The organism is Burkholderia sp. Bp9016 (assembly GCF_003857765.1).
Lineage (GTDB): Bacteria > Pseudomonadota > Gammaproteobacteria > Burkholderiales > Burkholderiaceae > Burkholderia.
In genome coordinates, this window is sequence record NZ_QTPY01000010.1 from 1 (window position 1) to 55,871 (window position 55,871).

Here is a 55,871-nt window from a genome sequence, read left to right on the forward strand (position 1 = left end):
GCCATCCCGTCGATCACCTTGTTGCCGTCCGAGTCCCACAGGTAGACGCCGTCGGCCTTCACGATCACGCGGCTGCCGGCGCGGTTCAGCGCGCCCATGTCGGAAAACGGGTGGATGTGATGCGCGGCGTCGAGCGCGCGGTATTCGGCGGTCGAGCGTGCCTGCGTCGTGCGGGCCGCGGGTGCGGCGGGCTGGATCCACGCGGATTCGTTGCGGTAAGTCATGTTTCCTCCGTATTTCGGTAGTGCGTTGTGCGCTTATACGTGCAGCAGCAGGTGACGGCGCTCCCACGAGCTGATCACGCGGAAGAACGCTTCGTATTCGGTTTCCTTCAGCGCGAAATACGCCTTCAGGAACTTGTGGCCGAGAATCTCGCCGAGCGGCTCGCACGCGGCCATCAGCGTGAGGCCTTCCTCGAGGTTGCGCGGCAACTGATAGGGCAGTTCGTAGCCGTCGCTGACGAGCGGCTCGGTCGGCTCCAGGCGCTGCGTCATGCCGAGATAGCCGGCCGCGAGCGTGGCCGCCAGCGCGAGGTACGGGTTGCAGTCGACGCCCGGGATCCGGTTCTCGATGCGGCGTGCGGCCGGGCCCGAGTGCGGGATGCGGAAGCCGACCGTACGGTTGTCGTAGCCCCACTGCACGTTGATCGGCGCGGCCATGAAGCGCGACAGCCGGCGATACGAGTTGATGTACGGCGCGAAGATCGGCATCAGCGCGGGCGTGTACTTCTGCAGCCCTGCGAGGTAGTTGTAGAACAGCGACGTCGCGCCGCCCGTTTCCGGCGACGTGAACAGGTTGCGGCCCGTTTCCTCGTCGACGATGCTCTGGTGCACGTGCATCGCGGAGCCCGGCTCGTGTTCCATCGGCTTGGCCATGAACGTCGCGTACATGTTGTGACGCAGCGCCGCCTCGCGCACCGTGCGCTTGAACAGGAACACCTGGTCGGCGAGCGACAGCGCGTCGCCGTGCATGAAGTTGATCTCCATCTGCGCGGCGCCGACTTCGTGGATCAGCGTGTCGATGTCGAGGTTCTGCGATTCGCAGTACTCGTAGATGTCCTCGAACAGCGGATCGAATTCGTTGACGGCCTCGATCGAATACGACTGGCGGCCCGTCTCGGGGCGGCCCGTGCGGCCGACCGGCGGACGCAGCGGCAGGTCCGGATCCTTGTTCATGTCGACCAGGTAGAACTCGAGCTCCGGTGCGACCACCGGCTTCCAGCCTTTCGCCTTGTACAGATCCAGCACGCGGCGCAGCACGTAGCGTGGCGAGATTTCGACCGGCGAGCCGTCGAAGTGCACGCAATCGTGAATCACCTGCGCGGTCGGGTCGACGGCCCACGGAATCAGGCGAATGGTCGACGTGTCGGGCACGCACACCATATCGGGATCGGTCACGCCGGTCAGCGAACCGTCTTCCGGATATTCGCCGGTGACGGTCTGCACCATCACGGCCTGCGGCAGGCGCATCGATTCGCCGGACGTGAACTTGTTGCGCGGCGTGATCTTGCCGCGCGCGATGCCGGCCATGTCGGGAATGATCGCCTCGATCTCGGTGATCCGGTGTTGCTTCAGAAAGTCTTCGATGTCTTGCATGTCTGTTCTCGTTATGTGGGTCGGTGCGCTCAGGCGAGCGCGGCGGCGGCCGTGGCGCGCGTGCGGGCATTGCGGCGTTCGCGGCAGGCGTCGCCGAATGCGCGGAAGATCGCGCTCGACAGCGGGTCCTGCGCATGCCGCCATTCCGGATGCCATTGCACTGCAAGGGCGAACGCCGGGGCGTCGACGACGCTGACGGCCTCGATCAGGCCGTCCGGCGCGACAGCCTCGACGGCGAGGCCGGCGCCGAGCTGCGCGATGCCCTGCTTGTGCAGCGAGTTCACGTGCACGTCGTCGCGGCCGCCGGCGAGCGTGTGCAGCACGCCGCCGGGCGTCAACCGCACCGCGTGCGCGGGGCCATATTGCGTGTCCATCGGCGCGTCGTCGTCCTCGCGGTGATCGGCGAGGCCCGGCACGTCGTGCACGCGCTGATGCAGCGTGCCGCCGCAGACGACGTTCAGTTCCTGGAAGCCGCGGCACACGGCAAGCACGGGCACGCCTGCGGCGATCGCCGCGCGCAGTAGCGGCAGCGTGGTCGCATCGCGTGCGGGGTCGTGCTTCGTGCCGGGCGCGCTCGGCTCGCCGCCATACAGGTGCGGCTCGACGTTCGAATAGCTGCCGGTAAACAGCAGCCCGTCGACCGTATCGAGCACGTCTTCGACCGACTGGCGATCGCCGAGCGCGGGCAACACCATGGCAAGCGCATGCGCGCCGTCGACGATCGCGGCGACGTACTTGTCGCCGACCGTGTGCGACGCATGTGCGCCGATCTGCGTGAGGTCGGCAGTGATGCCGACGAGGGGTTTCCTTTCCATGACGTCAATCAGTTATCCATAGGGCTGTCGCGTGCATCGTGCGGAAGACGGCAAAACGCAGGCGCGACTTGACCCCGCAGCCTGGCGAGAAGCGCAAGGCCGCTGATGAATGGGCGCAACGGGACGGTGTGGCGATCCGCGCTGCGCGCGACGGTCAGGCTGTCGTTCGTTTCATTGCGCGCGCGCCGCGGCAGCGAATGCGCGAACGCGTTCCGTCAACGCAGCGACGATGCGCATCGACGAACAGGCAACAGAAACGAACGACGAAAAAAGGGGGAGAGGCGCTATGGCAGCAGCGACGCGACTTCGTCGGTATCGACGGCCACGAATGCGCGTGCGGAAACGGCGTTGTGACGCCGAACGGAACGACGGGACAGAATGGTGTAGATCGACAGGTGCAGCAGGCGAGGACTATGCCAGCCGCAACTGCCATCGGAAGCGGGAACAGCGCTGCGCAGACTTCGCACATCGCCTCGATCCCACCTCACCAGAGGGCCACGGACTCTCACGATTACACTCGACTGGTATGTTGAAAGTATTGAACACCTGATCGTTTCGGCGCGCTGGGCGTTTAAAATAATCGAGGTGCCGGATCCGCGTCATTTACATTGATCGGCATCAATTCTTGCGTTGCGATAACGTTTTTTGCTACCGATGAATGGTCAATGACGTTGACCTGAGAGCCAGCATATACGAGCCAAAAACGGCGTCAAATGTTTTTTGAGACTCGTGCGTCAGGGCTTTCCCCGAGCACTGCGAACAAAATATTCGTAAACGGAATGATGCGAGGGGTGTTCATTATTTCGAACACCTTGCAGGGTTTTCCCTTCTGATGCGCGGGATAAAGTGATTAGAATATTCAACGGATGCCTAATGCGCCGTTTCACTTTTTCACCGCACTCCTATCGTGTCCGAAACCGAATCGATGTCCACCGAAGTCGCCGAGCGCCTGCGTTTCGTGCGCAACAAGCATGGCCTGTCGCAGCGCGAACTCGCGAAGCGGGCCGGCGTGACCAACGGCACGATCTCGCTGATCGAACAGGGCCGCGTAAGCCCGTCGGTCGGCTCGCTGAAGAAGCTGCTCGAATGCATCCCGATGAGTCTCGCGGAGTTCTTCACGTTCGAGCTGGTCGAATCGCGCTCGATCGTGTCGCGCCGCGACGAGATGCCGAACCTCGGCAACGATGCGCTCGCCTTCCATCTCGTCGGCGCGGGCGTGAAGGACCGCAACATGTGCATCATGCGCGAGGTCTATCAGCCGCTTGCCGATACTGGCCCCGAGATGCTCGTGCATGCGGGGCATGAGGGCGGCATCGTCGTATCGGGTCGGCTCGAGCTGACCGTCGACGGCGCGACGTGGCTGCTCGACCCCGGAGACGGCTACTACTTCGAAAGTCGTTTGCCACACCGTTTTCGCAATCCCAGCGCGGAACAGCTCTGCGAGGTCGTGTCGGCCAATTCGCCCGCGACCTTCTGACCGCGCATCCCCGCATTCGCCGCCGGGCGTGTTGTCGTTGTGCGGCGTGCCGCAGCGCGAATGCCACAACCATTGAGGCATCCTGAATGAACAAGTTGACTTTGGCTGACTGGCAGGACAAGGCGGCGTCGCTCGAGATCGAGGGGCGCGCATTCATCGACGGCGCGGCGCGCGACGCGCACGGCGGCAAGACGTTCGATTGCGTGAGCCCGATCGACGGCCGCGTGCTCGCGAAGGTGGCCGATTGCGGCGAAGCCGATGTGAACGCGGCCGTTGCCGCCGCGCGCCGTGCATTCGACGCGGGCGTATGGGCCGGGCTCAACCCGCGCGCGCGCAAGGCCGTGCTGCTGCGCTGGGCCGCACTGATGCGCGAGCATCTCGACGAACTGTCGCTGCTCGAGACGCTCGACGCCGGCAAGCCGATCGGCGACACCACGACGGTCGACGTGCCGGGCGCCGCGTATTGCGTCGAGTGGTTCGCCGAGGCGATCGACAAGGTCGGCGGCGAAGTCGCGCCGGCCGACCATCATCTCGTGGGGCTGGTCACGCGCGAGCCGGTCGGTGTGGTGGCGGCGGTCGTGCCGTGGAACTTCCCGATCCTGATGGCCGCGTGGAAATTCGGCCCGGCGCTCGCGGCTGGCAACAGTGTCGTGCTGAAGCCGTCGGAAAAGTCGCCGCTGACCGCGATCCGCGTCGCGCAGCTCGCGTACGAGGCCGGCATCCCGGCCGGCGTGTTCAACGTCGTGCCCGGCGCGGGCGAGCCGGGCAAGCTGCTCGCGCTGCATCGCGACGTCGACTGCATCGCGTTTACCGGTTCCACCGCGGTCGGCAAGCTGATCATGCAATACGCCGCGCAGTCGAACCTGAAGCGCGCGTGGCTCGAACTCGGCGGCAAGTCGCCGAACATCGTGCTGCCCGATTGCCCGGATCTCGACCGCGCAGCCCGGACCGCGGCCGGCGCGATCTTCTACAACATGGGCGAGATGTGCACGGCCGGCTCGCGCCTGCTCGTGCATCGCGACATCAAGGATGCGTTCATCGAGAAGCTGGTCGCGGCCGCGCGCGCTTACGTGCCCGGCAATCCGCTCGATCCGTCGGTGTCGATGGGGGCGATCGTCGACGGGATCCAGCTCGAGCGCGTGCTCGGCTATATCGACGCGGGGCGTAGCGAAGGCAGGCTGGTCACGGGCGGCACGCGCGTGAAGCAGGAGACGGGCGGCTTCTACGTCGAGCCGACGGTGTTCGAGGTGCAGCCCGATGCGAAGATCGCGCGCGAGGAGATTTTCGGGCCCGTGCTGTCGGTGATCGTGTTCGACGACGTCGACGAAGCGGTGCGGATCGCGAACGATACCGAGTACGGGCTTGCGGCGGCCGTGTGGACGTCGAACCTGACGACCGCGCACGAGGTGTCGCGCCGGCTGCGCGCGGGCACGGTGTGGGTGAACTGCTACGACGAGGGCGGCGACATGAACTTCCCGTTCGGCGGCTACAAGCAGTCGGGCAACGGCCGCGACAAGTCGCTGCACGCGCTCGAGAAGTACACCGAGCTGAAGTCGACGCTGATCCGGCTGCGCTGAGGCAGCGCGCGGGCGCGTCGCCGGCCGGCGGTGCGCCCGCGTGCGTCAGGCGGTGCGCAGCGCCGGGTGGAAGCCCGCGGCCTCGATGATCGACTGCACGCGCTCGGCGCCTTGCGCCGATTCGACCTTGACGATCTTCGCGGCGACGTCGATATCGAGCTTCGCGGCGGGGTCGGCGGCCGTCACGGCGCGCGTGATCGCATTGGCGCAGCCGCCGCAGGTCATGTCCTGGACTTCGAATTCCATCGTGTTCTCCTGAGTTGACGATTGACGAGCAGACCCAGCATGAAGCTTGCCATGGTGGGAAGGTCAAGCGCATTCGTGCCGGTTCGTACGGCTGCGCGGTGAAGCGGGCGCGATACGGCGGGCAACGGAACGCCGCTGAGAGAGCGTGAAAAGGCGGGAAGGGTGACGCTGGCCCGCGCCGCGCCGCGCCGCGCGAGGTTCAGCGGTGGTTGTCGATCCATGCGCGGGCCCATTCGAGCCCCGCTTCACGTGCGTCGTCCTCGGTGTCGAACACGCCGAGCACGCCCGACGCTTCGACGAGCCGGTTGTTCTGCGTGATCGTGCCGCTCGCCGCGAAGCGTTCGGGTTGCAGGATCTCGTCCTGCTGCAGGATCGCGTGGCCCCAGATCTGGTAGCCGAGATAGGTCTGCGCTTCCATTATCGAGTCACCTCCGCGGAACGGTTGCCCGTGCCGACCCGCAGCACGTTGCCGTCCGGCGTGTATTGCCGCGGGATATTGGAGAAATTGAGTGCGTGCGGCGTGTCGGGCGTGGCCGGCTGCATCACCGTGAGCCGGCCCGGTGCGGGCTGCGCGACCGGACGCGGCGCGCTCGGCGCTTCCGCCGTGGCGGCGGGCAGGTGATGCGGCACGACTTTCACGGCCTGCGCGACGCGGCGCTTGTGCGGCTTCACGACGGCTTTCGGCTGCACGCTCGCGTGCTTTTCCGCGGCCTTGCTGCCGGCATGCGAGGCCGGCATACGGGCGTCCGGCGCGTGCGGGGCCGGCAGCCGTGCCTCGGGCGGGTTCCAGACTTCGACGTAGTGCTCGGCGGCCCAGCCCGTCGACGCGAACGTCAGCGCCAGCAATCCGCATCCAAACAGTCTTACCATTGTCTCTCCGTCATATTCCTTGCGGCTCGCACGTGTTGCGATGCCCGGTGCGGGGCGCGGCCGCTCATGCGCATTCGGGGAATGCCGGCTCAGGAGAACACCTCGAGCCCGTGTTTCTCGACGATCTGCAGCATGCGCGCGGCGATGCCGCTCGGCCGCTTGTCGCCCTGTTCCCATTGGCGGATCGTCGAAGTCGTGGTGTTCAGGTAGAGCGCGAACACGCTCTGACTGACGTTGACCGACTTGCGGATCCGGGCGATCGCTTCCGGATCGAACTGCGGCGCGGCTTCGATGCAGAGCTCGTCGTACTCGCGCATCGTCTTCTTGTCGATCAGTTGCGTGCGATAAAGGCCCGACGCGGCGCTGTGGATCGCCTCCGTCGCGTCGCTCTTGAATCGACTCTTAGCCATTGCAAATCTCCACCCACTCTTTCAGGGTAACCAGCGTCGCGATGTCGCTGTCGGCGTGTCGGCCGACATCCGCAGCGAGCTTTCTGATGGCACGCAGTTCACGGGCGTCGATGTTGTCGCGGTCGCATTTCGCGAACAGGAACACGAACACCCACGTATGCCCGATCCTGCCCAGCACGATCCCGCGCTGGCGATTCCCGTCGAGGCGCTTCTTCCAGACGTTGCCGCCGAGATCGACGCCCCGGCCGCGGGCCAACTCCCGCACCGCGCGGCAGAGCTCGCCATCGACGATTCCCGCTTTTCCGGCTGCCTTGTGAAACCACTTCGTCTTGAAGATGCGTCGTACGGAAGCAGACATGTCGAGCCAGTCGGGTCGGCACAGGATTATATGCCACTACGTGGTACATATTTCGACTTGGCCAAACGGCCGGCTGCACACCGATGCGACGTTCGGACGGACCGGCGACGGCCCGTCCGGACAGGCAGCCTTACTCCACCGTCACCGACTTCGCGAGATTCCGCGGCTTGTCGACGTCGGTGCCCCGCGCACACGCCGTGTGATACGCGAGCAGTTGCAGCGGCACGACGTGCAGGATCGGCGACAGTTGCCCGTAGTGTTCCGGCATCCGGATCACGTGCAGGCCGTCGTCATTGACGATCTGCGTGTCGGCATCCGCGAACACGTACAGCTCGCCGCCGCGCGCGCGCACTTCCTGCATGTTCGACTTCAGCTTCTCGAGCAGCGTGTCGTTCGGCGCGACCGTGACGACCGGCATCGCTTCCGTGACGAGCGCGAGCGGCCCGTGCTTCAGTTCGCCGGCCGGATACGCCTCGGCGTGGATGTACGAGATTTCCTTCAGCTTCAGCGCGCCTTCGAGCGCGATCGGGTAGTGCAGCCCGCGGCCGAGGAACAGTGCGTTTTCCTTGCGCGCGAATTCCTCCGACCACGCGATGATCTGCGGCTCGAGCGCGAGCACGCTGTTCAGCGCGGCCGGCAGGTGACGCAGCTGCTTCAGGAATTCCGCCTCCTGCGCGGCATCGACGTGCCCGCGCAGCTTGCCGAGCGTCGCGGCCAGCACGAACAGCGCGACGAGCTGCGTCGTGAACGCCTTGGTCGACGCGACGCCGATCTCGGTGCCCGCGTGCGTGAGGAACTGCATCTCGGTGAGGCGCACCATCGCGCTCGTCGCGACGTTGCAGACCGCGAGCGTATGCGTGTGGCCGAGCGACTGCGCGTGCTTGAGCGCGGCGAGCGTGTCGGCCGTCTCGCCCGACTGCGAGATCACCAGCACGAGCTGGCGCGGGTTCGGCACCGATTCGCGGTAGCGGTATTCGCTCGCGATCTCGACCTGGGTCGGGATCTTCGCGATCGATTCGAGCCAGTACTTCGCGGTGAGGCCCGAGTAGTAGCTCGTGCCGCACGCGAGGATCAGCAGGCTGTCGATGTCCGCGAACGCGGCGGGGGCCGCGTCGCCGAACAGCGTCGCATCGAAGGCTTCGGTTTGCGGCACCGTGTCGCCGATCGCGCGCGGCTGCTCGAAGATTTCCTTCTGCATGAAGTGACGATACGGGCCCAGCTCGACTGCACCGCCGTATGCGCTGACGACGCGGATCTCGCGCTGTGCGAGCACGCCGTGACGGTCGACGATCTTCACGCCGTCGAGCGACAGCTCGCACATGTCGCCCTCCTCGAGGAACGTGAAGCGGTCGGTGCTGCCGGCCAGCGCCAGTGCGTCGGACGCGAGGAAGTTCTCGCCGTCGCCGTGGCCGACGACGAGCGGCGAACCCTGGCGCGCGCCGACGACGGTGTGCGGCTGGTCCTTGTGGATCACGGCGATCGCGTACGCGCCGTGCAGTTGCTGCACGGCTTCGCGCACGGCTTCGAACAGGTCGCCGCGATACAGGCTGTGCACGAGGTGTGCGATCACTTCGGTGTCGGTCTGCGACACGAATTCGTAGCCCTTCGCGCGCAGCGCTTCGCGCAGCGGCTCGAAGTTCTCGATGATGCCGTTGTGAACGAGCGCGAGCGCATTCGACGAGAAGATCGGGTGCGCGTTGTGCGTGACCGGCGCGCCGTGGGTCGCCCAGCGCGTGTGCGCGACGCCCGTCGTGCCTTCGAGGTGCGATTCGCGCACCTGCGCGTCGAGATCGGCGACGCGCGCGACGCTGCGCGCGCGCTTCGGTGCACCGGGTTCGAGCACGGCGACGCCGCACGAGTCGTAGCCACGGTATTCGAGGCGCCGCAATCCTTCGATCAGCACCGGAACGATATTACGCTGCGCAACTGCGCCGACAATGCCGCACATGAATGGTCAATCCTGTAAGTCGACGCGGACGCCGTCCGGGCGTCCGCAAAAGGTTCAGCTCTTCTTCTTGACCGGGCGGACGTAGCCGCTCTTCGCGGTCTGCGTCTTCTCGTTCAATGCGAGAACGCCGTCGGCGACATCCTTCCAGATCGTCGTGCCGGCCGCGATCGTCACGCCGCGGCCGACGCGCACCGGCGCGACGAGCTGCGTGTCCGAGCCGACGAACACGTCGTCCTCGATCACGGTGCGGAACTTGTTCGCGCCGTCGTAGTTGCAGGTGATCGTGCCCGCGCCGATGTTCACGCGCGCGCCGATGTCGGCGTCGCCGATGTACGTGAGGTGGTTCGCCTTCGAGCCGTGGCCGATCACCGCGTTCTTCACCTCGACGAAGTTGCCGACGTGCGCTTCGTCCGCGAGCCGCGCGCCCGGGCGCAGCCGCGCGTACGGGCCGATCACGGTGTTCGCGCCGAGCTCGGCGCCGTCGATGTGCGTGAACGCGTCGATGCGCGTGCCCGCGCCGATCGACGCGTTGCGGATCACGCAGTTCGCGCCGATCGTCACGTTGTCGGCGAGCGTCACGTTGCCTTCGAACACGCAGTTCACGTCGATCGACACGTCGCGCCCGCAGCGCAGCGTGCCGCGCACGTCGAGGCGCGCCGGATCGGCGAGCGTGACGCCGTCGACGAGCAGCGCATCGGCGACGTTGCGCTGATGGATGCGCTCGAGCTCCGCGAGCTGCGCCTTGCTGTTTACGCCGAGCGTTTCCCACTCGTCGCCGGGCTGCGCCGTGACGATCTCGAAGCCGGCCTCGATCGCCAGCTCGACCACATCGGTCAGGTAGTACTCGCCTTGCGCGTTCTCGTTCTTCAGCGCGCCGAGCCACATCGACAGCTGGGCCGTCGGCGTGACGATGATGCCGGTGTTGATCTCGGCGATTTTCAGTTGCTCGGGCGATGCGTCCTTCTGCTCGACGATGCGCGTGACGAAGCCGGACGCGTCGCGCACGATGCGGCCGTAACCGGTCGGATCGTCGAGCGTGACGGTCAGAATCCCGTAGCGGCCCTCGCGCGCGGCGTCGATGAGGCGCTGCAGCGTGGATGCGCGGGTGAGCGGCACGTCGCCGTACAGCACGAGCGTCGGTTGCGCGGGATCGAGCAGCGGCAGCGCCTGGCGCACCGCGTGGCCGGTGCCGAGCTGTTCGGCCTGCACCGCGAACTGGACGTCGGGCGCGGCGACCGCGGCCTGGACCTGCTCGGCGCCATGCCCGACGACGACGACGAGCCGCGATGGCTGCAGCGTGCGCGCGGTGGCGATGACGTGGGAGAGGAGCGGCCTGCCGGCCAGGGGATGAAGCACTTTCGGCAGCGCGGAACGCATGCGCTTGCCGGTGCCTGCCGCCAAAATCACGATATTCATGGCGCCAGCTTGTCAGGGGAGTTCGAAGCCGATCATTTTAGCATGCGGCCCCTGTCGTACCGGGCCTGTCGCGGCGGGGCGACAGCGCCGGAAACGGGCCGCGGGCCGCGCTTCCGGCGGGTGTTCAGGCCCTGCTTACAGGTCGTCGAACTGGACGATCGAGATCGGTCGGGCCGCGTCAGGCTTCGCGGCGCCCGGGGCGGCCGCTTCGTCGCCCGATGCGCACGGTTCCTCGTCGAACGCGATGTCGCCCTGCGGATCGGCAATGCCGGTCGCGCGCAGCGACGCGAACGGGAACTGGGTCGTATCCATCAGGTGCGACGGCACGACGTTCGCGAGTGCACTGAACATGTTGTCGACGCGGCCCGGGAAGCGCTTGTCCCATTCGCGGATCAGCGCCTTCATTTCCGCGCGCTTCAGGTTCGGCTGGCTGCCGCACAGGTTGCACGGGATGATCGGAAATTCGCGCAACTCCGCGTATTTCTCGAGATCGGTTTCCTTCACGTACGCGAGCGGTCGGATCACGACGTTCTTGCCGTCGTCCGACTGCAGCTTCGGCGGCATCCCCTTCAGCTTGCCGCCGTAGAACATGTTGAGCAGCAGCGTCTGCAGGATGTCGTCGCGGTGGTGGCCGAGCGCGATCTTGGTCGCGCCGAGCTCGCCGGCCACGCGGTACAGGATCCCGCGGCGCAGCCGCGAGCACAGCGAGCAGGTCGTCTTGCCTTCGGGCACGAGCCGCTTGACGATGCTGTAGGTGTCCTGGTTCTCGATGTGGAACGGCACGCCGATCTGCGTCAGGTACTCGGGCAGCACGTGCTCGGGGAAGCCCGGCTGCTTCTGGTCGAGGTTGACCGCGACGATGTCGAAGTCGATCGGCGCGCGCTCGCGCAGGCGCAGCAGCACATCGAGCATCGCGTAGCTGTCCTTGCCGCCCGACAGGCACACCATCACCTTGTCGCCCTGCTCGATCATGTTGTAGTCGCCGATCGCCTGGCCGACCTGGCGCACGATCCGCTTGAACAGCTTGTTGTTCTCGTACGCTTCCTTCTGCTCGCGGCGCGTCAGCGCGCGGCGGCTGGTTTCGGCGACGGTGGCTTCGATGGCGGCGCCTTCGGCCGCCGTGTCGTTCATGTGGGGGGCGTTCATGCGCGTTCCTCGTCCTTGATGCGAAAGACTTCGACGCCGACGGCATCGCAGTCCGGATAGGCGTCCGGTTTCTCGGTACGGACGCGTACCGCGCGCACGGTGTCGTGCGCCAGCAGGTGCGCGGCGATCGCGTCGCACAGCGTTTCCTGCAGATGGATGTGGCCGCGCGCCACGCACCGCGTGACGCTCTGCTTCATCAGGTCGTAGTCGACGACTTCGTGCAGCCGGTCGTCGACGGGGGTGGACAGCGCGAGCGGCACGAACAGGTCGATGTTGATGACGACGCGCTGCTCGCCGCGCTTCTCGTGTTCGAAGGCACCGATGTTGATGTGCACCTCGTAGTCGCGCAGGTAGAGCCTGCGGCAATCCGCGAGGCGGGGGTGCAGGAGAGCGGAAAACATGGTCGTCCCAGTCAAATTGGCGTGCGCGCACGCAAAGCGGCGCGGGCGGCGGCGATCAGGCCGCGCGCCCGCGCGGTTCATTCATTCGGGCCGGCTGCGGGCGGCACGAGGTGCTCGCCGCCGTCGACGGTCAGCGTCGCGCCCGTCACGCCGGGCGCGCTCGCGAGATAGCAGGCGGCCGCCGCGATGTCGTCCGCGTGCGGCGCATGGCCGCGCACGAGCGCCGCGACGCGCACCTTCGGCGCGAGCGCCAGCGCGAGCGCGGAAGTCGCGCGGTGCAGCGCGGCCTGCATCAGCGCGTGCGACAGTTGCGCCGGTGCCGGGTGAAACAGGGCCTGATCCAGTACGTGGATCGCGCACGCACGCAGCGCTTCGTCGTCGCGCGCGGCGTCTGGCGTCGCATCGGCGAGCGCGCGGGCCAGCGCGAGCGGCGCCGTCACGTTGCGCGCGAGCGCGCCGGCGAGCGACGCGCCGTCCACCGTGTGCGCGTCGTCGGTGCCGGCGCACGCGCTCACGAAAACGGCGCATGCGGGCCGGCCCAGCGCCGCGCTGCAGGCCGCGACGAGCGCGGCCGCATCGGCTTCCAGGGCCAGATCGGCGTCGAGCACGGCCGCGCGGCGGCCCAGCGCGGCGACGTCGGCGACGAGGGCGACGGCGGCCGCACGCGGCGTGCCGGGGCTGCGCTGCAGTGCGACGTCCCAGCCGCGCCGGGCGAATTCCGTTGCGAGTGCCCGACCGATCGACGCGGCGTCGGCCGCGCTGCCCAGTGCGCCTGCGACGAGCGCGATGCGCGGGGGCGACGTATCGGCTGAAACGGTCATTTACAATGCCGGGATGAACCCGAAAGCTCACGAACCCGCTAGTTTACCTGCTCCCGGCCCCGACGCGCTTGCGCAGTCCGAAACCCTTGCCGCGCAACTGCGCGACGAGATCGCGGCGGCGGGCGGCTGGCTGCCGTTCGACCGCTTCATGGAGCGCGCGCTGTACGCGCCCGGTCTCGGCTATTACAGCGGCGGCGCGCGCAAGTTCGGGCGCCGTGCCGACGACGGCAGCGACTTCGTGACGGCCCCCGAGCTGTCGCCGTTGTTCGCGCAGACGCTCGCGAATTCCGTCGCCCAGGCGCTCGCGGCGAGCGGCACGCGCAGCGTGATGGAATTCGGCGCGGGCACCGGCAAGCTCGCGGCCGGCCTGCTCGCGGCGCTCGACGCACTCGGCGTCGAACTCGACGAATACCGGATCGTCGACCTGTCGGGCGAGCTGCGCGAGCGGCAGCGCGACACGATCGTGGCCGCTGCCCCGGCGCTGGCGGGCAAGGTGCGCTGGCTCGACGCGCTGCCCGGGCGTTTCGACGGCGTCGTGATCGGCAACGAGGTGCTCGATGCGATGCCGGTGCGGCTGTTCGCGAAGGCGGGCGATGCATGGCTCGAGCGCGGCGTCGCGCTCGACGCGCAGCACGCGTTCGTGTTCGACGACCGGCCCGTCGGGCCGGCCGGCCTGCCGCCGGTGCTCGCGACGCTCGACGTCGACGACGGCTACGTGACCGAGACGCACGAAGCCGCGCTGGCGTTCACGCGCACCGTGTGCACGATGCTCGCGCGCGGCGCGGTGCTGCTCGTCGACTACGGTTTTCCCGCGCACGAGTACTACCACCCGCAGCGCGAGCGCGGCACGCTCATGTGCCACTACCGGCACCACGCGCACGACGACCCGTTCCTGTACCCGGGCCTGCAGGACATCACCGCGCACGTCGAATTCACCGGCATCTACGAGGCGGGCGTCGGCACCGGCGCGGATCTGCTCGGCTACATGTCGCAGGCGCGCTTCCTGCTGAACGCGGGCATCACGGATGCGCTGGCCGCGATCGATCCGTCCGACATCCACAGCTTCCTGCCGGCCGCGAACGCGGTGCAGAAGCTGATCTCGGAGGCCGAGATGGGCGAGCTGTTCAAGGTGATCGCGTTCTCGCGTGGCATCGACGGCACGCTCGACGCGTTCGCGCGCGGCGACCGCTCGCACGCGCTCTGACGGGGGCCGCATGCTGCGCTGGCTGATGACGTCGTTCGTCGCGGTGATGATCCTGACACGCTGCTGGCCGTGGCTCGGCAAGCTCGGCATCGGGCGGATGCCGGGCGACGTCACGCTGACGCTCGGCGGGCGGCGTTACCCGTTCCCGTTCATGTCGACGCTGGTGCTGACGATGCTGGTGTCGATGGTGGCGCGGCTGCTCTGAGTCGTGCCGAAGGAGGCGGCGCGTCGCGGGCAGGCCGCGGCGCGCGCGTGACGGTTCTGCGCGTTACAGTTCGATTTCGCCGAGGATCCGGTGCGCGAGCGCCTTCGCCTCGTCGAACGCCTCTTCCTCGCTCGGACTCGTGGTGTGGACGTCGTAGCGCACGTTCTCCGTCTCGTCGCCGTCGTCCCGGACGAGGATCACATAGCCCTGGAACTGCCCGTTGCCCGCGCGCTGCGTATGCGCCTTGGCCGTGTAGATGCCTTTCGTGAACGTGTTCGTGTCCATCGTGCCTCTCCCGCAAAAGGACACTTCATCGTAGCACTGCGGCGCAGCATGTACAGCGCCGCTAATCGGTGACCGATCAGCGCGCCGTCACCATTCCGTCACCGTTCGAGCAGTGCGACGACTTCGTCGAGCGTCGGCGCGTGCGCGCCCGTGTGCCGGCACGCGGCGGCCCCCGCGGCGAGCGCGAACGCGAGATGTTCGGGCCACGCGCGTTGCGGCGCGGCCATCAGGCTGAACAGCATGCCGCCGATCGACGCGTCGCCGGCGCCGACAGTGTCGACCACCTCGACGCGCGGCGGGCTGGCCTCGTGCACGCCGCCGTCCGCGTAGAGCGTCGCGGCCTGCGCGCCGCGCGTGACGAACACGGCCGCCCTCGGGTTCAGCGCGCGCACCGCTTCGACCGCGTCCGGGCCGTCGCCGCCGAACAGGTGGCGCAGATCCTCGTCGGACACCTTGATCAGATCGGCGAGGCTTGCCATCTTCTCGAGCGTCGGCCGGTACGCGGCCGTCATCAGGTTCCGGTAGTTCGGATCGAAGCTGATCTTCACGCCGCGCGCGTGCAAGTCCTTCGCGAGCGCGACGAGCGTGCCCGCGAGCGGTTCGCGCACGAGGCTGATGCAGCCGAAATGCGCCCATTTCACGTGCTCGATCCAGCCGGCCGGCAGCCGCGCCGGGTCGAACGCGAGGTCCGCGCTCGCGTCGCCGATGAAGAAGTACGCGGGCGGCCGCGTCTCGTGGACGATCGCGAGCAGCGGTGCGCGCGGCACGCGCTGCAGGAAGCGCAGGTCGAGCCCGGCCGCTTCGCTGGTGCGCCACAGCACGTCGGAGAAGCAGTCCTCGCCGATCGAGCCCGCGAGCGCGCTCGGCATGCCGAGCCGCGCGACCGCGCGCGCGACGTTCCAGCCGGCGCCGCCCGGCACCGACGTCCACTGCGCGTCGCCCGCGCGCACCATGTCGGTCAGGATGTCGCCCGCCGACACGAAAGCCGGAAATGCGCCGCCGCTCATTGCGTCGACTCGCTGCGCGCCATGCGCGCGAGGGTCCCGAGCACGTCGTAGCAAGCGCCCATCGTGTGATAGTCGGTTTTGCCGGCCGGGCTCTTCTCGTCGCCGTACTTGCGGTTGTCGCACGTGAGGATCCGGTACCACGCGCCGTAACGGTGATCGACGAAATGCGCCCAGCTGTAGCGCCAGATCTCGTCGTACCAGTCCCAGAAGCGTTCGCTGCCGGTGCGTGCGCCGAGCATCGCGGCGGCGGCGAAGGTTTCCGCCTGCACCCAGAAATACTTGTTGTGGTCGCAGACGGTGAAATCGGGGCCGAAGCCGTAGCAGAGGCCGCCGTGATCGGCGTCCCACGCGTGCGTGAGCGCGGCGTCGAACAGCTCGGCCGCGCGCGGCACGAGCCAGTCGAGCGGGCGGTGCCGCTCGAGGATCAGCAGCAGCTTCGCCCATTCGGTCTGGTGGCCGGGCTGGAAGCCCCACGGACGGAAGATGTTCGAGCTGTCTTCCTTGTTGTAGTCCCAGTCGACCGACCAGTCCGCGTGGTAGTGCTCCCACACGAGGCCGCCGGACAGCGCGGCCTGGCGCTGCGTGATGTGGGTCGCGAGCTTTTCCGCGCGGTCGAGGTACGTGACGTGCCCGGTCGCCTCGTAGGCCGCGAGCAGCGCTTCCGTCATGTGCATGTTCGCGTTCTGGCCGCGGTACGACGACACGATCCAGTTCGGCGTCGCGTCGTCCGCGTAGAGGCCCGCGGCCGCATCCCAGAAGCGGTGTTCGGCGAGCTCGTAGGTCGACGCGATCAGCGCGCGCGCCTCGTCGATGCCGGCCATCGTCGCGTGCGCGGCGGCCAGCAGCACGAACGCGAGCCCGTAGCAGTGGCGCGTGCCGTCGAGCGTCGCGCGCTTCGCGCCGTCGCGCCAGTCGAGCTCCCAGTCGTAGCCCTGCAGCGTGTCGTCCCAGTGTGCGTCGCGCAAAAAGCGCAGGCCGTGGCGCGCGTAGTCGAGATGGCGCGGATCGCCGAAATGCCGGTACGCCATCGCGTAGTTGAAGACGAACCGGCAACTGCTGACCAGATGCCGCGACGTGCGGTTGTAGATGCTGCCGTCGTCGCGGAAGTAGTGGTAGAAGCCGCCTGTCGGGTCGAACGCGTTCGGCGCGTAGAAGCGCAGCGTGTCCTCGACATGCGACAGCAGGAACGACGGATCGCGGAAGTTCCCGACGAACGGCGCGGCTTGCGCGTGGGTGGCCGGCGTGGCCGGGCAGGATTGGACCGGGGGCATGTTCATGATTCGGTGACCGTGGCGGTATCGAGCGCCGGTGAGCCGGCGGGCTGACTGCTGGCCCGCACGATCAGCTCGACGGGCAGGGAGATCTCGGTGCGCTCGGGCGATTCGGCGAGCAGCAGTTCGACGCCGCGGCGGCCGAGCGCCTCCTTGTCGACGGCGAGCGTCGTGAGTGGCGGATTCGCATGCGCGGCGGCCGGGATGTCGTCGAAGCCGACGATCGCAATGTCTTCCGGAATCCGCACGCCGCGCGCGATGCACACGCGCTGCGCGGCCAGCGCGGCCGCGTCGTTGTACGCGAATACGGCGTCGGGGCGCGGGCCCGGCGCGTCGAGCAGTTGCTGCATCGCACGCGCGGCGCCCGTGTCGGGGTCGAGCCCGGCGTCGATCGTCACTTCGTAGGCCGGGTCGAACAGCCGGCCGGCCTCGAAGAACGCGCGCCGGTAGCCGATCGCGCGCTGCGCGAGGCTGTAGTGCGCACCCGGGCCGCCGATGAACGCGATCCGCGAGCGGCCGGTGGCGAGCAGGTGGCGCATCGCGAGCGCCGCGCCCGTCGCGTTGTCGATATTCACCGAGCGCAGGCCGGGCGCCCACAGGTCGATCAGCACGAGCGGGCGGCCGGTCGCGGCGAGCGCCTCGATCGTCTCCGGCTCGATGAAGCCGGCCACCGCGATCGCGTCGGGGGCGTGCGGGCGCATCTGGCGCAGCACGTCGTCGTTCGGGCCGACAGTGAGCAGCGTCGGCACGATGCCGCGCTCGCGGCACGCGTCCTCGACGCCGTGCAGCACGTGCGAGAAGAACGGGCTGGCGGGAAAGCGGTTGTGCTGGCGGTGCAGCAGGAAGGTGAGCCGGCGAATCCGGGGCCGCAGCTGGGCCGGGTCGTAGCCGAGCCGTTGCGCGATCTCGACGATGCGCGCCCGTGTGGCCTCGGACAGGCCCGGCTGGTTTTTCAGCGCGCGCGAGACGGTGCCGATCGATACCTCTGCCGCCCGCGCTACGTCGCGAATGGTGGTGCCCATCGTTCGGGGTCCGGTTTGTTTAGGGTGACGGCGATTGTATAGTAAAAAACACCGCGTTATTCGGGGCGGATAACCGGGGAATACCCGAAAATAACCGGTTTTTAGGCGCTAATCTGCGAAAACGCCGTTACTAAAAATACTAAACAAAACGCGAAAAAGGCAAGGTGAGCGCGGCGAAGAGACGCCGGGGAATGGGGGGGGCGCACGGATCGGCGCGCCGGCCGCCGCCGGGTTGCGGATCCCCTGTGTAACCGGCGACCTAGCCTGGAACGGAGCTCGACGCTCGGCCGGAAGAGGCGGCGAGCGCGTGTCCGGCGATCAGGCGGGCGAGGGGGAATGGGGCACGGGCATGGGCACGGCTGCCGAAGCGACGGGGCACCGGACTTCAGCGGCTGCTCGCGCGAAGGATCAAACGAGGACTGTGCGACGCCGCGGGGCGTCGGCCGGCGCGGGTGTTGTGGCGTGCCGTCGGAAGGTGGGGGACGATAATCACCAAGGGCGCGGCCAGCCACAGCCGCCACGCCCTCGCCAAGTCAGCGCTTGCCCGCGTTCAGCGCCCCGCTCCCGCGGGCGGCGCCGGCCGCACCATCTCGGCCGTCCTGCTCGCCGCTCGTGTCGCGCGCCCCCCAGCGCTGCGCGAGCGCCGCGCACGCCATCAGCTGGATCTGGTGGAACAGCATCAGCGGCAGCACGATCGCGCCGACCGCCTGCGCCGAGAAGATCACCTTCGCCATCGGCACGCCGGCCGCGAGGCTCTTCTTCGACCCGCAGAAGATGATCGTGATCTGGTCTGCGCGGTTGAAGCCGAGCCGCTTGCTGACGAACGTGGTCAGCACCAGCGCGATCACGAGCAGCACGATGTTGACGACCAGCAGGCCGCCGAGCGCGTGCGCCGGAATCTGGTGCCACAACCCCTGGTTCACGGCCTCGCTGAACGCGACATAGACGACGAGCAGGATCGAGCCCTGGTCGACGAAGCGCAGCACGCCGCGATTGCGCTCGATCCAGCCGCCGATCACGGGCCGCAGCAACTGGCCGGCGACGAACGGCACGAGCAGTTGCATCACGATGCTGCCGACGGTGCTCCACGGCGATGCGGCCGCGCCCGACTGCGACGTGATCATCAGCCCGACGAGCGCCGGCGTCACGAAGATGCCGAGCAGGCTCGACGCGGACGCGGCGCACACGGCGGCCGGCACGTTGCCCTTCGCGATCGACGTGAACGCGATCGACGACTGGACCGTCGACGGCAGCGTGCACAGGAACAGCACGCCCGCATACAGCGTCGGCGTGACGAGCGGCTGCAACACGGGTTTCAGCACGAGGCCAAGCACCGGGAACAGCGCGAACGTGCTGAGCAGCACGACCGCATGCAGCCGCCAGTGCGTCGCGCCCGCGACGACGGCTTCGCGCGACAGCTTCGCGCCGTGCAGGAAGAACAGCAGGCCGACGGCGATGTTGGTCGCCCAGTTGAACGCATGGGCTGCCGGGCCGCGGCACGGCAGCAGGCTCGCGAGCACGACGGTGCCGACGAGCGCAAGCGTGAAATTGTCGGGAAGGAAACGGGGGCGGGCCATCTGGAACTCGATTCGGAAACGGGTGCACGCGCACCGCGCGCGCGAATGCCGCTATTGTCCCGGTGGATCATTCAATAAACAAATTCATTGTGTGAATCGATTGATGAATCAGGTGCATATAGGGGCGCCTGTTCGCACAGGCCGCCGGTGCGCGCAACGGCAGAAGAATGTTCTGTCACGATCGCCCCCGGAAGTGAAAAAACCTAGCAGTAACATGGTGTTACACCGATGCCCGCGACATAACACTTTTTGGCTCGACACCGTTTCGGACCGCTCATAAATTACTGCTGAAAGGCTTGCGTTGGCCGGCAACAGCCGGCAGCGCACCGCAACAGGCACTGAATGTGATGACGGAACGGGTGAAACTGAAGGTCGGACGATGGGTGGCAGGCGCGCTGTGCGCGCTGCTGATGCCGCTCGCGCTCGCCCAGCCGCCGCATGGCGGCGGTCGTGCGTTCGGCGGCCACGGTTTCGGCGGCGGCGACATACACGCGTACGGCCAGCCGGCCGGCGGCGCGCAGGTCTGGCGCCGCGCGATGCCGCCGGGCGGCGCCCGTGCCGGTGGCGTGAGCAGCTACGGTTCGCGCTGGGGCTTGCGCCCGACGCCGTCCTACGGCCACTACGCCGCACAAAGCCCGTATCGCCCGATCAGCGCCGATTCGCGCCAGATGCCGCGCCCGCCGGGCGGCGGCAACGTGCCGCTGCGCGCCGGTTCGATCCGTGCCGACGTCGCGCGCTACAACGAGGAGCGCGGCGGCCGTCCGATGCCGCCGCCCCGCTCGCAGGAAGAGCCTGCGCACTCGCCGTTTTTCTCCCCGTTCTACCGAAACTGAGCGCCCGGCGCGCTCGTCCCCCCGCCGGCTGATGCGAATTCGCCACAGTCGCGCATAGATTTCCGCTGATTTTCCCGCCGCATTGCGCTATCTTTCGCGCCCGGCCCGCGCACGCCAGGCGGCCGTCCCGTCGCGTGCCCGCACCGCGCGGGGCCGCTGCGCCGCGTCGGGTCATGTATGAATTCCGCGAAGTTAATGCTGCCGCTATACCGGCAATAAGTGTGCGCAATTTTGACCGGACAAATGATCCGTAAAGATGGCTGCGCCCCATACGACGCTAGCACTCGGCTCCAAAAAACAACGCTCGCGCCACTTATCGACAATTCGACAAAACCTGGAGATCCCATGAAAGCATTCGCTCGCCGTGCGTCCCGCACGTCCGTCAAGCTGATCGCCGCAGCCGCCTGCGTGGCGGCAACCGCACCCGTCTACGCGCAGTCGAGCGTTTCGCTCTACGGTCAGGTCGACGAATGGGTCGGCGCCACCAAGTTCCCGGGCGGCGATCGCGCATGGAACATGGGCGGCGGCGGGATGTCGACGTCGTACTGGGGGATGCACGGCGCCGAGGATCTGGGCGGCGGCTACAAGGCGATCTTCACGCTGGAGAGCTTCTTCCGCGCACAGAACGGCCAGTATGGCCGCTTCCAGGGCGACACGTTCTTCGCGCGCAACGCGTATGTCGGCATCAGCTCGCCGTACGGCACGGTGACGGCAGGCCGTCTGACGACGCAACTGTTCCTGTCGACGATCCTGTTCAACCCGTTCTACGATTCGTACACCTTCTCGCCGATGGTGTACCACGTGTTCCTCGGCCTCGGGACGTACCCGACTTATCCGAGCGACCAGGGTGCGGTCGGCGATTCGGGCTGGAACAACGCGCTGTCGTACACGTCGCCTTCGTTCGGCGGCCTGAATTTCGGCGCGATGTACGCGCTTGGCAACCAGGCCGGCGACAACCGCTCGAAGAAGTGGAGCGCGCAGTTCAACTATGCGAACGGCGCGTTCGCGGCGACTGCGGTCTACCAGTACGTGAACTTCAACAACGGCCCGCAGGATCTGAGCGCGCTGGTGGCCGGCATGAAGAGCCAGGGCATCGGCCTGGTCGGCGCGACCTACGACCTGAAATACGTGAAGCTGTTCGGCCAGTACATGTACACGAAGAACGACCAGGTCGCGGGCAGCTGGCACGTGAATACCGCGCAGGGCGGCGTGTCGGTGCCGCTCGGCGTCGGCAACGCGATGGCGTCGTACGCGTACTCGCGCGACGCCGGTGGCCTCGACCAGACGCGCCAGACCTGGGCCGTCGGCTACGACTATCCGCTGTCCAAGCGCACGGACGTCTACGCCGCATACATGAACGACCACATCAGCGGCCTGTCGAGCGGCAACACGTTCGGTGCAGGCATCCGCGCGAAGTTCTGACGATTCGCTCGCCGCACGCGCGCCTCGCGCGTGCGCGCCACCGGTTTTTCGCCCGAAACGGCGCCGCCATCCGCGGCGCCGTTTTGCCTTTGTTGACCTTTTTATTTCCTCGCCTTTGTTACCCTATCTCGTAATTGCATAATTCCCAGGAATTGCGAGCTAGTTCGATGGATACCCTCGTCAGCATGAATGTGTTTCGCTACGTCGTCGAAGTGGGCAGCTTCGTCGGCGCGGCCGAGCGCATGCAGATGTCGGCCGCGATGGCGAGCAAGCACGTGATGCATCTCGAGCAGCAGCTCGGCGCGCGGCTGCTGCATCGCACGACACGACGTGTCGCGCCGACCGAGGCGGGACGCGAATACTATGAGCGCCTCGTGCAGGCGCTGTCGGAGCTCGACGAAGCCGGGCAGGCAGTCGGCGCCGCGAGCGTCGTGCCGCAGGGCCGATTGCGCGTGACGTCGCTGTCCGCATTCGGCTTGCGGCACGTGATGCAGGCGGTCACCGATTACGCGGGCCGCTTCCCCGACGTGACCGTCGACATGACGCTGTCCGATCGCGTGGTCGACCTCATCGAGGAAGGCTACGACGTCGCGGTACGCGCGGCGCCGAACGGCTTGAAGTCGTCGTCGCTGGTCGCGCGGCAGATCGCAACCGCGCACATCCTGCTGGTCGCGTCGCCCGAGTATCTCGAGAAGCACGGCACGCCCCAGACGATTGCCGATCTCGCGCACCACAATTACCTGCGTCGCGATTCGAATTCGACGATGCTCGATTCGCTGGTGATCGACGCGGCCGCCGCGTCGCGCGTGAACCTGAGCGGCAACCTGATCGTGAACCATCTCGAAGGGCTGCGCGCGGCCGTGCTCGCGGGCGCGGGCATCGCGCTGCTCGGCACCGAGGTGGTCGGCGACGACATCGAGTCGGGCCGGCTCGTGCCGGTGCTGCTCGACACCGTGCCGCCGCACGAGGCGCCGATCTACGCGGTGTACGCGAGCCGCCGTCACGTGTCCGCGAAGGTGCGTTCGTTCGTCGACTTCCTCGCCGCGCGTTTCGAAGGGCAGTCGCTGTGCCCGTCGATCGAGTCGCGCCTGCGCGTGCTGCCGATCACGCGGATCAAGCGCGCGGGCTGACCGGCGCCCCAGCCGCGCCGCGAGCGGACATGAAAAAAGCGCGAGCCGTTGCGGTTCGCGCTTTTTTGTTTTGTCAGGCCGCGTGCGTCAGCGCGGGATCCCGAGCCGCGCCTTCGCGTCGTCGTATTCGCGCTTCAGCCGCTCGACGAGCGCGCCGACGCTCGGCAGGTCGTCCATCAGGCCGACGCCCTGGCCGGCACCCCAGATGTCCTTCCACGCCTTCGCCTTGTCGCCGCCGAAATTCATCTTCGACTTGTCGGATTCCGGCAGGGCGTCCGGATCGAGGCCGGCTTTCTCGATGCTCTCGCGGATGTAGTTGCCGTGCACGCCGGTGAAGAGGTTCGTATAGATGATGTCGGACGATTTCGCGTTGACGATCGCGTGCTTGTAGTCCTCGACCGCGTGCGCTTCCTGCGTCGCGATGAAGCGCGTGCCCATGTATGCGAGGTCGGCGCCCATCGCCTGCGCGGCAAGGATCGAGCCGCCGTTCGCGATCGAGCCGGATAGCACGATCGGGCCGTCGAACATCTTGCGCACTTCGCCGACGAGCGCGAACGGCGAGGTCGTGCCCGCGTGGCCGCCGGCGCCGGCGGCCACCAGGATCAGCCCGTCGACGCCGGCTTCGAGCGCCTTCTGCGCGTGACGCAGGTTGATCACGTCGTGCAGCACGATGCCGCCGTAGCTGTGCACCGCGTCGACGATCTCGCGCGCCGGCGCGCGCAGGCTCGTGATGAAGATCGGCACCTTGTGTTCGACGCACACGCGTACGTCATGCTCGAGCCGTACGTTGGACTGGTGGACGATCTGGTTGACCGCGATCGGGCCGATCACCGCGTCCGGGTGCTTCGCCTTGTGGTCGGCGAGCTCGGACTGGATCTGCGTGAGCCACTCGTCCAGCAGTTCGGCCGGACGGGCGTTGAGTGCGGGGAACGAACCGACGATGCCCGCCTTGCACTGCGCGAGCACGAGTTCGGGGTAGCTGACGATGAACATCGGCGACGCGATGACGGGCAGCGTCAGGTTCTGCAGGACGGCGGGCAATGCCATGTAATGTCTCCAGTCTCGAGGGGCGGCCGGAAGCGGCGCGGTCGCGCCGACGCCGGCTTCATGCTTGGCGATCGAACGGTATATCGAGTGTAGCTCCGCGACGGTACGTTCATATTAATACGAACGGTCGTGCGATTCTACGCGAGCTTAGCAAAATGCGCGGCATGGCGACAATCGAGGGAGTGTTCTCTTTCTAGCGGTTCGGGCATCTGCCGCGCGCTGAACCGGTCCGGGCGCTCCTACAATAATCGCCATAACAGACCAACGAGAAACAAACCATGTCGTTTGAGGCGTTTGCACCGTTTCGCGTGACGGTGCAGGACACCGACATCTTCGGTGTCAAAGGAGGCGCGGGGCCGCCGCTTCTGCTGCTGCACGGCCATCCGCAGACCCACATGATCTGGCATCGCGTCGCCGCGACGCTGGCCCGTCATTTCACGGTGATCGCGACCGACTTGCGCGGCTACGGCGCGTCGGGCAAGCCGCCGAGCGACGCACGGCATGCGCCTTATTCGAAACGCGCGATGGCGGCCGATCAGGTCGCCGTGATGCGCCATTTCGGCTTCGGGCAATTCCACGTGTGCGCGCACGATCGCGGCGCGCGCGTGGCGCACCGGCTCGCGCTCGATCACCCGGCGGCCGTCGAGCGAATGATGCTGCTCGACATCGCGCCGACGCTCGCGATGTACGAGCAAACCGACCGCGCGTTCGCGACCGCGTATTTCCACTGGTTCTTCCTGATCCAGCCGGAGCCGCTGCCCGAAGCGCTGATCGAAGGCCGTACCGACGCGTACATCGAGCGCGTGATGGGCAACCGTTCGGCCGGGCTCGCGCCGTTCGCGCCGGAGGCGCTCGCCGCCTATCGCGCCGCGCTCGCGCAGCCGGGCGCCGTGCATGCGATGTGCGAGGACTATCGCGCGTCGGCGACGATCGATCTCGAACACGATCGCGCGGACCTCGAGCGCGGCAACAAGGTCGCGTGTCCGCTGCGCGTGCTGTGGGGCGCGAACGGGATCGTCGGCCGGTGCTTCGATCCGCTCGACGAATGGCGGCGGGTCGCGCGCGACGTCAGCGGCCGCGCGCTCGAATGCGGGCACTACATTCCTGAAGAGGCGCCCGTCGCGCTGATCGACGAACTGCTCGCGTTCTTCGAGGCGCGCGATGCGGCCGCGTAAGGCCGCGTAAGCGGCGTCGGCGGCGCCGGCAGCGCGCCGCGCGTGCAGCGTTCAGCGTTCAGCGGTGCGCGGCGACGTCTTCCGCGAGGGGCGGCAGGCGGCGCGGCACGGGCGTCGATTTCACGATCGCCGTGCTCGTTTCCGCACGCTCGGTCACCTTCGCGAGGATGTCGTCGAGGTGTTCGATCGTGCGCAGGTAGAGCCGGCAGATGAAACAGTCGTCGCCGGTCACCTTGTCGCATTCGACGAATTCCGGGATCCGGCGCAACACCTCCTCGACCAGATGCAATTGCCCCGGCAGCGGCTTCACGCGGACGATCGCCTGCAGCGTGTAGCCGAGCGCGCGCGGGTCGAGCTCGACGGTGAAGCTCGCGATCACGCCTTGCGCCTCGAGCCGCCGCACGCGGTCGGCCGTGGCGGGCGCCGACAGCCCGATCTGCCGCGCCAGTTCGCTGGTCGCGATGCGTGCGTCCTCGGCGAGTGCGGCGAGGATCGCGCGGTCGGTTGCGTCGAGCGACGCGACTGCAGGCGGGGGAAGGCGTTTTGGCATGATCGCTTTGCTTTCGAAGGTGAATTGGCTGTTTTACTTCAGTTTATCCGTGGAAGCACGGAAGGCAAGTTTCTAGAATCGAAGTCATCCTCTCTCGTCAAACGGAGTCCTTGATGGCCTCGAACGAAATTCGCCGCGGCGGCGCCGAGATGGTCGTCGCGATGATGATGTCCGGCACGATCGGCTGGCTCGTGATGTCGTCGCGGCAGCCGCTCACCAATGTCGTGTTCTTCCGCTGCCTGTTCGGGGCGGCGACGCTCGCGATCGTCTGCGCGGCGCTCGGCTTCCTGCGCCGCTCGCTGTTCTCGCCGCGCATGCTCGCGCTCGCGACGCTCGGCAGCATCGCGATCGTCGCGAACTGGCTGCTGCTGTTCGCCGCGTATTCGCGCGCGTCGATCTCGATGGCGACCGCGGTCTACAACACGCAGCCGTTCATGCTCGTCGCGCTCGGCGCGATCGTGTTCCGAGAACGGATCGGCGCGTCGACGATCGCGTGGCTCGCGCTCGCCTTCGTCGGTCTCGTGTGCGTGGTGCGCGTCGAGCCGGCCGTGCTCGCGGTGCCGGGCGAATACCTCGAAGGCGTTGCGCTGTCGCTGGGCGCGGCGTTCCTGTACGCCGTGTCGTCGATCGTCACGAAGCACCTGAAGGGCACGCCGCCGCATTTGCTCGCGCTACTGCAGGCCGGCCTCGGCATCGTGCTGCTCGCGCCGTTCGCGCATTTCGGCACGTTGCCCGCGACGCCCGCGCAGTGGCTCGATCTCGTCGTGCTCGGCGTCGTGAACACGGGGCTGATGTACGTGCTGCTGTACGGCGCGATCCAGAAGCTGCCGGTCGCGATGACGGGGGCACTGTCGTTCGTCTATCCAGTCGTCGCGATCATCGTCGATCGCGTCGCGTTCGGGCAGACGCTCGCGTGGACGCAGGTGTTCGGCGCGCTCCTGATCCTGCTCGCGGCGGCCGGCGTAAACCTCGGCTGGCGCCTCGTGCCCGCGCGTCGCGCGGCGGCCCGCAACTGAAACGCGCGTGCGGTTCGGTTTGCCGCTACGGGTCACAGCTACGGCTCTCCGGCACGGTGAGTCGGGGCTGTTGCCGGGCAGGGCGATTGCGCGCGCAGGGGGCCTGCGCGCGTGCGTGAAAAATGCCGTAAGAAGCTGTAGGGAAACACCCGATGCGACGCTGCAGCGTCGCTCGTATGATGCGGGCTGTGACGTTGATCACGTTCACAGGATTCCGATCTCGATGCCGTTCGCCCGTGAGGCTGAACGGCTTTTTTTTATGTGTCGCTTCCCGCGAGCAGGCGCCGCCGCGCATCGAGACGCGCGAGCAGCATGCGCCTCGCCTTGTCGTCAGATGCCCGCCAGCCCTTGATTTCCTCGCGCGTGCGCAGGCAGCCCGCGCACCAGTCGGTACGCGGGTCGATCCTGCATACGTCCGTGCACGGCGAAGCGACCGTGCCGACCGTTACCGGTGCGTCGCTCATGCGTCGTTGCGCAGCGCGACGTCCGCGACCGGCGCGCCCGTCAGCGACACGAGTTCGGCCGGCGACAGGTTGAACACCGCATGCGGATGGCCGGCGGCGGCCCACAGGCTGTCGAGCTCGAGCAGGTCGGCGTCGATCAGCATGACCGGTTCGACCAGATGACCGATCGGGCACACGCCGCCGATCGCATAGCCGGTGTTGTCGCGCACGAACTTCGCATCCGCGCGGCCGACCGCGCCGACCTGGGCGGCGACTTTCTTCTCGTCGACACGGTTCACGCCGCTCGCGACGACGAGCACCGGCGCGCCGTCCGACTCACGGCGAAACAGGATCGACTTCGCGATCTGCGCGACCGAGCAGCCGAGCCCGGCTGCGGCCTCGGCCGAGGTTTTGCCGGTTTCGGCGAGCATCACGATGCCTTTCGCATGGCCGCGCTCGCGCAGCAGCAGCGCGACGCGTCGCGCGGAATCGGGGAGGGAGTCGAATGAAGCGGGTGTCGTCATGGGGGTAGTCCGTGAAAGTCGGAGTCAGACGCAGTTCGCGGCGTCGGCCGCGCTCTGGGCCTTGGCGAGCAGCGCGCGACCGGCGCGCGACACGTTCGCGCGGCCGATCGCGTTCGAGATGAAGTCGCCGGCGGCGACGACCTGTGCGAGATCGATGCCGGTATCGATGCCGAGGCCCTGCATCAGGTACAGCACGTCCTCGGTCGCGACGTTGCCGGTCGCGCCTTTCGCATACGGGCAGCCGCCGAGGCCGGCCACCGATGCGTGGAAGATTTCGATCCCCTCGAACAGCGCCGCATAGATGTTCGCGAGCGCTTGGCCGTAGGTGTCGTGGAAGTGGCCCGACAGGCGTTCGCGCGGGAACACGCGCGTGACGGCGGACAGCACTTCGCGCGTGCGCTTCGGCGTGCCGACGCCGATCGTGTCGGCGATGTCGATCTCGTCGCAGCCGAGCGCGGCGAACCGTTCGACGACGTCGACCACCGACGCGACCGGCACCTCGCCCTGGTACGGGCAGCCGAGCGTGCACGACACGCTGCCGCGCAGCCGCACGCCGGCATCCTTCGCGGCCTTCGCGACGGGCTCGAAGCGCGCGATGCTCTCGGCGATGCTGCAGTTGATGTTCCGTTGCGAGAACGCCTCGCTCGCCGCACCGAAGATCACCACTTCGTCGGCGCGTGCGGCGAGCGCATTCTCGAAGCCCTTCAGGTTTGGCGTGAGCACCGAATACACGGTGCCCGCGCGGCGCTCGATACCCGCCATCACGTCGGCGCCATCGGCCATCTGCGGCACCCATTTCGGCGACACGAACGACGCGGCCTCGATATTGCGGAAGCCGGCGTGCGACAGGCGGTCGACTAGCGCGATTTTCACATCGGTCGGCACGAAGGTCTTTTCGTTCTGCAGCCCGTCGCGCGGGCCGACTTCGACGATCTTGACGGCGGTGGGGAACGTCATGGTTGTCTCCGGTTTCATGTAGGACGAATTCAGTAGCCGCGCGCGTAGTCGACGATACCGCCGACGCGCTCGCCGCGCGCCAGAGCACGGATCTTGCCGGCGATCTGTTCGACGGCTTCGTCGCGCAGCGTCTCGGCCGAGCTGTGCGGGGTGATCGTGATGCGCGGCGCGTGCCAGAACGGATGATCGGCCGGCAGCGGCTCGTGCTGGAACACGTCGAGCGTCGCGGCGGCGACCCGGCCGCTCGCGAGCGCGTCGAGCAGGTCGGCTTCGACGAGATGCGAGCCGCGCGCGACGTTCACCAGATATGCCCCCGGCGCGAGCCGCGCGAAGGTGCGCGCCGACAGGATCCCGTCGGTATCGTGCGTGCTCGGCAGCAGGTTCACGAGCACCTTCGCGCCGTCGAGGCACGCGTCGAGCGCGCCGTCGCCCGCGAAGGTTTCGATCCCGTCGAGCTGCTTCGGGCTGCGGCTGTAGCCGCGCACCGGCAGGCCGAGCGCCGCGAGCGCCTGCGCGACCCGCGCGCCGAGCACGCCGAGGCCGAGTACGGCGACGGTGAAGCCCGCACGCGGATGCGGCACGAGCGTCTGCCAGCGGCGCTCGCGCTGCAGCGTTTCGTATTCGTCGAAGCGGCGCAGGTAGCGCAGCACGGCATGCGCCACGTATTCGATCATCTGCTGCGCCATGCCGGAATCCTCGAGGCGCACCAGGGGCACGTCGCGCGGCAGGGTGCCGGGCTGCTCGCGCTCGAGCGCGAGCAGCGCGTCGACGCCCGCGCCGAGGTTGAAGATCGCGCGCAATCCGTCGCGCGGCGTGAAGAACTCGCGCGGCGCCCGCCACACGAGCGCGTAATCGGCGGGGGCCGTGTCGCCCGGCTGCCACGCGCGCAACTCGGCCTCGGGCAATGCGTGCGCGATCGCGTCGCGCCACGCGGCGGCTTCCTGGTGCGGCGAATGGAACAGGAGCTTCATGCGCTTACTTCGCGAACAGCTGGCCAATGTCGGCGAACGCCTTGAACTCCAGCGCGTTGCCGCACGGGTCGAGGAAGAACATGGTCGCCTGCTCGCCGACCTCGCCCTTGAAGCGGATGTGCGGCTCGATCACGAAGCGCGTGTGCGCGGCCTGCAGTTTTTCGGCGAGCACGTGCCACTCGTCCATCGACAGCACGACGCCGAAATGGCGCACGGGCACGTCGTCGCCATCGACCGGATTGACCGCGCTGGCGCCGGTTTCGTTCGGCGCGAGGTGCGCGACGAGCTGGTGCCCGAAGAAATCGAAGTCGACCCAGTGCTCGGAGCTGCGGCCTTCGGGGCACCCGAGCAAGCCACCGTAGAATGCGCGCGCGTCGACGAGGCTCGACACGGGAAAGGCGAGGTGGAACGGGCGCAGCGCGCCGGCGGGCGTAGCGGACATCGGGCGTCTCCTGTCGACCGGAACCGGCGCGGCAGCGCCCGGCCCGATCCGGTGCATGGCAAGCGGGAAGCCCACATTCTACGGTCTCGCGGCGCATTGCGCCGTCATGACGCCGCCGGCCCGCGCGGCATGGGCCGGGCGCGCGGCGGGCGGTGCAAAAGCAAAGCACAAAATATTGGTTCGGCCGCCGTGCGCGGCGCGCCACAATCGAAGCCCGTCTCCAAGCAAAGCAAGCGAGGGCAATCATGCGCGCATGCAGCAAATCGGCGTGGCCGCCGCGGCTCGTGACCGTTCCGGGCCTGCACGGCAGCGAAGGCGCTCACTGGCAGACCTGGCTGGAGCGGCAGTTCCCGCGCTCGCTGCGGGTCGAGCAGGCCGACTGGGATGCGCCCGACCTCGCGGGCTGGGCGCAGTCGGTCCGTGCACTGCTCGAGCGCGAGCGTGGCCCGTTCGTGCTCGCCGCGCACAGCTTCGGCTGCCTCGCGGCCGCGCATGCGCTCGCGCAATGGCCGCACGCGGCCGACGTCGCGGGCGTGCTGCTCGTCGCCCCCGCCAGCCCGAAGAAATTCACGTTCGCCGGGCCGTTCGACGCCCGCCGGCTCGCGGTGCCGTCGATCGTGATCGGCAGCGAAACCGATCCGTGGATGCCGCTCGCCGATGCACGCACGCTCGCGCAGCGGCTCGGCAGCGCATTCGTGAACCTGGGCGACGCGGGACACATCAATACCGCGGCCGGCTTCGGGCCATGGCCGCGCGCGAAATACTTCGTCGACACGCTGGTGCATTGCGCGGCGCCGCTGCGCTTTCGCGAAGCGGACGAGAACGTCGATGCCGCGCTGGTCGATCGCGCGCTCGCGTACGCGATCTGACGCCGATCGGCGCGCGCCGCGCGGCTCGCACCGCGCGGCTCGCACCGCGCAACGACGTGCCGCCGTGCTTACGACGCGGACACGGGCCGCACCGCGGCCGGATCCGAATAGCTCGGCCGGCCGTTCTCGACGTGACCCGCGAAGCGGCGCGAGAACGTGCCGCTCGCGCCATCGCTCACCGTGACGTCATACCAGTGGTGGCTCGACGCGAGCGCCCATTGCTCGACGTGCTCGCCGCCGCCGTGCAGCGTCGCCTGGCGGGCCGGCGCGCCGTACGCGTTGTCGGTCAGCGTCAGCGTGACGTGGCCCGCGCCATGGTTGCGCAGCTTCAGGTACAGGTTGCCGTTCGCGATGTCGTAGCCCGCCTTCACTTCGGGCTGCGCCTGGTTGCGGCTGCGCGCGGTCGCGGCCGACACGTTGCCCGAGAACATCCGCACGAAACCGTTCGGGCCATACACCGAAAACGCATACACGCCGTTCGTCACCGTCAGGTCGAAATCCGCATGCAGCACGCGGCGCGCGCCGACCGTATAGCGCCACGGGCCGTCGGTGCGGTTCGTCGAGTACACGTGGAAGTGCGCGCCCTGGTTGCCGCGGTTCGCGAACTCGATGCGCAGCGTGTTGCCGCCGTAGATGCTCGCGTTCATGTGCAGTTCGTACGGCAGCGCACGCGCGGGCCGCACGCCGGGCTCCTGCGGCTCGACCGGCGACGGCGTCGCGGGCACGGTCGGCGCGGGCTGCGACGTGCACTGCTGGTCCGCGATCGATCGGTACTGGCTCGTGTCGGGCAGCGTCGGGAACGTCGCGTCGGACGAGCGGAAGTCGAACGCGGCGGTGAGGTCGCCGCAGACGGTGCGGCGCCACGGCGTGATGTTCGGCTCGTCGATGCCGAAGCGCTCGCCGATGAAGCGGATCACCGACGTGTGGTCGAACACCTGCGAGCACACGAAGCCGCCCTTCGACCACGGCGACACGACCGTCATCGGCACGCGCGGCCCGAGACCGTACGGCAGCCCGTCGGCCGTGTAGCTGCCGCCGCGCCCCGGGTTCACGACCGTATGCAGCTCGCCGTCGGTCGTCACGGTCGACACGCCCTGCGCGGCCGATGTCGGCGGCTGCGGCGGCACGATGTGATCGAAGAAGCCGTCGTTTTCGTCGTACATGATGAACAACACCGTCTTCGCCCACACGTCCGGATTCGACGTGAGCGCGTCGAGGATCTGCGACGTGTAGTTCGCACCGTACGCGGGCGTGTATTTCGGGTGCTCGGAGAACGCGGCGGGCGGGCACAGCCACGACACCTGCGGCAGCCGGTCGTTGATCACGTCGTCCTTCAGGTTGTCGAGCGTGCGCACCGTCTGCGCGCGCTGGTACAGCGGCGAACCCGGCTTCGCGTTGATGAAGTTCGCGAAGTTCTGCAGGATGTTCGTACCGTAGTTGCCGTTGTACGGATCGTCGCCGGTCGTGCCCTGCTGGTAGATCTGCCACGACACGCCGTGCGCCTCGAGGCGCTCCGGGAAGGTCGTCCACGACAGCAACTGGTACGCGGGCGGCACGTCGCCGTCGACGTAGTCGCTGTTGTCGAGCAGCGGGCCGCCGAACTTGCCGGTCGGGTCGACCGTGCCCGTCATCAGGTACGAACGGTTCGGGTGCGTCGGCCCCGGCAGCGAGCAGAAGTAGTTGTCGCACACGGTGAACGCATCGGCGAGCGCGTAGTGGAACGGAATGTCCTCGCGCACGTGATAGCCCATCGTCATGTCGGTCTTGTTCGCGGGCCACTGATCGTAGCGGCCGGCATCGATCGCCGCGTGCGTCTTGTACCACGAGTGATCGAGGTCGCCCACGCACTGCGCGCTCGTCGTCAGCGTGTTCAGGCGGAACGGCAGCACCGGCCTGGCCGGATCCGCTTTCGACGGCTGGTACCACACCGGCTGGCCGCTCGGCAGCGGGATCGGGAAGCGGTCGTTGTAGCCGCGCACGCCGCGCAGGTGTCCGAAGTAATGGTCGAACGAACGGTTTTCCTGCATGAACACGACGATGTGCTGGACATCTCGGATCGTGCCGGTGCCGCGTGCGGCGGGAATCGCGAGCGCGCGGCGGATCGATTCGGGGAAGGCGTTGAGCGCGACGGCGGCGCCCGCTGACTGTGCGACGGTATGCAGGAAACGGCGGCGGCTGGATGACGTCATGTTATTTCACCTCGGTTCTGCGATCGGGGGACAGGGACGGGAACGCGGATCAGTGCGGCGACGACGCGACGTCAGGCGCGACCGGGGTCGTCGCGGTCGTCGCGGACTTCGCGTCGTCGTCGTCATCGGGCGGGTAATGGATGACGGGCGGTGCGAGCGGTGCGGCATCGGACGCGGCGGCGTTTGCGCCTGCATCGTTGTTGAACGCGCTCGCGGAGCCGGGCGATGCGTGTGCCTGTTGCGGGGCGTCGGCCGCCTGCCGTGCGTCGTGCGACGCGTCGTCGCTGCAGGCGGCGGTGACGACGGCGGCACACAGTACGACGACGAGGGCAACGCGATGCATGACTTCTCTCCGGGCAGGCTGACGGGAAACGTTTTCGAGTATGCCGACGCCGTGCGACGTTTCGGTGAATCGTTTGCGACCGGGGCGTGATCGCAAAATGCTTTCGATGTGCCGACCGAATGCTTTCGGCGTCGCGGCGGCCGCGTTTCAGCGGCGCGGCGTTCTGCGCCGCACTTCGCTGCGCAGCCAGTCGAGCCACGTGCGGATCGCCGCTTCGTGCGGATGATCGGGGCGCCACACCACGTAGTGGGCATACACGTCGGTCACGCGCACCGTCGACACGCGCACGAGCGTGCCGGCCGCGAGTTCAGGCTCGATCAGCGAGCGGCGCGCGAGCGCGACGCCGCGTCCTTTCAGCGTCGCGTCGATCAGTGCGTTGGCATCGGTGAAGCGCGGCGCGCGCGCGGATTCGGTGAGGTCGAGCCGCGCGGCCTGGAACCACGGCTCCCACGGTTGCGCGGCATGGCGCAGCAGCGTCGCACGCACGAGATCGGCCGGCGTGCGCGGTGCGATGCCGTCGCGATTGCGGTACGCGGGGCTCGCAACCGGAAAGACCGTCTCGTTCATCAGCTTCTCGGCGACGACGCCCGGCCACGTGCCGGGTCCGTAGCGCAGCGCGACGTCGATGCGGTCGCGCTTGCGCAACGGCGCGAGCGCGGCGTCCGGATGCAGCACGATCGCGATGCGCGGATGCGCGGCCGCGAAACGCGGCAGGCGCGGCGCGAGCCAGCGCTCGGCGACGCTCGGCAGCACGCTCACGTGCAGCGTGACGTCGCAGGTGCGCGGGCGATTGCGTCCGCCGAGCGCCGGCTCGAAGGCGCGTTCGAGCACGCTCAGGCCCTGGCGCACCTGCAGCACGAGCGCGTGCGCGGCATGCGTCGGCGTCGCGCCGTTGCGCTCGCGCGTGAACAGCGGATAGCCGAGCTGCGCCTCGAGCGTGCGGATGTGCTGGCTGATCGCGCCTTGCGTGAGCGCGAGTTCGTCGGCGGCACGCGTGAAGCTCTGCAGCCGCACGGCGGCTTCGAACGCGCGCAGGGTCTGCAGCGGGGGGAGATGGATACGTCGCATCACGCATTAGTATCACTCATGCCCGAGCACGACAATTCATCGTTTGCGGCGGCGGGCCCTGCGTTCCTACACTCGGTTCCATCTTTCAACAGGCCCGCCGGGCAACGCCATCATGAACGCATATCGTCTCTATCTTTCGCCGGGCGCATGTTCGCTCGCCGCCCACATCGCGCTCGAGGAAACCGGCGCGCCGTTCGACGTCGAGATCGTGTCCGTGCGCGAGCAGCAGAATCTCGACGCACGCTATCTCGCGATCAACCCGAAGGCGCGCGTGCCCGTGCTCGCGATTCCCGGCGAGCCGCGCGTGCTGACCGAAACGCCCGCGATCCTCACGTATCTCGCGCGTCGTCATCCGGACGCGCGGCTGCTGCCGCCCGACGATCCGCTGCGCGAGGCGCGCTGCCACGAATGGCTCGCATGGCTGGTCGGCTGGGTGCACGGCGTCGGCTACGGCACGTTGTGGCGCCCGGGCCGCTTCATCGGCGATCCTGCGCTGCATGGCGCGATCAGCGAACACGGGCGCGGGCTGATCGATGCGGCGAACGCGTCGATCGAAGCCGCGCTCGCCGACGGGCGAACGTGGGCCGAGCCGGACGGCCATTCGATCGTCGATCCGTTCCTGCTCGTGCTGTATCGCTGGGGCGCCGCGATCGGGCTCGATATGACGACGCATCCCGCGTGGAGCGCGCATGCGCAGCGCGAGGCCGAACGGCCGGCTGCGCGGCGCGCGCTGGCACGGGAGCACGGCTGACGAGGCTAGCTGCGGCCGTCCCGCGGCATGGCCGTTTCGTTCAGCGTTTCGTTCGGATAACGAAGTTCGGACGTGTCCAATTGTCATGTCGCACGCAATCCGATTGAATGAGAACCATTCTCATCAATGGAGTGGAGTGAACATGAGCCGTTGCATCCTGTCGAGCGCGACGCCGCCGCGTCGTGCGACTGCGTCCGTCGCATTCGCGATGATGACCTGTGCCGCCGCGCCGGCATGTGCGGAAGAAGGCGAGCCGCGGCGCGCACCGCAGTTGAGCCCGATCGTCGTTCACGACGATCGCGACGCCGGTTCGCGCGTCGACCGGTCGGGTTCCGCCAAATATGCGACGCCGCTGCTCGACGTGCCGCAGACGATCACCGTCGTGCCGCGCGCGGTGCTCGACGAACAGCAGGCGCTGAGCCTGCGCGAAGCGCTGTCGAACGTCGCCGGCATCACGTTCAACGCGGGGGAAGGCGGCGGCGGGTCGGGCGACATGTTCAATATCCGCGGCTTCGGCGCGAACGCGAACCTGCAGCTCGACGGGCTGCGCGACAGCGCGCAAAACAATCGCAGCGACCTGTTCAACGTCGAGGCCGTCGAGGTGATCAAGGGGCCGAACTCGGTATTCGGCGGCGCCGGCACGACGGGCGGCTCGGTGAACCTGGTCAGCAAGACGCCGAAGTCCGGCGCGTTCACGGAGGCCGGCACGACGCTCGGCACGTCGGACTACCGCCGCGTGACGCTCGATGCGAACCGGCCGTTGCCCGACACCGGCGGCCGCGCGGCGTTCCGCCTGAACGCGATGGCGCACGTCAACGCCGTGCCGGGCCGCGACGACATCCGCAGGCGGCGCTGGGGCGTCGCGCCGTCGCTCGCGTTTGGTCTGGGCACGCCGACGCGCGTCACGTTCGGCTATTTTCACCAGTACGACAACAACCTGCCCGACTACGGGCTGCCGGCGCGCGACGGCCAGGTGCTGGCCGGCGTGTCGCGCGACAGCTATTTCGGCTGGCGCAATCTCGATCGCGAACGCATCACGTCGGACGCCTTCACCGTGAAGGTCGAACACGACGTGTCGCCCGGCCTGAAGGTGCAGAACCTGAGCCGCTATGCGCACCTGAATCGCGACACCGTGATTTCCGCATCGCACGTGAACCAGCAGGGGCTGCCGCCGGGGCGCTACAAGCCGGCCGGCCCGCAGGGCTACGGCCGCGACGTGTCGACGGCGATGTGGGCGAACCAGACGAACGTCACGAGCGCGTTCGATACGTTCGGCGTCGGGCACACGCTCGTCACGGGCTTCGAGATCTCGCGCGAGACGTACGGCCGCACGACCTATTCGTACGGACTCAACCGGTTCTACCCGGTGAACGGTTTCGCGCTCGCCGCCCCGCCTGGCGTATGGCGGGGCCCCGCGCAGCGCCAGGACAGCGCACGCAACGACACCGCGCTCGTCGTGAAGGCGCTGTACGCATTCGACACGATCTCGCTCGGCCGCTACTGGGACGTCGACGTCGGGCTGCGGCACGACTGGATCGACGGCCGGGCGGAAGGGACCTCGGCCGGCAAGCCCACCGAGCGCGCGGATAGCGCCGACCGTCACCTGAGCACGCGCGCGGCGCTCGTGTTCAAGCCGACCGATAACGGCCGCGCGTATTTCGCGTATGGCACGTCGTTCAATCCGTCCGCCGAATTTCTCGTGACCACCGGCTCCGGCGTGAGCGCGGCGACCGGCGCGCTCGCGCCCGAGAAAAACGAGAGCATCGAGCTCGGTGCGAAATGGGAAGGGCTGGCGGGCGTGGCGCTGAACGGCGCGCTGTTCCAGACCGAAAAGAAGAACGCGCGCGAACGCATGGCCGACGGCAGCTACGCGCTCGCGGGCCGGCAGCGCGTGCGCGGCATCGAGCTCGGCGCCGCCGGCAAGGTCACGCCGCAGTGGGACGTGTTCGCGAACTACACGTACCTGGCGAGCGTCACGCTCAGTTCGCCGTCCTCGCCTCGCCGCGACGGGCAGGCGCTCGGCAACACGCCGCGGCATGCGTTCAACCTGTGGACGACCTACCGGTTGCCCGCGGGCTGGACGGTGGGCTACGGTTCGCACTTCGTCGGCCGGCGCAACGTGACGTCGCAGGGTGACGGCAAGCTCGGCGCCTACTGGGTGCACAACCTGATGGTCGGCTACGACGTGAGCCGCAGGCTGCGCTTCCAGCTGAACGTCGACAACCTGTTTGATCGTGCCTACGTCGAACGCGTGCGGCAGGTGTCGGGAAGCGAATCGCGCTCGTCGGCCGTCGAGTTCGGCGACGGCCGCTCGGCGATGCTGTCGGCCGTGTACAAGTTCTGATGGTCTCGAGCAGGGACCGCGCACGGCAGCCGCTTGTGCCGCTATCGCGCAAACAGCGGATAGGTCGCGCCCGCGATCGCCGCCGCCGCGAGCCAGACCACGCTCCACGAACTCGCGGCGAGCAGCGGCGGAATCGCGAGCGGCGTCGCGAACAGTCCGAGATATACGATCGTGTTCGCCATCCCGAGCGCGGTGCCCGCTTGTTCGGCGCCCGCGAGTGTCGCGAGCTCGGTGTACGCGACGCCGTGCCACGCCGACACGCAGATGCCGGCGAACACGAGAATCGCGACGATCGCGGCGAGCGGCACGTGCGGGCTGCCCGCCGTGGCGGCCGCGAGCAGCGCGAACGAGCCGGCCGCCACGCATACCGACCCGCGCAGATACGCGCGCCGGTTGCCGTGGCGATCGGTATGGCGGCCGCTCCACACACGCATCGCCATCGCGCCGAGTTGCAGCGTGACCATCGCCGTGCTGATGCCCGCGAGGCCGAGCCGGCCGAAATCGTGCAGGAACACGGTCGCGAATGTGAGCACCGCGAACTGCGGCGCGCATAGCGCACCGATGCCGAGCACGATACGCCAGACGGCGCCGCTTGCCAGCGGATTGCGCGCACGCCGCGCCGGCGGTTGCGGTGCGACAGGGCGGTTCGCCCCGACGCGCACGGCATGCGCCGCTGCCGGCGCGTCAGGCGGCTCGTGCAGCCAGCGCCACGTCAGCGCGGCCGATCCGGCGCACAGCAGCAGCAGCGCGCCATACACCGCGGCGAAGCCCGCATGCGACGCGAGCGACGGCAACAGCGCCGCGCCGACGCCGCCGCCGAGCGGCACGGCCGTCTGGCGGATGCTCATCGCGAGCCCGCGTTCGCGCTCGCCGAACCAGCGCATCACCGCGCGTCCGCTCGACCCGTTCACGCTGCCGCCGAGCAGGCCGACGCAACACATCGCGGCGGCGACGCGCATGAGCGGCGGCACCGCATGCGCGGTCGGGACGATCGTGGCGATCATCAGGGCCAGCATCGCGGCGGTCGCGACGAGGCCGGTGAGCAGCACGCGGCGGTCGCCGAAGCGGTCGGCGGCCATGCCCCACGGCAGCTCGGACAGCGCGACGCCTAAGCCGAGCGCGCCCAGCACGAGGCCGAGCGCACCGTTGTCGAGATGATAGGCCGAGCGCATCCAGACGGCGGTGGTCGGGATGCCGGCCGCGGCGGCGGAAAAGCTCATGTTCGCGGCGACGCCGGCTGCGAGCACGCGCCAGCGATGGGCCGGCCCGCGCGCATCGCGCGCGGCCGGGGACGGAGAGGCGAGGCAGGAGGTATCCATGGCGACGGAGTCCGGTGGAAATTGACATCGCCAGTGTGGCGGACTATTTTTGTCCTGAAAATCGGAAAGTTTTTGATAAATCGTTCGATAAAACGGGATGATTGAGATGTCCGAACACGACAATGACCTGAGCGCGGCCGCCGACGCCGCGCTGGCCCGGCCGAACTTCGACGTGGCGGCGTTGCGCAGCCTCGTCGCCGGCGTGGATCTCGGCAGCTTCGCGAAGGCGGCCGATCGCGTCGCGCGTTCGTCGTCGGCGGTGAGCGCACAGATTCGCAAGCTCGAGGAACAGGCCGGCACGCCGCTGTTCGTGAAGGCCGGGCGCGGGCTCGCGCTGACCGACGCCGGCGACGCGATGCTGCGCTATGCGCGGCGGATGATCGAGCTGAACGACGAGGCGGCCGCGGCCGTGCGCGGCGTGAATCTCGACGGCTGGGTGCGGGTCGGCCTCCAGGAGGACTTCGGCGAGGCGATTCTGCCCGATGTGCTCGGGCGTTTCGCGCGTGCGCATCCGAAGGTGAGGATCGAGGCGCGCGTCGCGCGCAATGCCGATCTGCTCGACCGGCTCGATGCGAACCAGCTCGACCTCGCGCTCGTGTGGGGCGACCCGGCGTCGGCGGCGCTGATATCGCGGGCCGGCATCGACAGCGACGTGATCGCGCAGGTGCCGATGCGGTGGATCGCGGCGGCGGGCGCGGGAAGCTTCGGCATGCCGGACGGCGGCCACGCGGATGCGGCGGACGACCGCGACGCGGGCATTCGTGCCGTGCGTGCGTCGGGCGAGCCGCTGCCGCTCGTCGTGTTCGACCGGCCGTGCCGTTTCTTCGGTGCAGCCACCGACGCGCTCGACCGCGCGGGCGTACCGTGGCGCGTCGCGTTCACGACGCCGAGCCTGGCCGGGCTGTGGGCCGCGGCGGCGGCCGGCCTCGGGCTGACGGTGCGCTCGCACTACGGATTGCCGGCGTCGGTGCGGGTGCTCGACGCGGCGTCGTTCGGGCTGCCGGCGCTGCCGGGCCTGCCGTTGATGCTGCTGCGGCGCACGTCGTCGATCACGCCGAGCGTCGAGCGGCTCGCGCGGATCGTCACGCAGGCGGTGCGGGATGCGACGGAGGAGGCGATGGCGCTCGCGGCGTGACGCAACGGCCAGGCGCAGCAGCCGGTTGTGCCGGCGCCCGTCGCCCGGGCTGCGCGTCGCTGCCTATGCCGCAGCGATATCCAGTGCGATTTCGCCGAGCGGGGCAAGAATGGCAGCCAGCCTCTCCCGCAACGCGTCGCTCGCCGGCACGAACGGCAGCCGCAACCCATCCTCGCACCACCCCTGCGCCGCCAGTACGGCCTTCACCGGCGCGGGGTTCGGCTCCGCGAACAGCGCCGCGACGAGCGGCTGCAGTGCGACCGACAGCCGCCGCGCGTCGGCGAGCCGCCCGTCGCGCAGCAGCGCATGGATGCGCACATGCCATTCGGGCAGCACGTGCGCGCTGCTCGCGATCGTGCCGTGCGCACCGGCGCACAGCGCCGCGAAGTTCTGGTTGTCGTCGCCGGAGAAAATCGCGAGCGGCGTGTCGTGTACGAGCCGGCTCATCCGGTCGAGCGTGCCGCCGCACTCCTTGATGCCCGCGACGCGCGGATCGCGCGCGAGCGCCTGCAGCGTCTCGAGTTCGATGTTTACGCCCGTGCGGTACGGGATGTTGTAGACGAGCACGGGCAGATCGGCCGCGTCGACGATCGCCTCGACGTGGCGGCGGACGCCGTCCTGCGTCGGCCGCACGTAGACGGGCGGCGTGACGAGCAGCCCGTCGGGCCGCAGCGCGGCGAGTTCGCGCGCGCGGGCGGCCGCGAAGTGCGTTGCGCTCGCGGTGAGCCCGACGACGATCGGGCACCCGGGCACCGCGTCGCGCAGCGTCGCGAACACGGCGTCCTGTTCGCGTGCGTCGAGCAGCACGCCTTCACCGGTCGTCGCGCCCGCGACGAAGCCCGCGATGCCCGCGGCCGCATAGCGACGGGCGAGTCGCGCGAGTGCGCCGTGATCGACTTCGCCGTGGTGGAACGGCGTGATGATCGGCAGCCAGATACCTTCGAAACGTGTGTGCATGCAAAACCTCATGGTGGAAACGGAGTGGGAAGGAACCGTTCCGCCGGCGGAGTGCCGGCGCGAGGCATGCGAGCAAGGAAAAAGAAACGACCTGCGGGCATCCCGTCCGGCATTCGCCTGACGGGACGCGACGTCCCCGTCAGTCGAGGCGTCGTTTTTTGAGTTTCAGCCCGGCCGCGCGCGCACCTGCCGCGACGGCGGCGAGGATCGAGGGCGAGCGCAGGGCAGCGGACATGGATGAACCGGGAAAAGGGTTGAGCGGCGATCTTAACACCGGATCCGGCGCATGCGCGAGCGGTGCGCGCCGTTTAGCAGGATTCGAGATTTGCTTTGCATGACAGATTGGAAAGCGCGCCGCGCCCGACCGCTAGAATGCCCGCTTACGTTTCGATGACAGCGCGTACGCGTGCCGTCACGCACATCCACCACCACTGAACGGGGCATATCACGATGGCAAGCATCAAGGGGATCGGCCGCTGGCTGCATACGGGCACGGCGGCGGCGCTGGTCGTGGCGGCGACGGCCGCGCACGCGGATACGTCGATCCTTAACGTGTCGTACGACGTGACGCGCGAGCTGTACAAGGACATCAACACGAGCTTCGCCGCCGCCTACAAGCAGCAGACCGGCGAAACGGTGACGATCAAGCAGTCGCACGGCGCGTCGAGCGCGCAGGCGCTGTCGGTGCTGCAGGGGTTGCAGGCCGACGTCGTGACGATGAACCAGCCGAACGACATCGACCTGCTCGCCGAGCGCGGCCAGCTGCTCCCGAAGGACTGGCGTGCGCGCTTCCCCGACGCCAGCTCGCCGTATTCGACGACGATGGTGTTCCTCGTGCGCAAGGGCAACCCGAAGGCGATCAAGGACTGGAGCGATCTCGCGAAGCCGGGCGTGCAGGTGATCATCGCGAACCCGAAGACGTCGGGTAACGGCCGCTACGCGTATCTCGCCGCGTGGGGCTACCAGAAGCAGAAGGGCGCGACCGACCAGCAGGCGCTCGACTTCGAGAAGGCGATCTTCCGCAACGTGCCGGTGCTCGACTCCGGCGGCCGCGGCGCGACGACGACGTTCACGCAGCGCGGCATCGGCGACGTGCTGGTCACGTTCGAGAACGAAGTCGCGCTGATGGACACGGGCGCATCGGGCGCGGAATTCGACGCCGTGTATCCGTCGGCGAGCATCCTCGCGGAGCCGCCGGTGGCCGTGGTCGACAAGGTCGTCGACAAGAAGGGCACGCGCAAGGTCGCGCAGGCGTATCTCGACTATCTGTATACGCCGCAGGCGCAGGAGATCATCGCGCAGCACCATCTGCGCCCGCGCGACGCGAACGTACTGAAGAAGCATGCGGCCGAGTTCAAGCCGCTGAAGACGTTCAGCGTCGAACAGGTTTTCGGAAGCTGGGCGAACGCGCAGAAGACCCACTTCGCCGACGGCGGCACGTTCGACCGCGTGATCGTCGACCGGAAGTAAGCCGGCGCGGCGCGCGCCGCGCGCATGCAAGCAGGATGACTGCGAAGCCGGCCGCTCATGCGGCCGGTTTTTTCGGGGGTGCGGGTGGCGCGGCGACGACGGCTACGCATCGGCGCGCATTCCCGGCCGCCGCCTTCGCGTGCTACGCTCATCGCCTCCCTGCTTCAGGCATCGCGCGATGAACGTCGATTCGTCCTCCCCGGCTTCCCGCGGCCGAGGCCGCAAGATCTGGTCGGGCACTCGCCCCGTGATCGCATACGGGATGCCGCCGCTCGGCTGGCGCGACCTCTATCACCGGGCGCTGACGGTGAGCTGGCCCGTGTTCTTCCTGTCGCTCGCGATGCTGTTCCTGCTGCTCAACGGGGGCTTCGCGACGCTCTACCTGCTCGGCCATGCGCCGATCGCGAACCAGTCGCCGGCCGGATTCGGCGGCGCGTTCTTCTTCAGCGTCGAAACGCTCGCAACGGTCGGCTATGGCGACATGCATCCGCAGACCGTCTATGCGCACCTCGTCGCGACGTTTGAGATCTTCGTCGGGATGTCGGGCATCGCGCTGGCGACCGGCCTCGTGTTCGCGCGGTTTTCGCGGCCGCAGGCGAAGATCCTGTTCGCGCGCTACGCGATCGTGCGGCCGCTGAACGGGCGCATGACGCTGATGGTGCGCGCCGCGAATGCGCGCCAGAACGTGATCGCCGAAGCGCAGGCGAAGCTGCGGCTGATGCGTGTCGAAGGCACGCACGAGGGCTATACGCTGCGCAAGATCCACGATCTGCCGCTCGTGCGCAGCGAGCATCCGATCTTCCTGCTCGGCTGGAACCTGATGCACGTGATCGACGAAGCGAGCCCGCTGTTCGGCGAGACGCCCGAATCGCTCGCCGCGCGCGACGCGTCGCTGCTGATCACGATCGAGGGTTCCGACGAGACGACCTCGCAGGTCATGCAGGCGCGCTACGCATGGGCGCATGCGGACATCCGCTGGCGTCACCGCTATGTCGACCTGATGCACGACGAGGGCGGCATCACGCACATCGACTACACGCATTTTCACGAAGTCGTGCCGGTCGATGCCGATACCGACGAACGCGGTTCGCCGGGGGCGGTGGTCGAAGCCGGCGCGGCGGCGCAGGCGACCGGGCCGGCTGCATGACGCTGCCGGTCGGCGCACCCCGGCATCGGCAGCCGGGCGCGGCCGCCGTCACCGAATGCCGCGCCGTTCGCGCGTCACGGATGCAGCAGGCGCGCCGCTTCGCGCTGTTCGACGGCGACCGCGCGGCGATAGCCGTCGCGGTCCTCGGCGCGCGCGACATAGTCGCCGAGCACGCCTTCATGCGGCAGCAGGTGCGCGTCGAACGCGATCTTCAGCGTGCTGGCGAGCAGCAGGTCGGCCGCGGTGAAGCGGTCGCCGACGAGCCAGCGGCTATGGGCGAGCGTCTGCGCGAGCGCACGTTGCACGCGCGTGATGTTGCCCCAGCCGAAGGCGACCGGATTGCCCGACGCGCCGGTGAATTTCTCTGCCATTGCGGGCTCGAGGCAGGTGGGCGTGAAGAACATCCACTGCAGGAAGCGGCCGCGCAGCGGGTCGTCGGGCGCGATGCCGAGCTCGGCGCCGGGACAGCAATCGGCAAGATAGAGCAGCACGGCGCCGGATTCGGCGAACGGTTCGCTGCCGTCGTCGAGCGCGGGCAGCTTGGCCATCGGATTGACCTGGACGAACGCGTCGCTGCCCTGTTCGTGCGACCGCAGGTCGATCGGCACGAGCTCGTAGACGGCGCCGATTTCCTCCAGCATCCACAGCGCCCGGAATGCCCGGGTTTTCGGCCAGTAGTAGAGCTTCATCGCGCCTCCGCGTATGGTGTGCGTGTCGGTTCGGTGGATGCTCAAGCGTACCCGAGCGGGAGCGGTTCGGACAGGGGCGGGCGGCAGAGTGACGCGCGGCGGGGCATGCGGATCGACGGTGAGTCTCGCGCAAAGCCCGTATGCATGGTGCGTCATGAAATGACTGGTTATAAATTAACTAGTCATGAGTCGATTGCTTGAGCCTTGCTCAAGGCGACGCACGTCTGCAATGTCCCGCCGACGTTGCCATGTGGTGTCGCAACCGGTCGGACGAGCAATCGACGCCGCCTGTCCGCATGCTGCAAAACGAGGAGGCCGGACCGCCGCACACCCGGCTGCCCGACCATTGAAGTCGAACGCGAAGCGACGCGATCACGTCCGGTGAGTCAGGCGCTGCGATCGTGCACCGAATGCCGGTTCGATTGCATGCGGACAAGGATCAGGAATGGCGAACGACGATCGCACCAGAATCATTCCCCGAAGAACGCCGGAGTCGGCGGCGATGCGTGCCGACCTCAAGCGGACGATGGCCATCACCGCGCGGCTCAATCGTCTGACCTTCGACGATGCGGAAGAAGTCCGCCGATTGTTCGGTGAACTGATCGGCAAGCCGATGGACGACGGGTTTCTCTTGATTCCGCCGTTCTACGCGACAGGCGGCGCCGATACCCGGATCGGCCGCAACGTCTTCATCAACCAGAACTGCACGTTCTACGATCTCGGCGGCCTCGACATCGGCGACGACGCGATGATCGGGCCGAACGTCAGTCTCATTACGTCCGGACATCCGGTCGAACCTTCGCGCCGGCGCGACTGCGTCGTGGCCCGGCCGATCGTGATCGGAAAAAACGTGTGGGTCGGCGCGGGCGCGACGATCATCGGCGGCGTGACGGTCGGCGAGAATTCGGTGGTCGCCGCGGGCGCCGTCGTGACCCGGGACGTTCCGCCGGATACGCTCGTCGGCGGAAACCCGGCGCAGATCATCAGGTCGATTGCGGAATGAGATCGTTCGCGGCGGCCGGCTCGCTTGATCCGCCGCCGCAGGACGGATGTGGACAACTGGCCTTTCCGCCCACTCGAAATGCTGTGCAGCCGAACGGTGAGCACTCGGCCGGAGGCCGAATCGGCGTGGTTTTTCGGCATTGGGCGAGTATCGCGGGCAGACGCGCAAATCGACTCGGCCGGTGCACCGGCAGCGAATCTTCACGCAATTTCCGTTGTGGATAACCCGGCATCGAAACCACTCGACACGCTGTGCATTCGACAGGTGAGGGTAACCGGATGCAGCCGGATACGAGGCAAGGGGTGTGGACAACCGGGGTGCACAACGACGAAAAATGCTGTGCTTCCGGATGGTGAGTGCCAAAGTCCGATTGCCCGCAGGGCTTGTCCGGCGCGGATTTCCGCGCCTTCCGCGAGAATCCGGAGCGCCGCGCATTCTAACGGCTCATGCGGATTCGCGATAGGTTCGGGTGGATGTCGCGGTGTGGATATCCGGTCCCGGAAGCGACTCGACGCGCTGTGTATTTCAGCGGTGAGCGTAAGTGCCTGATCGAACCATGCGTCCGCTTCCATTACGTTGGCACGGCCCGGAGCGCCGCGCATTCTAACCGCACTCGCGCATGTGTGTTCCGTTCCGATGGGGATATCCGGCTTCCCAGGCAACTCGGCACGCTGTGCATTTCATGGGTGAGTGTGAGTACGCGTTCGGCCGCGAGCCAGTCCCAGCGCGGCTGACGGCAAGATTTGCGACGCGCCGGGGCGCTCGTCGCTCGGGCCTGTCCACGCTCGAATCGGCACCCTCGTTCGATCGAACGCTTGATGCTCACCGTTGGAATGCACAGCATTTCGAGTTGCTGGGGCGGTCGGCCCATTCCCGTCGATCGGCGCGCGCGTGCGACCCCATGCCAGTGCTCACCGTCGGAGTGCACAGCTTTTCGAGTTGCCGTGGATCGGGCTATCCACAACCCGGTCGGCATCGTCTCGAGATCGTGCGCAGGCACTCACCATCGAAATTCACAGTGTTTTGAGTGGCTCTGGATCGAGCTATCCACAACCGGATCGGTGTCACCCTGCGTGCGCGTGCCGACAGCTCACCACTAAATTCACGGCGTTTCCGGCGTTTGCGGGTAGGAGATGTCGGGTCCGGGCTGCATGCGCATGGTGGACAAGGGGCGCTGCCGATATGCGCCCGAATGGCGAGAACGACCGTCGTATCGACGAAACGGGGATGAATCCATGTGGATATCTCTCGCCGACATTCAGTCGTCGCGCTGTGAATTTCAATGGTGAGCCCCGCCCCCCGAGCGAACGGGGGTACCGATTGCGGTGTGGAAATCCCGGCCCGACGCCAGTCGAAACCCTGTGCAACCGAACGGTGAGGGCGAGCATCCGATTGCCCGGGCAGTCCGCAGATGTGGACATCTCGCACCTCCGACCAATCGGAACGCTGTGCATTTCATCGGTGAGTGCGCTTGCCGTCCGTCGCTCAAACCCCTGCCGCACGGGGCGCCAGCGCCCGTCGCCCGGCGCGCCGGCCGCCCGCTGCGCATCCTCGCCGTTTCAAGGCCATCCATCCGCGCGCCCCGACACGTCATCAACCGCCTGCCAACACCCTGCGCGAAAACTTTCTCAAATCCCGCCCGAAATCTGCGCGGTTTTTCTCGCTATCGCCTCGCCCGAGCAAGATGAGAAAAAACTTTCTCGCCTCTCCGCGAAAAAATAGAGCCATCCAGCTGCCTCCGGCCGGCGTCGCCCGACGCCCCCGCGCAGCCCAGAACAGCACAATCCGGAGACATCCCCATGACCGCTCGCCTGCCCGTCGATGGCACGCCCGCACTATCCGACTACCGTCTGACCGACAACCTGACCGCCACGCGCGGCCGGATCTTCCTGACCGGCACGCAGGCACTGGTTCGCCTGCTGCTGATGCAGCGCGCGTCCGACACCGCACAAGGGCTGAACACGGCCGGCTTCGTCAGCGGCTATCGCGGCTCGCCGCTCGGGATGATCGACCAGCAGCTGTGGAAGGCGAAGAAACTGCTCGACGGCAGCGGCGTGCGCTTCCTGCCCGCGATCAACGAGGAACTCGGCGGCACCGCGGTGCTCGGCACCCAGCGCGTCGAGGCCGACCCGGAGCGCACCGTCGATGGCGTGTACGCGATGTGGTATGGCAAGGGCCCGGGCGTCGACCGCGCCGGCGACGCGCTCAAGCACGGCAACGCATACGGCTCGTCGCCGCACGGCGGCGTGCTGGTGGTGGCGGGCGACGACCACGGCTGCGTGTCGTCGTCGATGCCGCACCAGAGCGACTTCGCGATGATGGCGTGGCACATGCCGGTCGTGAACCCGTCGAACATCGCCGACATGCTCGAATTCGGCCTGTACGGCTGGGCGCTGTCGCGCTACTCGGGCGCATGGGTCGGCTTCAAGGCGATCTCGGAGACCGTCGAGTCGGGCTCGACCGTCGATCTCGACGCGCTGCAGACGCAATGGCCGGCTCCCGTGGGCTTCACGCCGCCGCCGGGCGGCCTGCACAACCGCTGGCCGGACCTGCCGAGCCTCACGATCGAGGCGCGCCTCGCCGCGAAGCTCGACGCGGTGCGCCATTTCGCGCGCACCAACAGCATCGACAAGTGGATCGCGCCGGGCGCGCAGGCGAACGTCGGCATCGTCACCTGCGGCAAGGCGCACCTCGACCTGATGGAGGCGCTGCGCCGCCTGGATCTGACGGTCGCCGATCTCGACGCGGCCGGCGTGCGGATCTACAAGGTCGGCCTGTCGTATCCGCTCGAGATGACACGCATCGAGACCTTCGTCGACGGGCTCGCCGAAGTGCTGGTGATCGAGGAGAAGGGCCCCGTCATCGAGCAGCAGATCAAGGACTACCTGTACAACCGTGCGGACGGCGCGCGTCCGCGGGTGCTCGGCAAGCACGATGCGGCTGGCGCGTGTCTGCTGTCCGAGCTCGGCGAGCTGCGCCCGTCGCGGATCCTGCCGGTGTTCGCAGAATGGCTCGCGCGCCACAAGCCGGCGCTCGATCGCCGCGAGCGCGTCGTCGATCTCGTCGCGCCGCAGATCCTGTCGAACGAAGCCGACGCGGTGAAGCGCACGCCGTACTTCTGCTCGGGCTGCCCGCACAACACGTCGACGAAGGTGCCGGAAGGCTCGATTGCGCAGGCCGGCATCGGCTGCCACTTCATGGCGTCGTGGATGGAGCGCGATACCACCGGCCTGATCCAGATGGGCGGCGAAGGTGTCGACTGGGCCGCGCACGCGATGTTCACCAACACGAAGCACGTGTTCCAGAACCTCGGCGACGGTACCTACTTCCACTCGGGCATTCTCGCGATCCGCCAGGCGGTCGCCGCGAAGGCGAACATCACGTACAAGATCCTCTACAACGACGCGGTCGCGATGACGGGTGGCCAGCCGGTCGACGGCAGCATCTCGGTGCCGCAGATCGCGCGGCAGGTCGAGGCGGAAGGCGTGTCGCGCTTCGTCGTGGTGTCCGACGAACCGCAGAAGTACGACGGCCATCACGGGCTGTTCCCGGCGGGCACGACGTTCCATCACCGCAGCGAACTCGACGCGGTGCAGCGCGAGCTGCGCGAAACGCCGGGCGTCACCGTGCTGATCTACGATCAGACCTGTGCGGCCGAGAAGCGCCGCCGCCGCAAGAAAGGGGAATTCCCCGACCCGGACAAGCGCCTGTTCATCAACGACGCCGTGTGCGAAGGCTGCGGCGACTGCGGCGTGCAGTCGAACTGCCTGTCGGTCGAGCCGCTCGAGACGCCGCTCGGCCGCAAGCGCCGCATCGATCAGTCGTCCTGCAACAAGGACTACTCGTGCGTGAACGGCTTCTGCCCGAGCTTCGTGACGGTCGAAGGCGCGGCGCTGAAGAAGGCCGCGGGCGCGGCATTCGACGAGGCGGCGCTCGCCGTGCGCGTCGATGCGCTGCCGGTGCCGGCGACGCATCTCGACGCGGCGCCGTACGACATGCTCGTGACGGGCGTGGGCGGCACGGGCGTCGTGACGGTCGGCGCGCTGATCAGCATGGCCGCGCACCTCGAAGGCAAGAGCGCGTCGGTGCTCGACTTCATGGGCTTCGCGCAGAAGGGCGGCTCGGTGCTGTCGTTCGTGCGCATCGCGTCGAGCGACCGGTGGCTGAATCAGGTGCGCATCGACACGCAGCAGGCCGACGTGCTGCTCGCCTGCGACATGGTCGTCGGCGCGAGCGCCGAGGCGCTGCAGACGGTGCGCCACCAGCGTTCGCGGATCGTCGTCAATACGCACCGGATTCCGAACGCATCGTTCGTGCAGGACCCCGACGCGAACCTGCATGCGGACGCCCTGCTCGAAAAGATGCATCACGCGGCCGGCGACGGCTACCTGTCGAGCTGCGACGCGCAGGCGCTCGCCGCGAAATTCCTCGGCGACCCGATCGGCGCGAACATCCTGATGCTCGGTTACGCATGGCAGCTCGGCCTCGTGCCGGTGTCGCTCGCCGCGATGATGCGCGCGATCGAGCTGAACAACGTCGCGGTGCCGATGAACAAGCTCGCGTTCTCGATCGGCCGGATGGCGGCCGGCGACGCGGCAGGCCTCGACGCATTGTGGAATGCGCGTCACGCGGTGGCCGCGCAAGCGGCCCCGCAGACGCTCGCCGAGCTGATCGCCGATCGCGAGGCGCGTCTCGATGCATACGGCGGCGCGCGTTACGTCGAACGCTACCGTGCGCTCGTGAACGCGGCGCGCGCGAAAGGCGACGATGCGCTGACGCGTGCAGTCGCGACGACGTTCTACCGGCTGCTCGCGGTGAAGGACGAATACGAGGTCGCGCGGCTCTACGCGGACGGCACGTTCCGTACCGCGCTCGAAGCGCAGTTCGAAGGCGTGCCGGGGCAAGACTATCGCGTGAAGTTCAACCTCGCACCGCCGACGGTCGCGAAGGCGGGCAGCGACGGCAGCGCGCCGAAGAAACGCGTGTTCGGCCAGTGGATGTGGCCGGTGCTCGGAACGCTGGCGCGCGTGCGCAGCCTGCGCGGCACGTGGCTCGATCCGTTCGGCCGCACTGCCGAGCGCAGGATGGAGCGTGCGCTCGCGGACGACTACGAGACGACGCTCGCGCGCGCGCTCGCCGTGACGAGCGCGGCCAATGCGGCGCAGGTCGCGCAACTGGCCGACCTGCACGCCCGCGTGCGCGGCTTCGGTCACGTGAAGGTGCGCAATCTCGCCGGCGTGAAGCGCGCGGAGCGCGAGCTCGCGTTGCAGCTCGGCATCGACGCGGCGACCAGCGCGGCCGTGCAGCATGCCGTCGACGGGATGAAGGGCGCCGGGATGCTGAAGGGGATTCCGGTCGTCGTCGCGAAGTAACGCGAACGCGCGGCGGATGTGAAAACGGCGACGCTCGCGCGTCGCCGTTTTTTATGGCCGGCCGGGCAGCGGCACCGCGTGCGCCGTGTTCAGACGATGCCTTTCTTGCGCGTCGACAGCGCCGTTTCCGACAGGTCGATCTCGCGGATCAGCTTCGTCAGCGTCTCATCTGAAATCTTGCTTTCGCTGCGCAGCCGGTACAGCACCGAACGTTCCGCGCGCACGGCCGCGATCCGCATCTGGAGTTCCATCGTTTCGGCCTGCTTTGCTTCCGCGCGCGGCGTGGGGCCGTCCTCGGCGAGTGCGGCGAGGCGGCGGCGGTACTGGTCCATCACGCGTGCGGAGATGTCGGCGCAGCGGGCGGCGCCCGATTCGTCGAGATCGACCGAGATCGCGTCGTGCGACGAATCGATCGCGCGGATCGCGGCCTGCGCGGCCGCCGCGCGGGCGGTGCGTTCTTCGTCGGCAAGCGGGTTGCGCGTCGAGCGCACGCCGCGCAGCAGCAGCGGCAGGCCGATCACCGCGACGATCAGCGAGCCGAGAATCACGGCCGACGCGACGAAGATTGCGGTGTCGCGTCCGGGCAGCGGCGCGCCGTCGGACAGCGCGACGGGAATCGACAGCACGCCCGCGAGCGTGACCGCGCCGCGCACGCCGCCTACCGTCATCACCGCGATCGTGCGGATGCCGGCCATCGTGCCCGCGAGGCCCTGGCGTGCCGCGCGGCGGCTCGCGATCCAGCGCAGCAGCCACACCCACGTGAAGCGGATCGCATACAGCGCGAGCATCATCGCGCACACGTTGAAGATCATCCGGCCGACGAGCGCGTCGCTCGTGTGGTGCGCATCGACCAGCGCGCGGCCGATGATGTGCGGCAACTGCAGCCCCAGCATGATGAACACCATGCCGTTGAACACGAACTCGATCATCGCCCACGTACTTTCGGCACGCACGCGCGACGCGACCGTGCTTTTACGCGAGAAGCTCGTGTAGTTCATCATCATCCCGGCCGACACGGCCGCGAGTACGCCCGACAGGTCGAGGTGCTCGGCGAACAGATAGGCGGCGAACGGCACGAGCAGCGTCATCACGATGCCCGGGGCCGGATCGCCTTCCTGCTCGGCGTTCAGGAAGCGCGTCGACAGCGCGCTGAACACCCACGACACGACCGCCCCCGTCGCGAGCCCGCCGGCCGCGACGATCACGAACGTGACCGACGCTTCGCGCAGCGAGAACATGCCGGTGAGCGCGGCCGCGACCGCGAACTTCAGCGCGACGAGGCCGGACGCGTCGTTCATCAGCGCCTCGCCTTCGAGGATGTGCATCAGTTGCGGCGGGATGCGGCCACGGCCGGCGATGCCCGACAGCGCGACCGCATCGGTCGGCGACAGCACGGCCGCGAGCGCGAACGCGATCGGCAGCGGCAACTCGGGTATCAGCCAGTGCGCGAAGTACCCCACTGCGAGTACCGTCATGAACACGAGCCCGAACGCGAGCATCAGGATCGCGCGGCGCTGCAGGTACAGCTCGCGTTTCGGAATCCGCCAGCCGTCCGCGAACAGCAGCGGCGGAATGAACAGCAGCATGAAGATTTCGGGATCGAACGTGACGTGCAGGTTGAGCTTCGGCCACGCGAGCATCGCGCCGAACGCGATCTGCATCAGCGGCAGCGGCAGCCGCAACGGCAGCACGCGCGTGATCGCGCCGGACAGCGCGACGGTGAGCAAGAGGATCAGGACGGTGAAGACGATTTCCATCGATACGGCAAGCGTGCAGAATGAAACGACCGTACGGAGTGTAGCGTGACGGCGTGACGGGCGCGCTCGAGTGCGCCGGTGCGTGCGCACTGAAACGGTGCATCTGGCGTGCGTCACGATGGGGCGAAGACGCCGTGTGCGCGCGCGGCGCATGCGTCCACGGCTTGCACGGAGCTTGCTTGATGCTTGTCTGCCGTCCGGCATGGGCCGGGCAACCGAGGGTTACACCATGACATTGCGTGCGCCGTATCGTTCGTCAGCCGCATTCGACTGCATCACGAGGAGGAAGGTATGACGATCGAGCAACAGGAGCGTCCGGCCGCCGCGTCGCCGTACCGTTTCGAGCGGGAGATGAGCTCCGGCCTCGAGCGTCTGGCGACGCAGTATCGCGACCTGACGCTCACGACCGTGTTCCAGCCGATCTTCAGCCTGTCGCACCAGCGCGCGGTGGGTTACGAGGCGCTGTTGCGCGCGCATGACGGGCTCGACCGCGCGGTGTCGCCGCTCGACGTGTTCGGCGAGGCCGCGCGCCGGGGCGAACTGCTGCAACTCGACCGGCTCGCGCAGGCGCTGCATCTCGAGAACTTCGGGTTGCTCGGCGCCGAGCGCGAGTGGCTGTTTCTCAACGTGCATCCCGAGGTGCTCACCGACCCGTTCCAGGCCGCCGCGCTGCTCGCGAACCTGAAGCGCCTCGGCATGCCGCCGCGGCGCGTCGTGCTCGAAGTGCTCGAACAGCGCGCGGACGACGTCGAGCGGCTCGCCGACGCCGTGCGCGCATTCCGCGCGCAGGGCTTCCTGATCGCGCTCGACGATTTCGGTGCGGGCCACTCGAATCTCGAGCGGATCTGGCAACTGAATCCGGACATCGTGAAGCTCGACCGGATCATGCTGTCGCACGCGGCGCACCGCACCGGGCTCACCGCGATCCTGCACGGGCTCGTCACGCTGCTGCACGAGGCCGGCAAGCTCGTGCTCGTCGAGGGGATCGAGACCGAGCACGACGCGCAGATCGCGCTGTCGTGCGAGGCCGATTTCGTGCAGGGCTACTACTTTGGCCGCCCGGCGCCCGGGCTGCCCGACAGCGCGGCGGCGACCGGCTGCATCGGCGAGCTGACCGAGCGCTTCCGTCAGCAGACCGAGGCGCGCGAGCGGCGCGACGCGCAGCGGCTCGCGCCATACCTGCGCGCATTCGAGCGCGCGGCCGAGCGGCTGGCGGCCGGCGAGCCGCTCGACGAGGTGTGCTGGAATTTCCTCGCGCTCGACGATGCGTCGCGCTGCTTCCTGCTCGACGCGCGGGGCCGCCAGTCGGGCCGCAACGTCGTGCTGCGCGCGGATCGTGCGCTCGCCGAAGCGCGCTTTTCGCCGCTCGCGGATGCGCAGGGTGCGAACTGGCTGCGCCGGCCGTATTTCCGCACGGCGATCGCCGAGCCGGGGCGCGTGCAGGTGACGCGCCCGTACCTGTCGATCAACGAGGCGCAGCCGTGCGTGACGCTGTCGGTGGCCGTGCGCATCGGCGATGCGCAGCACGTGCTGTGCGGCGATATCGACTGGGGCGACGAGGAGGTCGGCGGCGCATAGCGCGCCCGGCATGCTGGCGCCGTTCACGCCGCTCGGCTAGGATGCGCGAATTGTCCTGACGATTCGCGAGCCGCCGATGAACCGAACCGCCGCTTCCTCCGTCCTCCTCGAAGTGATCGCCACGACCGTTGGCGACGCGAAGGCCGCCGCCCGCGCGGGCGCCGACCGGCTCGAGCTCGTGACCGCGATCAGCGAAGGCGGGCTCACGCCGAGCATCGGCCTGATCGAGGCCGTCGTGGCCGCCGTGCCGATTCCCGTCAACGTGATCGTGCGCCCGCACAGCCGCTCGTTCGTCTACGACGCCGACGATCTGCGCGTGATCGAGCGCGACGTGCGTGCGGCCGTTGCGGCCGGCGCGAACGGCGTCGTGTTCGGCGCGCTCGATGCGCGCGGCGACGTCGACCTCGACGCGCTCGCGCGGATCGCGGCCGCTGCGAACGGGCGCGACCTGACGTTCCATCGCGCGTTCGACGTGTCGCGGGATCTGAATGCCGCATTCGACGCGCTGCTGCGCGTGCCGGCCGTCACGTCGGTGCTGACTTCCGGCGGCCGTCCGTCGGTGCTCGACGCAGCTGCGACGATCACGCGCCTGGTGCGGCAGGCAGCCGGCTCGACGTGCACGGTGCTGGCCGGCTCGGGGCTCACGGTCGATGCGATCGGCGATTTCGTGCTCGCCACCGGCGTACGCGCTGTGCATTTCGGCTCGGGCGTTCGGCCGCGCGGCGAGGTGCTGGCGCCCGTCGACGAACAGCAGGTCGGGAGCGTGCGCGCGGCACTCGACGGCGCGGCGGCGCACGTGTGACGTGCACACCGAAACCGCGCACGGGAGAGCAGGCGCTCGAGGGGCACGACGCGCAGCGCAGCCTGTTTCAGAACGGGTCCGCGGGATGAAAAAAAGCCGAGGCATGCCTCGGCTTCTTCATGTGCAGGCGCTGCGCGAAGCAATCGCTTACGCGTTCTCCACCAGCGCGTCGGCCTGACTCGCGCGGATGCCGAGGCGTTCGAACAGCGCGCGGTCGCGCTGCGTCTGCGGGTTGCTCGTGGTCAGCAACTGGTCGCCGTAGAACATCGAGTTCGCGCCCGCGAGGAAGCACATCGCCTGCATCGCGTCGTCGAGTTGCTCGCGGCCGGCCGACAGGCGCACGACAGCCTTCGGCATCGTGATGCGCGCAACCGCGATCGTGCGCACGAACTCGAACGGGTCGAGCGGCGCGGTGCCTTCGAGCGGCGTGCCTTCGATCGCGACGAGGTTGTTGATCGGCACCGATTCCGGGTAGGGGTTCAGGTTCGCGAGCTGCGAGATCAGGCCTGCGCGTTCGCGGCGCGATTCGCCCATGCCGATGATGCCGCCACAGCACACGTTGATGCCCGCGTCGCGCACGCGATCGAGCGTGTCGAGGCGATCCTGGTACGTGCGTGTCGAGATCACCTGGCCGTAGAACTCCGGCGACGTGTCGAGGTTGTGGTTGTAGTAGTCGAGGCCGGCGTTCGCGAGCTGTTGCGCCTGCTCGTCCTCGAGCATGCCGAGCGTCATGCAGGTCTCGAGCCCGAGCTCCTTCACACCGCGCACCATCTCGGTCAGCGCCGGCATGTGACGCTCCTTCGGGTTACGCCACGCCGCACCCATGCAGAAGCGGCTTGCGCCGTTCGCCTTGGCCGCACGCGCGGCGTCGAGCACCGTATCGACGTCCATCAGCTTCTCGGCCTTCAGGCCCGTGT

General features: G+C 68.2%; 52 protein-coding genes and 1 pseudogene (1 of these 53 running past the window's edge). 19 read left to right on the plus strand and 34 right to left on the minus strand.

Annotated features, from left to right (window positions below; genetic code table 11):
* The 4 genes and pseudogenes from DIE13_RS13860 to DIE13_RS33415 form a co-directional block, all read right to left on the minus strand.
* Positions 1 to 224: pseudogene (locus tag DIE13_RS13860) on the minus strand (aspartate aminotransferase family protein); the annotation flags it as partial.
* 33 nt (positions 225 to 257) lie between these two features.
* Complete coding sequence (locus DIE13_RS13865) at positions 258 to 1,595, minus strand: glutamine synthetase family protein (protein WP_124827734.1); 1,338 nt, start codon at positions 1,593 to 1,595, stop codon at positions 258 to 260.
* A 29-nt stretch (positions 1,596 to 1,624) separates the two neighbouring features.
* Positions 1,625 to 2,410 (minus strand): gamma-glutamyl-gamma-aminobutyrate hydrolase family protein, encoded by a 786-nt coding sequence (locus DIE13_RS13870; protein ID WP_124827735.1) that lies wholly within the window; start codon positions 2,408 to 2,410, stop codon positions 1,625 to 1,627.
* Between the two features lie 284 nt (positions 2,411 to 2,694).
* Positions 2,695 to 2,877 (minus strand): hypothetical protein, encoded by a 183-nt coding sequence (locus tag DIE13_RS33415; RefSeq protein ID WP_006488040.1) that lies wholly within the window; start codon positions 2,875 to 2,877, stop codon positions 2,695 to 2,697.
* A 458-nt stretch (positions 2,878 to 3,335) separates the two neighbouring features.
* Between DIE13_RS33415 and DIE13_RS13880 the strand changes: the two genes are divergently transcribed.
* Positions 3,336 to 3,887, plus strand: coding sequence for a cupin domain-containing protein (locus DIE13_RS13880; RefSeq protein WP_124827736.1), 552 nt, complete (start codon positions 3,336 to 3,338; stop codon positions 3,885 to 3,887).
* Between the two features lie 86 nt (positions 3,888 to 3,973).
* Positions 3,974 to 5,464: an aldehyde dehydrogenase gene (locus DIE13_RS13885; protein ID WP_124827737.1), complete on the plus strand. Its 1,491-nt coding sequence runs from the start codon at positions 3,974 to 3,976 to the stop codon at positions 5,462 to 5,464.
* A gap of 45 nt (positions 5,465 to 5,509) precedes the next feature.
* On the opposite strand, the gene DIE13_RS13890 is transcribed toward DIE13_RS13885, so the two are convergent.
* The 10 genes from DIE13_RS13890 to DIE13_RS13940 form a co-directional block, all read right to left on the minus strand.
* A complete protein-coding gene (locus DIE13_RS13890; RefSeq protein ID WP_021162112.1) occupies positions 5,510 to 5,710 on the minus strand; it encodes a heavy-metal-associated domain-containing protein in 201 nt (66 codons plus the stop codon).
* A gap of 199 nt (positions 5,711 to 5,909) precedes the next feature.
* Positions 5,910 to 6,128 (minus strand): hypothetical protein, encoded by a 219-nt coding sequence (locus tag DIE13_RS13900; RefSeq protein ID WP_096508904.1) that lies wholly within the window; start codon positions 6,126 to 6,128, stop codon positions 5,910 to 5,912.
* Positions 6,128 to 6,580, minus strand: a complete 453-nt coding sequence (locus DIE13_RS13905; protein WP_124827739.1) for a hypothetical protein — start codon at positions 6,578 to 6,580, stop codon at positions 6,128 to 6,130. Before DIE13_RS13905 ends, DIE13_RS13900 begins: the two co-directional genes overlap by 1 nt.
* 89 nt (positions 6,581 to 6,669) lie before the next feature.
* Positions 6,670 to 6,990 (minus strand): DNA-binding transcriptional regulator, encoded by a 321-nt coding sequence (locus DIE13_RS13910; protein ID WP_124827740.1) that lies wholly within the window; start codon positions 6,988 to 6,990, stop codon positions 6,670 to 6,672.
* Complete coding sequence (locus DIE13_RS13915; protein WP_124827741.1) at positions 6,983 to 7,348, minus strand: type II toxin-antitoxin system RelE/ParE family toxin; 366 nt, start codon at positions 7,346 to 7,348, stop codon at positions 6,983 to 6,985. The genes DIE13_RS13910 and DIE13_RS13915 overlap by 8 nt, the downstream gene beginning before the upstream one ends.
* A gap of 130 nt (positions 7,349 to 7,478) precedes the next feature.
* Positions 7,479 to 9,296: a glutamine--fructose-6-phosphate transaminase (isomerizing) gene (gene glmS, locus DIE13_RS13920; protein ID WP_124827742.1), complete on the minus strand. Its 1,818-nt coding sequence runs from the start codon at positions 9,294 to 9,296 to the stop codon at positions 7,479 to 7,481.
* Between the two features lie 54 nt (positions 9,297 to 9,350).
* On the minus strand, positions 9,351 to 10,712 hold the full coding sequence (gene glmU / locus DIE13_RS13925) for a bifunctional UDP-N-acetylglucosamine diphosphorylase/glucosamine-1-phosphate N-acetyltransferase GlmU (RefSeq protein WP_124827743.1): 1,362 nt from the start codon (positions 10,710 to 10,712) through the stop codon (positions 9,351 to 9,353).
* 135 nt (positions 10,713 to 10,847) lie between these two features.
* Positions 10,848 to 11,858 carry a tRNA 2-thiocytidine(32) synthetase TtcA gene (ttcA, locus tag DIE13_RS13930; protein ID WP_124827744.1) on the minus strand — a complete coding sequence of 337 codons (1,011 nt, stop codon included), beginning with the start codon at positions 11,856 to 11,858 and terminating at the stop codon, positions 10,848 to 10,850.
* Positions 11,855 to 12,259, minus strand: a complete 405-nt coding sequence (locus DIE13_RS13935; RefSeq protein ID WP_096508897.1) for a dihydroneopterin aldolase — start codon at positions 12,257 to 12,259, stop codon at positions 11,855 to 11,857. Before DIE13_RS13935 ends, ttcA begins: the two co-directional genes overlap by 4 nt.
* A 77-nt stretch (positions 12,260 to 12,336) precedes the next feature.
* Entirely contained in the window at positions 12,337 to 13,080 is a 744-nt protein-coding gene (locus DIE13_RS13940) for an SDR family oxidoreductase (RefSeq protein WP_124827745.1), read from the minus strand.
* Between the two features lie 13 nt (positions 13,081 to 13,093).
* On the opposite strand from DIE13_RS13940, the gene DIE13_RS13945 reads away from it, so the two are divergent.
* Both DIE13_RS13945 and DIE13_RS13950 read left to right on the plus strand, forming a co-directional pair.
* On the plus strand, positions 13,094 to 14,284 hold the full coding sequence (locus tag DIE13_RS13945; RefSeq protein ID WP_124827746.1) for a class I SAM-dependent methyltransferase: 1,191 nt from the start codon (positions 13,094 to 13,096) through the stop codon (positions 14,282 to 14,284).
* Between the two features lie 10 nt (positions 14,285 to 14,294).
* Entirely contained in the window at positions 14,295 to 14,489 is a 195-nt protein-coding gene (locus DIE13_RS13950) for a DUF2905 domain-containing protein (protein WP_031399528.1), read from the plus strand.
* Between the two features lie 63 nt (positions 14,490 to 14,552).
* Here DIE13_RS13950 and DIE13_RS13955 read toward each other — a convergent pair whose 3' ends face one another.
* The 5 genes from DIE13_RS13955 to DIE13_RS13975 form a co-directional block, all read right to left on the minus strand.
* The gene (locus DIE13_RS13955) at positions 14,553 to 14,774 is read right to left on the minus strand and encodes a hypothetical protein (protein WP_124827747.1); all 222 of its coding nucleotides are present in this window, start codon (positions 14,772 to 14,774) and stop codon (positions 14,553 to 14,555) included.
* Positions 14,775 to 14,872: 98 nt separating this feature from the next.
* Complete coding sequence (locus DIE13_RS13960; RefSeq protein ID WP_124827748.1) at positions 14,873 to 15,781, minus strand: carbohydrate kinase; 909 nt, start codon at positions 15,779 to 15,781, stop codon at positions 14,873 to 14,875.
* Complete coding sequence (locus tag DIE13_RS13965; RefSeq protein ID WP_124827749.1) at positions 15,778 to 17,058, minus strand: AGE family epimerase/isomerase; 1,281 nt, start codon at positions 17,056 to 17,058, stop codon at positions 15,778 to 15,780. The genes DIE13_RS13960 and DIE13_RS13965 overlap by 4 nt, the downstream gene beginning before the upstream one ends.
* Positions 17,055 to 18,074 carry a LacI family DNA-binding transcriptional regulator gene (locus tag DIE13_RS13970; RefSeq protein WP_124827750.1) on the minus strand — a complete coding sequence of 340 codons (1,020 nt, stop codon included), beginning with the start codon at positions 18,072 to 18,074 and terminating at the stop codon, positions 17,055 to 17,057. The genes DIE13_RS13965 and DIE13_RS13970 overlap by 4 nt, the downstream gene beginning before the upstream one ends.
* A 533-nt stretch (positions 18,075 to 18,607) precedes the next feature.
* Complete coding sequence (locus DIE13_RS13975; protein WP_124827751.1) at positions 18,608 to 19,651, minus strand: bile acid:sodium symporter family protein; 1,044 nt, start codon at positions 19,649 to 19,651, stop codon at positions 18,608 to 18,610.
* Between the two features lie 347 nt (positions 19,652 to 19,998).
* On the opposite strand from DIE13_RS13975, the gene DIE13_RS13980 reads away from it, so the two are divergent.
* From DIE13_RS13980 to DIE13_RS13990, 3 genes are all read left to right on the plus strand, one after another.
* A complete protein-coding gene (locus DIE13_RS13980) occupies positions 19,999 to 20,484 on the plus strand; it encodes a peptide-binding protein (protein ID WP_124827752.1) in 486 nt (161 codons plus the stop codon).
* A gap of 345 nt (positions 20,485 to 20,829) precedes the next feature.
* A complete protein-coding gene (locus DIE13_RS13985; RefSeq protein ID WP_124827753.1) occupies positions 20,830 to 21,906 on the plus strand; it encodes a porin in 1,077 nt (358 codons plus the stop codon).
* Between the two features lie 167 nt (positions 21,907 to 22,073).
* On the plus strand, positions 22,074 to 23,036 hold the full coding sequence (locus DIE13_RS13990; RefSeq protein WP_124827754.1) for a LysR family transcriptional regulator: 963 nt from the start codon (positions 22,074 to 22,076) through the stop codon (positions 23,034 to 23,036).
* An 87-nt stretch (positions 23,037 to 23,123) separates the two neighbouring features.
* On the opposite strand, the gene DIE13_RS13995 is transcribed toward DIE13_RS13990, so the two are convergent.
* Positions 23,124 to 24,083: a nitronate monooxygenase family protein gene (locus DIE13_RS13995; RefSeq protein ID WP_124827755.1), complete on the minus strand. Its 960-nt coding sequence runs from the start codon at positions 24,081 to 24,083 to the stop codon at positions 23,124 to 23,126.
* Between the two features lie 278 nt (positions 24,084 to 24,361).
* Here DIE13_RS13995 and DIE13_RS14000 point away from each other — a divergent pair, with 278 nt between their 5' ends.
* Positions 24,362 to 25,258 (plus strand): alpha/beta fold hydrolase, encoded by an 897-nt coding sequence (locus DIE13_RS14000; protein WP_124827756.1) that lies wholly within the window; start codon positions 24,362 to 24,364, stop codon positions 25,256 to 25,258.
* Between the two features lie 58 nt (positions 25,259 to 25,316).
* Here the strand turns inward: DIE13_RS14000 and DIE13_RS14005 are convergent, their stop codons facing one another.
* Positions 25,317 to 25,808: an Lrp/AsnC family transcriptional regulator gene (locus DIE13_RS14005; protein ID WP_124827757.1), complete on the minus strand. Its 492-nt coding sequence runs from the start codon at positions 25,806 to 25,808 to the stop codon at positions 25,317 to 25,319.
* Positions 25,809 to 25,921: 113 nt separating this feature from the next.
* On the opposite strand from DIE13_RS14005, the gene DIE13_RS14010 reads away from it, so the two are divergent.
* Complete coding sequence (locus tag DIE13_RS14010) at positions 25,922 to 26,824, plus strand: DMT family transporter (RefSeq protein WP_124827758.1); 903 nt, start codon at positions 25,922 to 25,924, stop codon at positions 26,822 to 26,824.
* 257 nt (positions 26,825 to 27,081) lie between these two features.
* Here the strand turns inward: DIE13_RS14010 and DIE13_RS14015 are convergent, their stop codons facing one another.
* Genes DIE13_RS14015 through DIE13_RS14035 form a run of 5 tightly spaced genes read right to left on the minus strand, consistent with a single transcriptional unit; the run spans position 27,082 to position 30,161 of the window.
* Positions 27,082 to 27,288: a DUF1289 domain-containing protein gene (locus DIE13_RS14015; RefSeq protein ID WP_124827759.1), complete on the minus strand. Its 207-nt coding sequence runs from the start codon at positions 27,286 to 27,288 to the stop codon at positions 27,082 to 27,084.
* Positions 27,285 to 27,791 carry a YbaK/EbsC family protein gene (locus DIE13_RS14020; protein ID WP_098550417.1) on the minus strand — a complete coding sequence of 169 codons (507 nt, stop codon included), beginning with the start codon at positions 27,789 to 27,791 and terminating at the stop codon, positions 27,285 to 27,287. Before DIE13_RS14020 ends, DIE13_RS14015 begins: the two co-directional genes overlap by 4 nt.
* A 24-nt stretch (positions 27,792 to 27,815) precedes the next feature.
* Complete coding sequence (locus tag DIE13_RS14025; protein ID WP_124827760.1) at positions 27,816 to 28,748, minus strand: hydroxymethylglutaryl-CoA lyase; 933 nt, start codon at positions 28,746 to 28,748, stop codon at positions 27,816 to 27,818.
* Between the two features lie 29 nt (positions 28,749 to 28,777).
* Complete coding sequence (locus DIE13_RS14030) at positions 28,778 to 29,719, minus strand: glyoxylate/hydroxypyruvate reductase A (protein ID WP_124827761.1); 942 nt, start codon at positions 29,717 to 29,719, stop codon at positions 28,778 to 28,780.
* Between the two features lie 4 nt (positions 29,720 to 29,723).
* Positions 29,724 to 30,161, minus strand: coding sequence for a VOC family protein (locus tag DIE13_RS14035; protein ID WP_175750961.1), 438 nt, complete (start codon positions 30,159 to 30,161; stop codon positions 29,724 to 29,726).
* Positions 30,162 to 30,406: 245 nt separating this feature from the next.
* Between DIE13_RS14035 and DIE13_RS14040 the strand changes: the two genes are divergently transcribed.
* Entirely contained in the window at positions 30,407 to 31,030 is a 624-nt protein-coding gene (locus tag DIE13_RS14040) for an RBBP9/YdeN family alpha/beta hydrolase (RefSeq protein ID WP_124827762.1), read from the plus strand.
* A gap of 68 nt (positions 31,031 to 31,098) precedes the next feature.
* On the opposite strand, the gene DIE13_RS14045 is transcribed toward DIE13_RS14040, so the two are convergent.
* From DIE13_RS14045 to DIE13_RS14055, 3 genes are all read right to left on the minus strand, one after another.
* On the minus strand, positions 31,099 to 33,219 hold the full coding sequence (locus DIE13_RS14045; RefSeq protein WP_124827763.1) for a phosphocholine-specific phospholipase C: 2,121 nt from the start codon (positions 33,217 to 33,219) through the stop codon (positions 31,099 to 31,101).
* Between the two features lie 49 nt (positions 33,220 to 33,268).
* Positions 33,269 to 33,562 carry a hypothetical protein gene (locus DIE13_RS14050; RefSeq protein ID WP_124827764.1) on the minus strand — a complete coding sequence of 98 codons (294 nt, stop codon included), beginning with the start codon at positions 33,560 to 33,562 and terminating at the stop codon, positions 33,269 to 33,271.
* A 147-nt stretch (positions 33,563 to 33,709) separates the two neighbouring features.
* Positions 33,710 to 34,630, minus strand: coding sequence for a LysR substrate-binding domain-containing protein (locus DIE13_RS14055; protein WP_124827910.1), 921 nt, complete (start codon positions 34,628 to 34,630; stop codon positions 33,710 to 33,712).
* Between the two features lie 112 nt (positions 34,631 to 34,742).
* Between DIE13_RS14055 and DIE13_RS14060 the strand changes: the two genes are divergently transcribed.
* Both DIE13_RS14060 and DIE13_RS14065 read left to right on the plus strand, forming a co-directional pair.
* Positions 34,743 to 35,381 (plus strand): glutathione S-transferase family protein, encoded by a 639-nt coding sequence (locus DIE13_RS14060; RefSeq protein ID WP_124827765.1) that lies wholly within the window; start codon positions 34,743 to 34,745, stop codon positions 35,379 to 35,381.
* Between the two features lie 142 nt (positions 35,382 to 35,523).
* On the plus strand, positions 35,524 to 37,725 hold the full coding sequence (locus DIE13_RS14065) for a TonB-dependent siderophore receptor (RefSeq protein ID WP_124827766.1): 2,202 nt from the start codon (positions 35,524 to 35,526) through the stop codon (positions 37,723 to 37,725).
* Positions 37,726 to 37,766: 41 nt separating this feature from the next.
* Here DIE13_RS14065 and DIE13_RS14070 read toward each other — a convergent pair whose 3' ends face one another.
* Positions 37,767 to 39,044, minus strand: a complete 1,278-nt coding sequence (locus tag DIE13_RS14070) for an MFS transporter (RefSeq protein ID WP_124827767.1) — start codon at positions 39,042 to 39,044, stop codon at positions 37,767 to 37,769.
* Between the two features lie 97 nt (positions 39,045 to 39,141).
* On the opposite strand from DIE13_RS14070, the gene DIE13_RS14075 reads away from it, so the two are divergent.
* The gene (locus DIE13_RS14075; protein ID WP_124827768.1) at positions 39,142 to 40,179 is read left to right on the plus strand and encodes a LysR substrate-binding domain-containing protein; all 1,038 of its coding nucleotides are present in this window, start codon (positions 39,142 to 39,144) and stop codon (positions 40,177 to 40,179) included.
* A 63-nt stretch (positions 40,180 to 40,242) separates the two neighbouring features.
* Here the strand turns inward: DIE13_RS14075 and dapA are convergent, their stop codons facing one another.
* A complete protein-coding gene (gene dapA, locus DIE13_RS14080) occupies positions 40,243 to 41,136 on the minus strand; it encodes a 4-hydroxy-tetrahydrodipicolinate synthase (protein WP_124827769.1) in 894 nt (297 codons plus the stop codon).
* 450 nt (positions 41,137 to 41,586) lie between these two features.
* Here dapA and DIE13_RS14090 point away from each other — a divergent pair, with 450 nt between their 5' ends.
* Together DIE13_RS14090 and DIE13_RS14095 are read left to right on the plus strand one after the other, a co-directional pair.
* Entirely contained in the window at positions 41,587 to 42,606 is a 1,020-nt protein-coding gene (locus DIE13_RS14090) for a sulfate ABC transporter substrate-binding protein (protein WP_124827770.1), read from the plus strand.
* A gap of 178 nt (positions 42,607 to 42,784) precedes the next feature.
* A complete protein-coding gene (locus DIE13_RS14095) occupies positions 42,785 to 43,753 on the plus strand; it encodes an ion channel (protein ID WP_124827771.1) in 969 nt (322 codons plus the stop codon).
* Positions 43,754 to 43,827: 74 nt separating this feature from the next.
* Here the strand turns inward: DIE13_RS14095 and DIE13_RS14100 are convergent, their stop codons facing one another.
* A complete protein-coding gene (locus DIE13_RS14100) occupies positions 43,828 to 44,442 on the minus strand; it encodes a glutathione S-transferase family protein (protein ID WP_124827772.1) in 615 nt (204 codons plus the stop codon).
* 445 nt (positions 44,443 to 44,887) lie between these two features.
* Here DIE13_RS14100 and DIE13_RS14105 point away from each other — a divergent pair, with 445 nt between their 5' ends.
* On the plus strand, positions 44,888 to 45,445 hold the full coding sequence (locus DIE13_RS14105) for a sugar O-acetyltransferase (protein WP_124827773.1): 558 nt from the start codon (positions 44,888 to 44,890) through the stop codon (positions 45,443 to 45,445).
* Positions 45,446 to 47,244: 1,799 nt separating this feature from the next.
* Positions 47,245 to 50,817 (plus strand): indolepyruvate ferredoxin oxidoreductase family protein, encoded by a 3,573-nt coding sequence (locus tag DIE13_RS14110; RefSeq protein ID WP_124827774.1) that lies wholly within the window; start codon positions 47,245 to 47,247, stop codon positions 50,815 to 50,817.
* A gap of 89 nt (positions 50,818 to 50,906) precedes the next feature.
* On the opposite strand, the gene DIE13_RS14115 is transcribed toward DIE13_RS14110, so the two are convergent.
* Positions 50,907 to 52,574 carry a Na+/H+ antiporter gene (locus DIE13_RS14115; protein WP_124827775.1) on the minus strand — a complete coding sequence of 556 codons (1,668 nt, stop codon included), beginning with the start codon at positions 52,572 to 52,574 and terminating at the stop codon, positions 50,907 to 50,909.
* Positions 52,575 to 52,865: 291 nt separating this feature from the next.
* Here DIE13_RS14115 and DIE13_RS14120 point away from each other — a divergent pair, with 291 nt between their 5' ends.
* Positions 52,866 to 54,152: an EAL domain-containing protein gene (locus DIE13_RS14120; RefSeq protein WP_124827776.1), complete on the plus strand. Its 1,287-nt coding sequence runs from the start codon at positions 52,866 to 52,868 to the stop codon at positions 54,150 to 54,152.
* A 76-nt stretch (positions 54,153 to 54,228) separates the two neighbouring features.
* On the plus strand, positions 54,229 to 54,954 hold the full coding sequence (locus DIE13_RS14125) for a copper homeostasis protein CutC (protein WP_124827777.1): 726 nt from the start codon (positions 54,229 to 54,231) through the stop codon (positions 54,952 to 54,954).
* Between the two features lie 147 nt (positions 54,955 to 55,101).
* On the opposite strand, the gene bioB is transcribed toward DIE13_RS14125, so the two are convergent.
* Positions 55,102 to 55,871, minus strand: partial view of a biotin synthase BioB gene (gene bioB, locus DIE13_RS14130; RefSeq protein ID WP_124827778.1) — the 3' portion only. Its footprint extends 250 nt past the window's final position; 770 of the gene's 1,020 nt are visible here — the last part of the coding sequence; its start codon lies beyond the right edge, outside the window; it ends in the stop codon at positions 55,102 to 55,104.

Coding starts and splice junctions, on each gene's coding strand:
- DIE13_RS13865 (WP_124827734.1), bottom strand. CDS start 1,595: ATGCAAGACATCGAAGACTTTCTGAAGCAACACCGGATCACCGAGATC.
- DIE13_RS13870 (WP_124827735.1), bottom strand. CDS start 2,410: ATGGAAAGGAAACCCCTCGTCGGCATCACTGCCGACCTCACGCAGATC.
- DIE13_RS13880 (WP_124827736.1), top strand. CDS start 3,336: ATGTCCACCGAAGTCGCCGAGCGCCTGCGTTTCGTGCGCAACAAGCAT.
- DIE13_RS13885 (WP_124827737.1), top strand. CDS start 3,974: ATGAACAAGTTGACTTTGGCTGACTGGCAGGACAAGGCGGCGTCGCTC.
- DIE13_RS13890 (WP_021162112.1), bottom strand. CDS start 5,710: ATGGAATTCGAAGTCCAGGACATGACCTGCGGCGGCTGCGCCAATGCG.
- DIE13_RS13900 (WP_096508904.1), bottom strand. CDS start 6,128: ATGGAAGCGCAGACCTATCTCGGCTACCAGATCTGGGGCCACGCGATC.
- DIE13_RS13905 (WP_124827739.1), bottom strand. CDS start 6,580: ATGGTAAGACTGTTTGGATGCGGATTGCTGGCGCTGACGTTCGCGTCG.
- DIE13_RS13910 (WP_124827740.1), bottom strand. CDS start 6,990: ATGGCTAAGAGTCGATTCAAGAGCGACGCGACGGAGGCGATCCACAGC.
- DIE13_RS13915 (WP_124827741.1), bottom strand. CDS start 7,348: ATGTCTGCTTCCGTACGACGCATCTTCAAGACGAAGTGGTTTCACAAG.
- glmS (WP_124827742.1), bottom strand. CDS start 9,296: ATGTGCGGCATTGTCGGCGCAGTTGCGCAGCGTAATATCGTTCCGGTG.
- glmU (WP_124827743.1), bottom strand. CDS start 10,712: ATGAATATCGTGATTTTGGCGGCAGGCACCGGCAAGCGCATGCGTTCC.
- ttcA (WP_124827744.1), bottom strand. CDS start 11,858: ATGAACGCCCCCCACATGAACGACACGGCGGCCGAAGGCGCCGCCATC.
- DIE13_RS13935 (WP_096508897.1), bottom strand. CDS start 12,259: ATGTTTTCCGCTCTCCTGCACCCCCGCCTCGCGGATTGCCGCAGGCTC.
- DIE13_RS13940 (WP_124827745.1), bottom strand. CDS start 13,080: ATGACCGTTTCAGCCGATACGTCGCCCCCGCGCATCGCGCTCGTCGCA.
- DIE13_RS13945 (WP_124827746.1), top strand. CDS start 13,094: ATGAACCCGAAAGCTCACGAACCCGCTAGTTTACCTGCTCCCGGCCCC.
- DIE13_RS13950 (WP_031399528.1), top strand. CDS start 14,295: ATGCTGCGCTGGCTGATGACGTCGTTCGTCGCGGTGATGATCCTGACA.
- DIE13_RS13955 (WP_124827747.1), bottom strand. CDS start 14,774: ATGGACACGAACACGTTCACGAAAGGCATCTACACGGCCAAGGCGCAT.
- DIE13_RS13960 (WP_124827748.1), bottom strand. CDS start 15,781: ATGAGCGGCGGCGCATTTCCGGCTTTCGTGTCGGCGGGCGACATCCTG.
- DIE13_RS13965 (WP_124827749.1), bottom strand. CDS start 17,058: ATGAACATGCCCCCGGTCCAATCCTGCCCGGCCACGCCGGCCACCCAC.
- DIE13_RS13970 (WP_124827750.1), bottom strand. CDS start 18,074: ATGGGCACCACCATTCGCGACGTAGCGCGGGCGGCAGAGGTATCGATC.
- DIE13_RS13975 (WP_124827751.1), bottom strand. CDS start 19,651: ATGGCCCGCCCCCGTTTCCTTCCCGACAATTTCACGCTTGCGCTCGTC.
- DIE13_RS13980 (WP_124827752.1), top strand. CDS start 19,999: ATGACGGAACGGGTGAAACTGAAGGTCGGACGATGGGTGGCAGGCGCG.
- DIE13_RS13985 (WP_124827753.1), top strand. CDS start 20,830: ATGAAAGCATTCGCTCGCCGTGCGTCCCGCACGTCCGTCAAGCTGATC.
- DIE13_RS13990 (WP_124827754.1), top strand. CDS start 22,074: ATGGATACCCTCGTCAGCATGAATGTGTTTCGCTACGTCGTCGAAGTG.
- DIE13_RS13995 (WP_124827755.1), bottom strand. CDS start 24,083: ATGGCATTGCCCGCCGTCCTGCAGAACCTGACGCTGCCCGTCATCGCG.
- DIE13_RS14000 (WP_124827756.1), top strand. CDS start 24,362: ATGTCGTTTGAGGCGTTTGCACCGTTTCGCGTGACGGTGCAGGACACC.
- DIE13_RS14005 (WP_124827757.1), bottom strand. CDS start 25,808: ATGCCAAAACGCCTTCCCCCGCCTGCAGTCGCGTCGCTCGACGCAACC.
- DIE13_RS14010 (WP_124827758.1), top strand. CDS start 25,922: ATGGCCTCGAACGAAATTCGCCGCGGCGGCGCCGAGATGGTCGTCGCG.
- DIE13_RS14015 (WP_124827759.1), bottom strand. CDS start 27,288: ATGAGCGACGCACCGGTAACGGTCGGCACGGTCGCTTCGCCGTGCACG.
- DIE13_RS14020 (WP_098550417.1), bottom strand. CDS start 27,791: ATGACGACACCCGCTTCATTCGACTCCCTCCCCGATTCCGCGCGACGC.
- DIE13_RS14025 (WP_124827760.1), bottom strand. CDS start 28,748: ATGACGTTCCCCACCGCCGTCAAGATCGTCGAAGTCGGCCCGCGCGAC.
- DIE13_RS14030 (WP_124827761.1), bottom strand. CDS start 29,719: ATGAAGCTCCTGTTCCATTCGCCGCACCAGGAAGCCGCCGCGTGGCGC.
- DIE13_RS14035 (WP_175750961.1), bottom strand. CDS start 30,161: ATGTCCGCTACGCCCGCCGGCGCGCTGCGCCCGTTCCACCTCGCCTTT.
- DIE13_RS14040 (WP_124827762.1), top strand. CDS start 30,407: ATGCGCGCATGCAGCAAATCGGCGTGGCCGCCGCGGCTCGTGACCGTT.
- DIE13_RS14045 (WP_124827763.1), bottom strand. CDS start 33,219: ATGACGTCATCCAGCCGCCGCCGTTTCCTGCATACCGTCGCACAGTCA.
- DIE13_RS14050 (WP_124827764.1), bottom strand. CDS start 33,562: ATGCATCGCGTTGCCCTCGTCGTCGTACTGTGTGCCGCCGTCGTCACC.
- DIE13_RS14055 (WP_124827910.1), bottom strand. CDS start 34,630: ATGCGACGTATCCATCTCCCCCCGCTGCAGACCCTGCGCGCGTTCGAA.
- DIE13_RS14060 (WP_124827765.1), top strand. CDS start 34,743: ATGAACGCATATCGTCTCTATCTTTCGCCGGGCGCATGTTCGCTCGCC.
- DIE13_RS14065 (WP_124827766.1), top strand. CDS start 35,524: ATGAGCCGTTGCATCCTGTCGAGCGCGACGCCGCCGCGTCGTGCGACT.
- DIE13_RS14070 (WP_124827767.1), bottom strand. CDS start 39,044: ATGGATACCTCCTGCCTCGCCTCTCCGTCCCCGGCCGCGCGCGATGCG.
- DIE13_RS14075 (WP_124827768.1), top strand. CDS start 39,142: ATGATTGAGATGTCCGAACACGACAATGACCTGAGCGCGGCCGCCGAC.
- dapA (WP_124827769.1), bottom strand. CDS start 41,136: ATGCACACACGTTTCGAAGGTATCTGGCTGCCGATCATCACGCCGTTC.
- DIE13_RS14090 (WP_124827770.1), top strand. CDS start 41,587: ATGGCAAGCATCAAGGGGATCGGCCGCTGGCTGCATACGGGCACGGCG.
- DIE13_RS14095 (WP_124827771.1), top strand. CDS start 42,785: ATGAACGTCGATTCGTCCTCCCCGGCTTCCCGCGGCCGAGGCCGCAAG.
- DIE13_RS14100 (WP_124827772.1), bottom strand. CDS start 44,442: ATGAAGCTCTACTACTGGCCGAAAACCCGGGCATTCCGGGCGCTGTGG.
- DIE13_RS14105 (WP_124827773.1), top strand. CDS start 44,888: ATGGCGAACGACGATCGCACCAGAATCATTCCCCGAAGAACGCCGGAG.
- DIE13_RS14110 (WP_124827774.1), top strand. CDS start 47,245: ATGACCGCTCGCCTGCCCGTCGATGGCACGCCCGCACTATCCGACTAC.
- DIE13_RS14115 (WP_124827775.1), bottom strand. CDS start 52,574: ATGGAAATCGTCTTCACCGTCCTGATCCTCTTGCTCACCGTCGCGCTG.
- DIE13_RS14120 (WP_124827776.1), top strand. CDS start 52,866: ATGACGATCGAGCAACAGGAGCGTCCGGCCGCCGCGTCGCCGTACCGT.
- DIE13_RS14125 (WP_124827777.1), top strand. CDS start 54,229: ATGAACCGAACCGCCGCTTCCTCCGTCCTCCTCGAAGTGATCGCCACG.